At 36.8% G+C, this 57671-nt stretch carries 41 protein-coding genes and 1 pseudogene (2 of these 42 only partly in view); 6 read left to right on the top strand and 36 right to left on the bottom strand.

Annotation, left to right across the window (positions count from 1 at the left end; translation table 11 throughout):
• The 9 genes and pseudogenes from Q5760_RS10030 to Q5760_RS09990 form a co-directional block, all read right to left on the bottom strand.
• Positions 1-956, bottom strand: the 5' portion of a protein-coding gene (locus tag Q5760_RS10030) for an enoyl-CoA hydratase/isomerase family protein (protein WP_428912541.1). The gene continues 106 nt to the left of window position 1, outside the view; 956 of the gene's 1062 nt are visible here — the first part of the coding sequence; the start codon lies at positions 954-956; its stop codon lies beyond the left edge, outside the window.
• Between the two features lie 640 nt (positions 957-1596).
• Complete coding sequence (locus Q5760_RS10025) at positions 1597-2994, bottom strand: hypothetical protein (protein ID WP_428912041.1); 1398 nt, start codon at positions 2992-2994, stop codon at positions 1597-1599.
• Between the two features lie 376 nt (positions 2995-3370).
• Complete coding sequence (locus tag Q5760_RS10020; RefSeq protein WP_428912040.1) at positions 3371-3532, bottom strand: hypothetical protein; 162 nt, start codon at positions 3530-3532, stop codon at positions 3371-3373.
• A gap of 366 nt (positions 3533-3898) precedes the next feature.
• Positions 3899-5020: a hypothetical protein gene (locus tag Q5760_RS10015; protein WP_428912039.1), complete on the bottom strand. Its 1122-nt coding sequence runs from the start codon at positions 5018-5020 to the stop codon at positions 3899-3901.
• A 47-nt stretch (positions 5021-5067) separates the two neighbouring features.
• Positions 5068-5610 (bottom strand): annotated as a pseudogene (locus Q5760_RS10010) (tyrosine-type recombinase/integrase).
• 485 nt (positions 5611-6095) lie between these two features.
• Entirely contained in the window at positions 6096-6746 is a 651-nt protein-coding gene (locus tag Q5760_RS10005) for a hypothetical protein (RefSeq protein WP_428912038.1), read from the bottom strand.
• A gap of 1060 nt (positions 6747-7806) precedes the next feature.
• On the bottom strand, positions 7807-8754 hold the full coding sequence (locus Q5760_RS10000; RefSeq protein ID WP_428912037.1) for a metallophosphoesterase: 948 nt from the start codon (positions 8752-8754) through the stop codon (positions 7807-7809).
• Between the two features lie 753 nt (positions 8755-9507).
• The gene (locus Q5760_RS09995; RefSeq protein ID WP_428912036.1) at positions 9508-10812 is read right to left on the bottom strand and encodes a phospholipase D-like domain-containing protein; all 1305 of its coding nucleotides are present in this window, start codon (positions 10810-10812) and stop codon (positions 9508-9510) included.
• Between the two features lie 301 nt (positions 10813-11113).
• Positions 11114-11695, bottom strand: coding sequence for a helix-turn-helix domain-containing protein (locus Q5760_RS09990; RefSeq protein WP_428912035.1), 582 nt, complete (start codon positions 11693-11695; stop codon positions 11114-11116).
• Positions 11696-12110: 415 nt separating this feature from the next.
• Between Q5760_RS09990 and Q5760_RS09985 the strand changes: the two genes are divergently transcribed.
• The 3 genes from Q5760_RS09985 to Q5760_RS09975 all read left to right on the top strand — a co-directional run bounded on the left by Q5760_RS09985 (position 12111) and on the right by Q5760_RS09975 (position 13358).
• Positions 12111-12584 (top strand): hypothetical protein, encoded by a 474-nt coding sequence (locus Q5760_RS09985; protein WP_428912034.1) that lies wholly within the window; start codon positions 12111-12113, stop codon positions 12582-12584.
• A gap of 164 nt (positions 12585-12748) precedes the next feature.
• Entirely contained in the window at positions 12749-12988 is a 240-nt protein-coding gene (locus tag Q5760_RS09980) for a hypothetical protein (protein ID WP_428912540.1), read from the top strand.
• 67 nt (positions 12989-13055) lie between these two features.
• Positions 13056-13358, top strand: a complete 303-nt coding sequence (locus tag Q5760_RS09975) for a LysR family transcriptional regulator substrate-binding protein (protein ID WP_428912539.1) — start codon at positions 13056-13058, stop codon at positions 13356-13358.
• Positions 13359-13877: 519 nt separating this feature from the next.
• Here the strand turns inward: Q5760_RS09975 and Q5760_RS09970 are convergent.
• From Q5760_RS09970 to Q5760_RS09950, 5 genes are read right to left on the bottom strand one after another with little or no spacing between them, the layout of a single operon-like run.
• Positions 13878-14789 (bottom strand): VOC family protein, encoded by a 912-nt coding sequence (locus tag Q5760_RS09970; protein WP_428912033.1) that lies wholly within the window; start codon positions 14787-14789, stop codon positions 13878-13880.
• A 22-nt stretch (positions 14790-14811) separates the two neighbouring features.
• Complete coding sequence (locus tag Q5760_RS09965; protein WP_428912032.1) at positions 14812-15297, bottom strand: aromatic-ring-hydroxylating dioxygenase subunit beta; 486 nt, start codon at positions 15295-15297, stop codon at positions 14812-14814.
• Entirely contained in the window at positions 15290-16561 is a 1272-nt protein-coding gene (locus Q5760_RS09960; protein ID WP_428912031.1) for an aromatic ring-hydroxylating oxygenase subunit alpha, read from the bottom strand. Before Q5760_RS09960 ends, Q5760_RS09965 begins: the two co-directional genes overlap by 8 nt.
• A 14-nt stretch (positions 16562-16575) precedes the next feature.
• Positions 16576-17607, bottom strand: a complete 1032-nt coding sequence (locus Q5760_RS09955) for an amidohydrolase family protein (protein ID WP_428912030.1) — start codon at positions 17605-17607, stop codon at positions 16576-16578.
• 30 nt (positions 17608-17637) lie between these two features.
• A complete protein-coding gene (locus Q5760_RS09950; protein ID WP_428912029.1) occupies positions 17638-18414 on the bottom strand; it encodes an SDR family NAD(P)-dependent oxidoreductase in 777 nt (258 codons plus the stop codon).
• Between the two features lie 274 nt (positions 18415-18688).
• Between Q5760_RS09950 and Q5760_RS09945 the strand changes: the two genes are divergently transcribed.
• Complete coding sequence (locus tag Q5760_RS09945) at positions 18689-19492, top strand: alpha/beta fold hydrolase (protein ID WP_428912028.1); 804 nt, start codon at positions 18689-18691, stop codon at positions 19490-19492.
• A gap of 123 nt (positions 19493-19615) precedes the next feature.
• On the opposite strand, the gene Q5760_RS09940 is transcribed toward Q5760_RS09945, so the two are convergent.
• On the bottom strand, positions 19616-20590 hold the full coding sequence (locus Q5760_RS09940) for a bile acid:sodium symporter family protein (protein ID WP_428912027.1): 975 nt from the start codon (positions 20588-20590) through the stop codon (positions 19616-19618).
• A 326-nt stretch (positions 20591-20916) separates the two neighbouring features.
• Between Q5760_RS09940 and Q5760_RS09935 the strand changes: the two genes are divergently transcribed.
• Positions 20917-21804, top strand: a complete 888-nt coding sequence (locus Q5760_RS09935) for a LysR substrate-binding domain-containing protein (protein ID WP_428912026.1) — start codon at positions 20917-20919, stop codon at positions 21802-21804.
• Between the two features lie 309 nt (positions 21805-22113).
• On the opposite strand, the gene Q5760_RS09930 is transcribed toward Q5760_RS09935, so the two are convergent.
• The 8 genes from Q5760_RS09930 to Q5760_RS09895 form a co-directional block, all read right to left on the bottom strand.
• Positions 22114-23376: a benzoate/H(+) symporter BenE family transporter gene (locus Q5760_RS09930; RefSeq protein ID WP_428912025.1), complete on the bottom strand. Its 1263-nt coding sequence runs from the start codon at positions 23374-23376 to the stop codon at positions 22114-22116.
• Between the two features lie 567 nt (positions 23377-23943).
• Positions 23944-24162 carry an aspartyl-phosphate phosphatase Spo0E family protein gene (locus tag Q5760_RS09925; protein ID WP_428912024.1) on the bottom strand — a complete coding sequence of 73 codons (219 nt, stop codon included), beginning with the start codon at positions 24160-24162 and terminating at the stop codon, positions 23944-23946.
• Between the two features lie 117 nt (positions 24163-24279).
• Positions 24280-25185 (bottom strand): VOC family protein, encoded by a 906-nt coding sequence (locus tag Q5760_RS09920; RefSeq protein WP_428912023.1) that lies wholly within the window; start codon positions 25183-25185, stop codon positions 24280-24282.
• A 62-nt stretch (positions 25186-25247) separates the two neighbouring features.
• Positions 25248-25727 (bottom strand): aromatic-ring-hydroxylating dioxygenase subunit beta, encoded by a 480-nt coding sequence (locus tag Q5760_RS09915; RefSeq protein ID WP_428912022.1) that lies wholly within the window; start codon positions 25725-25727, stop codon positions 25248-25250.
• Positions 25724-27004 (bottom strand): aromatic ring-hydroxylating oxygenase subunit alpha, encoded by a 1281-nt coding sequence (locus Q5760_RS09910; protein ID WP_428912021.1) that lies wholly within the window; start codon positions 27002-27004, stop codon positions 25724-25726. The genes Q5760_RS09915 and Q5760_RS09910 overlap by 4 nt, the downstream gene beginning before the upstream one ends.
• Positions 27005-27030: 26 nt before the next feature.
• Positions 27031-28029, bottom strand: coding sequence for an amidohydrolase family protein (locus Q5760_RS09905; RefSeq protein WP_428912020.1), 999 nt, complete (start codon positions 28027-28029; stop codon positions 27031-27033).
• 37 nt (positions 28030-28066) lie between these two features.
• Positions 28067-28843 carry an SDR family NAD(P)-dependent oxidoreductase gene (locus tag Q5760_RS09900; RefSeq protein WP_428912019.1) on the bottom strand — a complete coding sequence of 259 codons (777 nt, stop codon included), beginning with the start codon at positions 28841-28843 and terminating at the stop codon, positions 28067-28069.
• A 114-nt stretch (positions 28844-28957) separates the two neighbouring features.
• On the bottom strand, positions 28958-29767 hold the full coding sequence (locus Q5760_RS09895; RefSeq protein ID WP_428912018.1) for an alpha/beta fold hydrolase: 810 nt from the start codon (positions 29765-29767) through the stop codon (positions 28958-28960).
• 329 nt (positions 29768-30096) lie between these two features.
• On the opposite strand from Q5760_RS09895, the gene Q5760_RS09890 reads away from it, so the two are divergent.
• Positions 30097-30975 (top strand): LysR family transcriptional regulator, encoded by an 879-nt coding sequence (locus Q5760_RS09890; RefSeq protein ID WP_428912017.1) that lies wholly within the window; start codon positions 30097-30099, stop codon positions 30973-30975.
• 404 nt (positions 30976-31379) lie between these two features.
• Here the strand turns inward: Q5760_RS09890 and Q5760_RS09885 are convergent, their stop codons facing one another.
• The 13 genes from Q5760_RS09885 to Q5760_RS09825 all read right to left on the bottom strand — a co-directional run.
• Entirely contained in the window at positions 31380-32246 is an 867-nt protein-coding gene (locus Q5760_RS09885; protein ID WP_428912016.1) for a 3-hydroxybutyryl-CoA dehydrogenase, read from the bottom strand.
• Between the two features lie 342 nt (positions 32247-32588).
• Entirely contained in the window at positions 32589-33890 is a 1302-nt protein-coding gene (locus Q5760_RS09880; RefSeq protein ID WP_428912015.1) for a DEAD/DEAH box helicase, read from the bottom strand.
• Positions 33891-34087: 197 nt separating this feature from the next.
• Positions 34088-34615 carry a DUF1456 family protein gene (locus tag Q5760_RS09875; protein ID WP_428912014.1) on the bottom strand — a complete coding sequence of 176 codons (528 nt, stop codon included), beginning with the start codon at positions 34613-34615 and terminating at the stop codon, positions 34088-34090.
• A 111-nt stretch (positions 34616-34726) separates the two neighbouring features.
• Positions 34727-35050, bottom strand: a complete 324-nt coding sequence (locus tag Q5760_RS09870) for a hypothetical protein (RefSeq protein ID WP_428912013.1) — start codon at positions 35048-35050, stop codon at positions 34727-34729.
• A gap of 81 nt (positions 35051-35131) precedes the next feature.
• Positions 35132-35380, bottom strand: a complete 249-nt coding sequence (locus tag Q5760_RS09865; RefSeq protein WP_428912012.1) for a hypothetical protein — start codon at positions 35378-35380, stop codon at positions 35132-35134.
• A gap of 628 nt (positions 35381-36008) precedes the next feature.
• Complete coding sequence (locus Q5760_RS09860) at positions 36009-36485, bottom strand: CarD family transcriptional regulator (RefSeq protein ID WP_428912011.1); 477 nt, start codon at positions 36483-36485, stop codon at positions 36009-36011.
• Between the two features lie 613 nt (positions 36486-37098).
• Positions 37099-40146, bottom strand: coding sequence for an FIMAH domain-containing protein (locus Q5760_RS09855; protein WP_428912010.1), 3048 nt, complete (start codon positions 40144-40146; stop codon positions 37099-37101).
• A gap of 426 nt (positions 40147-40572) precedes the next feature.
• A complete protein-coding gene (locus Q5760_RS09850; RefSeq protein WP_428912009.1) occupies positions 40573-43929 on the bottom strand; it encodes a fibronectin type III domain-containing protein in 3357 nt (1118 codons plus the stop codon).
• A 760-nt stretch (positions 43930-44689) separates the two neighbouring features.
• Positions 44690-46948, bottom strand: coding sequence for a PQQ-binding-like beta-propeller repeat protein (locus Q5760_RS09845; RefSeq protein WP_428912008.1), 2259 nt, complete (start codon positions 46946-46948; stop codon positions 44690-44692).
• A 364-nt stretch (positions 46949-47312) separates the two neighbouring features.
• Complete coding sequence (locus Q5760_RS09840) at positions 47313-49901, bottom strand: PQQ-binding-like beta-propeller repeat protein (protein WP_428912007.1); 2589 nt, start codon at positions 49899-49901, stop codon at positions 47313-47315.
• 626 nt (positions 49902-50527) lie between these two features.
• Positions 50528-51931, bottom strand: a complete 1404-nt coding sequence (locus tag Q5760_RS09835) for an IS110 family transposase (RefSeq protein WP_428912006.1) — start codon at positions 51929-51931, stop codon at positions 50528-50530.
• A gap of 502 nt (positions 51932-52433) precedes the next feature.
• Complete coding sequence (locus tag Q5760_RS09830) at positions 52434-55598, bottom strand: lamin tail domain-containing protein (RefSeq protein ID WP_428912005.1); 3165 nt, start codon at positions 55596-55598, stop codon at positions 52434-52436.
• 234 nt (positions 55599-55832) lie between these two features.
• Positions 55833-57671, bottom strand: the 3' portion of a protein-coding gene (locus Q5760_RS09825; protein ID WP_428912004.1) for an alkaline phosphatase D family protein. Its footprint extends 84 nt past the window's final position; 1839 of the gene's 1923 nt are visible here — the last part of the coding sequence; its start codon lies off the right edge, out of view; it ends in the stop codon at positions 55833-55835.

Raw genomic sequence — 57671 nt, 5'->3', positions numbered from 1 at the left:
TTATCCACTAATACGGACCGCACTCCTTCATAGAAATCGTGATTTTTCATAAAGTTCATACTTAATGCGAGTTCCATATTAAAGCATGAAAGGAGTGATTGGGATTCTCCCCTCTGCATTTGGCTTAATGTTACTTTTAAGGAAGTTGGAGATTTAGCTTCAATTATCTTTTTTGTTTTTAACGACCATTCATCCCCTGCATTAGCGGCAAGACCCAATGATTGAATCATTTCCTCTACCGTGTCAAAAGCAAAATGCTTGTCGATCTTTGATTGCCATTCTGATAGAGAAGAATCTAATGGTTGCGGCGTACAAATGGAATCTAGTAACTCAGTAAGTTGTTTTTTCGTATTTTGCAAGCTCCAGTTTTTATTTTGAACTTCGTTTATAAATGTTTCCCATTGCGAACTTTCCATATAACGATCGGCTGCACCTACATACAGGGCATCTGCAGCATTGATGGTTTCCGCTGTAAGTGCTAAATAACGTCCGATATGACCAGGCATTCTATTTAGAAAATAACTGGCTCCTACATCTGGGAAAAAGCCAATATTCATTTCAGGCATGGCCCATTTGGTCTTCTCAGTAACGATTCTTTCACTTGCACCGACCGATAATCCTACTCCACCTCCCATGACAATACCATCCATATACACGAGAATGGGTTTTGGATATTGATGGATCATCCAATCCAACCGATATTCTGTCGTAAAGAAATGCTCTGCATGTTTCTCTACTTGATTGTTCCTCTGTTCATAAAGGAAACGAATATCGCCACCAGCACAAAGTCCTTTTGTGCCTTCACCCGAAATCATGATCAAGGACACGTTGGAATCTGCTCTCCATGTATCCAATATTTCATAAAGACTATCTACCATTTCTACAGATAAGGCATTAAGGGCCTTGGGACGGTTTAACTTTAACCACCCGACTCCTGCTTCAACATGACGAATAATTGATGTTTCCATTCCTACCTCCAAAAGATGATACTTGTTTTTAAAAATTGAACCTGCACTCCTAGTGAGATTCAAGTCTAACTGATTAATCATGAAAAAATAAATTTACATTTTCTATGATATTATCCCATAAGATCACTGTTTATTACTATTTGTTCGTGAAGCCTATTTAATGATATAGAGTGGTTGCAGTCATTGAGTCAGGGGGATGAGTCAGGGGGACAGGTTCCTTGACTCAATTTTGTCTTTGATATTTTGACTTCTCAGTGAGTCAATGGACCTGTCCCTTTGACTCACAAATACTATTCGAAATCAGTTCAGATATATAAGGAAGCATACCTGTCACTCCCCGAAGTATCTTGTTTCACTAAATGTTTCACATATTGCTATAGTCGATACTGACAAGCACAACTGCAAGCATGAAAGTTAATTCATGGAATGTAAGGATCTATCCTACTCTAGATTTAATCCATCTATTTCATGATGGCTTTTTTAATCAAACTAAACTATGTTCCTAAAACATCCCTCAGCTACTGGAACAGTGGCCTTCAGACTTAATCAAAGACAAAACATCATATAATGTCAATAACATTCGTTCGCTAAATCTCGGGTGATGACAGGCACAGAAATCTATAGTTTATTAGTATACGCCTGTAAATATGTCACTATTTTTATATTCTTCCTCGTTCAACTCATCCCATTTTGTTTTATACTTACGCCTATCTTTTTGTATTCTTCCTCTTATATCATATTCTACTATGTCAGTTAATGATGAAAAGTAGGAGTTCCCTCTAATTTCATCAACATAAACTGTAAACTTTAATTTTAATATTTGCTTGTCATTATAGACACTAAAGCTTTTATAATCTTTACTAAAGTAACTTTTCTTCAATACAGGAAGGTTATTAATTGGAGTTAGAACACATGTAATTATCAATTTTTCTGGTAGTTTACTAGGAATGGTTTTTATATCTCCTAATTCTCCCCATTCATCATAATCAACACTTTCAGTTAATTCTTTTATTACGTATGATTCATTAACTGAATTCTTGTTAATCCATTCAGTAACATTTTTCTCATTCCCCTTACTAGGCAAATCAATATACAGTTCATCTTCGTAAATCTCACTTAACAAGAACCCCTCCTCAGATTCCTTAATCTCTTCTATATAAAGACGGAATCCAGACAAAGGTAATCTTGTATCCACTCCTATTTCATATTCTAGATCGTAAGGTTGATATTGTAGAACATCACTATATTCCCATAGTAACCGTGCATAAAATTCAAAATTATTAACCGCTAAAAATATAGACCTAATTCCATGCTCACCTTCTTTTGATATATCTAAAATATCATTCACCTCAGGTAATTCTCCAATGTGTGTTCCTCTTTTTAGTTTTCCTAAAATGTTAAAAAACAGCAATAAGATAATTGTCCCTGAAATGTATGATATCCAAATAAGTGTATTTTCAAGATAAGTTCCATCAATAAATGCAACGATTAATGACCATAAAAGAATTACGAGAACTATAGTGAATTGAGATACCCATATTACATATTTGATAAATTTCTCTTCAGAATTAAATACCTTTGAGTATAACCATATCTTATTTGTCATTTTCTCAGATATCTCATATATGTTTAAATCGTAGTTACCTTGTATTTCTATTATCTCCCAATATATCTCTCTACATTTTTGAATTTTATGTTGACTATTTAATGATACGAATATTGCAACGAGACCCATTAGAGAAAGAATTCCAGAAGTAACTCCAAACATAATTGAAGTTATATTACCTAAAAAACTATCAGTTATAACTAAAGATAATAATAAATTGTACAACCAAACAGGTTCAAATGGACCATAGTAAATGGGTATATGGTGAATAGAAACTATTAAAGCTGTAAATATTACAAAAAAACACAGTAATAATAGTTCTATTCTTTTCGGGTGCTCATTTTCTATCCTATCAACATCATTTCCAAGTTTCGTAAAAAAAGAAGTCTTTTTCTTTTTATTATCGCTTTTACTCTCCATATATGTACCCTCTTTGTAATCATTTTTATGTGCTTATAAAAATAAGGACGTTTTACAATTTCTTTTAATAATAGCAAATCAAACTTTTATATTTTATTATTTAATATTCGTATGTTATTTTGTTATCCAATCACTTGTGGTACACCTCACTCCAATAAATATCAGTCAACTTTAAATAAAACACAAATATAAATGCTAACTTAAGGATGTACAGAAATGATTGTTTAATGATGTACAGCTTTGATAAGTTAATGGATAATATTCTTGAGGTGAAAGAATATTATGCATATGCAAATTAATGTTAATACAGATATTTCTTCAATGGCCTGGATAATCGGTAATAATAAATCAGGTACTTTTGGACTTTTCATTTCTTTCATTTCTTCTCAACATCTGATGTTATTTCTTGTTCTTCTGAGTACGTTAAAAACAAAAAGTTTTCATAACCTTTTTCTATAAATTCTTCTTTAATATTATTAAAGGTATTTTTTCTCTTTCTACCCTGATTTATATAATCAATAAAAGCAGCAAATCTCACTAATTTCCCCTCCTGAAGACTCCCTCTTTTCTTAATTATAAAATTTATACAAGGGATAGTCTAAAAAGAATGCATCTTTTTCTCGTTAATTTTAATGATCGTTAATAATTTATCTGAATGGACTAAAAAAAATGTTCTTCCTTATTGAAGAACATTTTTTGCATAATTTTTAGAAATGATTTACATTCGATTTGCTCTATCATGAATTTCACTCCTTTACGCTATACCTTTAATCTAGCAGTTGGTCCTGAAACTTCATGAAAATATCGGAATTTTTTAATAAATGTTGCTTATTATAAAAATACCCTGTTAGCAAACCAGCTAAAAGGGTATTTTGCAACTTTATTGAAATTAAGTGAATTACAATTACTTTTTTGGTTGGTTATTATGGATAAGAACTGGCCCTTTTAAGGCTAAAGCAAATAATGATTCTTGATTATTCATAGACTGGCTTTCAGCTTTGTATTGTAAATAAATCCGATTAAAAAGATCGCTGATGATTTCATCCATCCAACCTGTAGCATCCAAGTCGAAGAAACCTTGACCAAAGACATATCCCTTAAATAGTTCGTCATAACGACCAATAGATATGTTTTCAACCATATTTCCATCCCATATGTCTTGCGAGAAGGAAATCATGTATTTTTTCCTTTTATACGTGATATATAAAGCCTCTGATCTAAGGATAGGAGCATAAACAGGTGCTTCGCCTATATAATCATCTAGCGGATCAAACTGTTTATAATCCTTCACTTTAAGTATCTTTAAAAAGTGAACGCCATCCATCCCTGTATCTTGAAGATTAGTTATACGTTCAAAATGCTCTGAAAAACTTGATTGCTTTATGATGCCATCCCATAAAGACTGGAGCCATTTGAGTCCTTTTCTGATAACCCAATCTTCTACTGGTGTTGCATATCCCACTTCCTCTATTTCTTCGTCTTGTCTTGAAGCGGGTTGTTGTTCAATTGTGGCTCCTCTGTATACGAAGAAACCATAAGGATTATTATTTTCCCACCCCATGTCTAACAACATATCCTTTCGGGATGTAAAATATCCTTCTGGCCTAGTTATATCATTAGTGTCGAATAATTCCACTTGACCCAAAGAATAAACAATCATTTCATATTTATCCTTTAATAGAGCTAAAATGTCTTTTTCAATCGTTTCATCATATTCTTCTAAATAAAGGTTATTTAAGAAATATAAGTCACCCACCTGGTCTTTAAGGGGATCCACTTGTTTTTCTAATACATCCCATAAACACATACATAAATGAGAGATGCTATCAAATTCGAGTAAAGATTCTTTTTTGGTTAACAGGTCATTAATAATCAAGGGAATATTAAAGGTATAGCCGGTTAAGGTCCCTAAATCTTGATTTTGTTCGTCTTTAATATGGAACCAACAAGGCTTTATATAATCCGTACTTATATCTTCACATATATAATCGACTTCCGTTTTTCTTCTGCTTTTAATTAATTTCACCTTCGCATCCCCCTTTCGCTTGGATTTTTTATTGTAACATCATCTCATTATAAGCTGAAATGTTCTAAAATTTGGTCCACAATATCTTGATTAATCCCGATATATCTCAAAGTAATATCTGGAGATGTATGATTAAAGATGTGCTGCAATAAAGCCACACTTTTAATCATAATATAATGAAAGTAACCGAATGTTTTTCTCATACTGTGCGTTCAAAAATCTTTAATGCCTACTCGATTTGCAGCAGTGCTTAATATTTTGTATGCTTGTACCCTTTGGATCGGAAGGCCGGTTTTATGGGAAGGAAAAAGATAATCCTCATCTTCTTTTCCTTGTATGTAATCCGCGATAATTCCTCTTAATTCAGCATTAAGTAGAAACCTTTTGCTTTTTCTTGTTATGGTTTCCTTTATCACAATATGAGTGTTTCCACGAACATCTATCACTCTAAGCGGAAGTAAGTCGCTTATTCTAAGCCCTGTATTAATCCCCAATACAAATAAAAAATAATTTCGTTCGGACGTTTTCCGTAATTCCTCCTTCATGGCTTCAATTAAGTATCGGTCACGAATGGGTTGAACGGTTTGCATTCCAATACTAATCAAAGCATGATAATCCGATTTGATGCTATTGATTCTTTTGGGATTTTGAACTTTTGACTGGTTCAATTTTTCTATTTTTCTATTTAACTCATACTCTCCAAACTTATCAAGGAGATAACTATATTCCCCACTGGTTAAGTACACATGTTCAGCATAAGCGGTCTTATTTATCATCTCGGTGCCTCCCTCCCACTACAAAGAAATATGAAAAGCACAAGTTCAAGCCAGCTAAGAGGTCGTTCTTTGTGACCTTTTAGCTGGCTTGTGATCTTGAACTGATAGCGCCCTTGGAGCTAGATACCTATCAGTTCTCTTCCATTTTTCATCTCAAAAAAACTCATTTTGCTAATATGTACAATCAGCCCATTTTATATAAAACTGAATCTATTTATGATACGGTTCTCCACACTATGTCTAAATGAGGTTTTTAAAGCTCGAAATAGTTACAAGGAATGTAACTGAACATAATATATTTAAAAATCTATCTTTTCCCCGTCAATACTGAACTCAATTATTTCAGCAATATTAAAATTATCTCTGTGTTCAATTACGTAAGAAATTTCGTGAGGTTCTCCATCTACATGTAGCTTCTGATATACAGAAGTAGTTAAATTTTCCTCGTCTAATTCAGACCCACCGCTAATATGTTCTATATTTTCTCCTACGATGTTTTTTTCAAGAATTTCACTAGTTAAATTTTGATAAGCCTCTGGCAAAATAGCATAATTCCCATTATCACCGTACCATTTTGCGTCAACAATCTCTAACCAATTAAACCACAGCTCTTCAGGATCTTCTCCGTATTCTTCAGCTATCTCGTATACAGTCTCTCGATCACCTGAAAAATCATCTATAGCATTTAATCTTGTCATAATTATATCGTACCACTCAAGGTCTTCTTCGGTAAGATGTCTTAATCTAGTTACTTCTGGATAGAAGGTTGTTGTAATTTCATCGGCTACAATACTTCTTTCTTCAGTTTCTTCAATTGCTTCTGCAGTTTCTACTACGGTCACTTCTGTTGTATTCTCTGAACTTTCTTCCGTATTGGTTGCTGCAGAACAAGCACCTAGCATTAACCCTAACAATCCAATTAATAATAATTTATTAACAATAAACCTCATTTTCTTCTTCCCCCTAAAATATTAAATCGAAAAGGTCATAAATAATAGTTATAACCAATTGTTATTTTATCACTAAACTCAATTTTATTTGTGAAATATTTGCAAAATGCTGTATACAAGCTTCATTTAGTTTAATTCTTCCAAATACTTAAAGCAAACCAACTTCCTAAACAATAATTCATTTAATGTTTGTAGGATGATTTGTTGTCATATACTCTTGATGATTAAACCACATATTCGCTTCTCTTCTTCCATGTCCATCACACCCCATAGAAGTTGTTCAGAACTAATCGATGTAATATATGAAGATCAAATATTAGATGAAATCTCTTATGAAGAGAAAGGTTTAAAATACTATGAAGTTACCGAATTAAGTGAGTTAGATACCTATAATTTCTATGAATTTCTTAGACAGTATGCAAAATTAAATATGTAACATGAAACCATAACATACTTATAGAATAGGAAGTTATGGTCTTTTATTATAGATCCCTTAAAAAACCGAATATTATAACTTTTAATCGGCTATTAAAATATCTAAAATCCGAAAGTATAATGCTTCAAAACATTGATTATTCAAGGTTTTGAAGTTTGAATTTTTTTAAAAAGATATTTTTTTATAGAAGTTCTCTTTACATCTTAAAATATGCAAAAACATAGTTTTTCGGTGCCTGTCACAACCCGAATAATCTTGTTCCACAAAAATATTATTAGATAGTAAAAAGAGCCGATTCCTTCAATGAATACGACTCTTTAGTGTTAATTCCTTACAAGCTGTGCTACACACTCCACATGTGTGGAGTGCTGACGGTAGTATGAACCTCTCATGACTAAGTCACGAGTTTCAGGGTTGGCTCTAATGCACATGACCACTTGAGGCTGGGAACACACAGCCGCTATGCCATTGGCAAATGCCTGTAGCACTACTTTTCTTAAAATATTAGCTGCACCATTTATGTTAGCATTTAATAGAAGTCCCTTTCTTAATAACGACAGGAGTGATTCGATAAAACGTAGGGACGGTTCGTTTGCATTGCAAACCGGAACCGTCCCTACGTTTTTATTGGATTGTTAGAATACGATCAGTTTCGCGTCCAAAACCATCAATTTCTAGGCGATCTTTGTATATACGAAGAATGGAGTATGAATTGGTATCTGCGGTATCCACCATACCCTTAAGGTTTACATAGTGGATGCCATTTTTTACTCCATAATTTCCTGCATGATTATGTCCATTAATGTAAGCAACGACATTACCAGCAGCTTCAAGTTCTGCCATTACCGCATCGTCATTCCAAACATTATGTTCATTTGCAGGGTAAACAGGCATATGCGAGAAGACAACGACTTTTTCATTGGTTTGAGCCGCTTTTTTCAGGACACCGCGGAGCCATGTTAACTGTTCATCGCTTACTCCACCGTTCCATGTTTGCGCATTGATTTCATTATTGTTATTTAAAGTATTGTACATGGTTTGGGCTTGTTGATATTTCTCTGATCCGACTGGATTAGCGTAAAGACTAAGATCATTGGTATCAAGGAAGACAAAGCGCCAATTCTTATATTTGATATCATAATATTGATTCGGCATATCGAGAATATCTACTACTTTGTCTGATGTTACAGGAAAGTCATGGTTACCCAGAACATGATATTTCGGACCTTCAATCATATTGTAGAATGGTAGAACGGTTGAAAAGCTGGGAAGATCTCGGTCAATTAAATCACCCGTTTGAACAGTAAAATCAACGTCTTCTTGGTTAAAGGTTTTTGCAGCCTCCATAAGCTTGTCCAAAGAGTTGCGGTAGAAGCGAACACCGTTCACATCACAGTCGCAGTATTGCGCATCTGGAACAATTCCGATTTCGATTTTTGGTTTTTCTTCACTTTTTGCGAATGCAGAGGTAGTAGGACTTACAGCAGTCAGAGCCATTCCCAGTGCAGCGGCGGCAGTCAAACATTTTAGTTTGATTCTTAGTTTCAGTTTTCCTTTTTGTGAATTTAACATAAAAATTCTCCTTTCCCTAGTCCATCAATAGGTTTATTCTATTTAAATATTAACCTATTAAAATAAAGAAAAAAGGATATTTACTATATTTTAAAAGTATTTTGAAGAATTTACGTAACCTAATAAAATTCTTAAAAATAAATAGTTTTTAAGTCACTTTACCTTTTGTTTTCAATGTAAAAGGGCATATGAGGTACAAAAAAAAGTAGTACTTTTTCTTCTCGTGGTCCCTATAATCATCCTGTTCTTCGACGATAAAAAAAGGCTTTTCTTTATCTTCTGGTCTAATCGGGTGGTGACAGGTACAGGAATCATTTCTCAATTTGAATATGAAATTGCCTCGAATGAATAAGATTGATGAATAGAATGAATGGATTGAATCCATTTAATCATAATTTGATTGCCCAACAAGTGATTAAGTGGGACAAGTAATTTTATTTTATGTGTTGGGGTAACCTCCACTATCGTCTGAAAAGGAAAATTTCTTTGATGTAATTCCACTTTAAATAGTCCTTCATGTTCTGCCTTCACGTTTCGGGACTTTCACCCTAGAGATTACACCCATGCCGGGTGCACACACAAAAGCTGACATTCTAATTAGAATGTCAGCTTTTGTTGTTAGGACCTTGTCAATGACTTGGAAAAAATTTTTCACAACTATCAATCAATCCTTTTTTAAAAGGTTGTATTCAATAAGTTTGGTGTTTTTCGTGCAATTTAACTATACCTAACCTGAGTTTATTGAGTAGAGCCTTATAATAAATGCTGGAATAAACCCGTTATATAGGATAGTCCTTTTATACTGAATGATTTAAACCAACTTACTTTACCTGGTTTTAAGTTTGGGTCCTCTATATAAGACCCATCCTTTGCTACCTTTAAGCTCTTTTTAAAATACTGATTCATTTCTTTTTCGAGACTTTCGGTAAATTCGACGCTATCAATAACGACCATAGACTCAGTATTTAAAAACGCCGACCTGGAATCCATATTAAATGCTCCAATGGCACTCAATCGATGATCAAAGATAAATGTTTTGGCATGTATAGAGTCAGGTCCCTGATATTCCAATACATCTACACCCTTTTTTGCCATCCCGTTAATATGTTTAATATGTCCTGAATAGGCCATAACATTTGCTGTTGATGCTAACGAGTTCGTTAAAATCGTTATCTTTTCAGGAGGTACTTGTAACGTATCCATATAAGCAAGCATAGGTTTCGTTGGAATAACATACGGGCTTTGAATGACTATGGACTTTTTCGAATTCTTCATGAGATTCGTTAAATCATACCAAGCCCAAGGTTCTTTATTAAATCTTTGTATAGGATTATGAATAAAGGTGATATTTTTAGTAGGAAGGGACATTTTCACCCAATCATCATAACTAGCAAATAATTTTTTATCCGTTTTTTTCAAATTTTCTAGTTTCTGTTTTAATTGTTGATTGGCTTCTTTTGCTTTCTTTTGTTGGTGTGTGGATAGCTTATCAAAAGGAACTTTTGTAATGGGATGGTCCCAGACTTGGCTAAAATAGCCTTCCATTTGATGCAAAACACTGCCTTCCTTTGACTTGGGTTCCGTATTAATAATTAGAACATCTCGGTCATTCGTAGGGGATTTTTGACCTTCTTCAATAAAATAACGATCCCCGATATTTCTACCGCCGATAATGGCATACTTATGATCGATAATAAGTAATTTATCATGGAGTCGATTATTCCATGTCCAAGGCAGTAAAGGATTTAATGGTTCATAAAATTTCATTTCGATATTTGGATGATTGATTAAGGCGTATTGAACATCTTTCAGACTAAATCTAAGACCATGGAAAATTCCATCCAATAGGATTCTTACCTTTACACCACGATCGGCCGCATCCAATATCATTCCTAACAATAAATCAGTAATATATCCTTTATGAATCGCATAATAGGAGACGTCAATAGTTTCCTGTGCATTTTCGATTAAGTTAACACGTGCAAGACCTGAAAACATTTTTTCTTCCAATAGAATCACACGATCCTGTGACGCCTCATTTCCATAGAATCTTTCCACTCTATGCTGTTCCTTATAAGTGCTACTAACCTGCGGATGGTTATCTTTAAAAATAACGATGCCGAATATGGTACTATACATTAAATAAAAAATGAGAATAATAATAGCCGTTTTCCTAACCTTTTTTATCGAATTTACCTCCTTTCTAACACCTGTAAATCCCCATTAGTTTGTCCAAAAGTTTTTACAATATCATAATCGTGCCTGTCACTCCCCGAAAAATCTTTGTTCCACAGGGTGTTTCATAGATGAAGTTGATTGAAAATTCATCTGTCACTTTTTAAAATGCTGAGTAGACAAGTCATGTCCTTTGTCTGCATGAAAATAAGGCTGTGCAGTTTGAAAAAAACCTTTGTTTACATAATCTGGTAGAAAGCTCGTGTCTAATGGTTTCCCAATCTGTGGTTTTATTTATCGTGTCATTGACTTGATGATTCTTCGTTAGACTTCTAGCTGTCTTATGTATGTGCCTTTCATTTGTTTGGATATTTTCATTCAAAGGTGTTGTTGTATGTATGTTTAAGCTTGACTCCTCTTTCATTAGCAATGGTCGATGATCCGTAACAGTATGACATTTAGGTTGACTGACCTTCTTTTCGATAGTACGACTTTGTTTTTTCTCACAGAGTGAGCTTTGTTTATTCTCTGCTTTATTAGGAGTGACAGGTGCAGTGCCATCTAGGAGTGACATCGGCTGCAAGAATGAATCCATCGTTTCAAAAGGTTGGATCACATAAAGGTTGACACCCTGTTTTCCATTCATTCGAGCCGTTGGAATTTTTTTAAGGAATCCAAGATATTCTAACGTTTTCACAGCACGAATTACCGTCCTGCGACTTACACCCACCGTTTCAGAAATCGTTTCATATTTCGCAAATGACACCCCAACGAACGGCTTGGTCCATTTCCTCAATGGTTTTAAAAGATTGATAGGTTTTGATTGTGTCATAGTTCAGCTTTTCCATTTTGAATTATTCCTCCTGCTGGGACCTTATAGTAAGGGTAAAAACATATTCTTCTACAACCCAATCTATAAAAAGAAACAGGTCTTGTACAATTACTTAATAACGCGAAACTGCATAGAAAAACACCAAATACGGGGTGAATTGGGTGTTTTTTAGGCTATTAAAACAAAAAAGGGTAACATTTATTTAAATTATAATCGAGATGTAGAAAGACATAAGATGAACAAGGTAATCCAAATCATGGCAAAAATGAATCATTAACAGTAGCCATACGAAGTTTTGAAAAAACAGGTGGTATGATATAATGATTGAATTAAAATACTTGGAGGTCCTATGCTTACTTTTGAAGAAAAATTATCGATTATTGAGTCTTTCCCAGAACTGGAGAGAAAAAATGTGTCTATGGGAAGAATTAATTTTCATTATGAAGCCAGCGCATCCGATAAAAAGAATGTCGTCTATCATTTACATTCGAATGGGAATGGTTTTGTATATGGAGCAGAATTAAATGGTTATGAGAAAAATGATAAAGGGATGGTCAACATCCGTGATTTTTCTGAAGATGAACTTCGAACCATTATTCAAAAATCCATTCTCTCGTTAACGCCAAAAACATCCACTAAAGCGCCTATTATGGAGGAACAAAAGGAAGAAAAATGGATCAACCAGGATCATCAGACCTTGATTCTTGTGCAAGAAGAGGATATGTGGAGTGTATATGCGGGCCTCAATTTAGATGGAGCTTTCAACTCTTATGGTGAAGCTGCAGAATATCTACATGAGGAAGGATTTACTAGATTTAGTTAAGAAATATACATTCCCATGCTTTTCGCAGAAATGTTTCAAGGGGAGTCAAATCGGACCCCTTATTTTATATAGCAGAATTTTTATATAAAAAATTGAGGAGGGTACAATTGGATCAAAAACAGTTGCAGGATAAAATCATCGAAAACTACCAAAGTGAGGAGAAGATGATGATTCTCATCTTTGCCCAGTGGTGCATCAATCATGATCTTGTTCCTGAAGAAGTCTACCTACGTGCTTATCCTGATCAAGAAGCTAACCAAATTTTGAAAGAGGCGTTAGAATTAACTGTGCCTAAAGAAGAAGCAGGTGAAGTAAAGGATCAAACCTTGCTTGAAGTATTATCCTTGTTCGGAAATGACGACCTTGCTTTTATCGTAACCGAGGAAATGAACAAGCGGAAATAATGAGTCAGGGGGACAGGTTGTTAAGGGAAACATGGGGACGGTTCTCTTGTTTCCCTAATTTTTTCCAATTATATTAAAGTATCGTTTTTCAAATAGTAACTTATTACACTTTAATACCTTGTTTAAAGGAAGAATGTACGTGTGCGTTAATAAAGATTCATCCATTGCCTATAAGGAAACGGAAACACTTGAAGATTTAAAGGATCAGAAATTCATCATGCATAGAATCACAAAGCCAATCTACATGGATATGGTAGAGCGATTCGGACATATTAAAATATTATTCGAAACCAATAATACAGAAACGATAAAAAAGGCGATTGCTGAGGGGATTGGGATTAGTTGTATGTCAGAATTTAATTTAATTTAATAGACGATGAGAGAATTAAAAATGGTCAAATTGTTGCCATTCCGTTAATAAACTATGAAAAATCCAACTTAACCTGTGGTTATATTCGCACGAAGAAGAGATATTTTTCATAATCTGCAAGAAACTTTTTAAAAATTATCAACTCGATGGATTTTTGATCGTTATAATCAGAACTTTTTCTTCAAAATTTAACATAGACCTTCAACTCTCCTAAAACAATTTTTAATAACCACTTTATGGCATAACTTATAATTTTAATAAACACTTAATAGATATCTCTTTGTATTAAGGACAAACCTTCTACACCTCTAAACATTCATTTCGTTAAAGGAATTTTTTATCAATATTTTGCTGAACAAGACCTGCAATATTGTTTGTATACAAAAAACTTGCCATTTACGGCAAGTTTTTTGCTAAGTTAAACGATATGGTTATGGCGAAGTCATGCGATAATTTAGCTTAACGTTTTAAAATTTCATTTTAAAATTGAAATTCTACTAGACTTTCTACTTACTTTCATTAACTGATAATCGTATCTTTAATCCCCTTCTCAATTTTTCCAGTAGAAGCAAATTTAGGATCTGGCTTTCCTCCCCATCGATCTAGGGTATGCATCCCTGGTTCAAGGATACGGAAGTCCCTCCCATTTTCTTCAGGAATTTCTTCCATTCCAAAGCTATATTCCAATGTCATACCATCTGGATCTAAGTAATAGAAAAAGATACTTGTTGATGGCTCATGACGCCCAGGACCAAAAACATCTTGAACCCCCGCATTTAAAATGCGATTTCGCGCAATTCCAATATCATCAATATCTGTTACCATAAAGTTCACATGGTGCAATTTCGTTTCTTTGTTGTGAATTAAGGCAAACGAATGGTGTAACGGGTTCGGGAAGCAGCGTAACCAATAGTTTTCACCAAGTTGGTCAGAAATTCTAAAATTCAATACATTCACAAAGAAATCTAGCGCATCATCAATCTCACGTACATTAAGTACGACATGACCTATACGTTGAATTTTTGTGTGTCTAGGCACAAAATCTTTTACCATAAACATCATTTTACTATAATACTCAAGTTGTAAACCTGTATTTGGTTCCGTAATGCGGAAAGTCGTACCCTGTTTTAATTCTCGTAGTTCTTCCTTTGATACTTCTTCTGGCTGAAGTCCTTTTTTCACAAAGGTTTGGTAGGCAATTTCCAGATGTTCATCATTCTCCACTTCAAAGCCCACTCGTTTTAAACCTGGTTCACCATTAGTTGGATAAAGGACGACATTATGGTGATCATTACTGCAGCGAAAAAAGGAAGGACCATTCTCATGTTTTTCAACCAACTGTAAACCGACCATTTCTTCATAAAATTTAGTAGATTCCTCTACATTACTCACATTGAGTGCCACATAACCTAACTTTTTATATCGAAACATCAATTTTTCACTCCTTTATCTACTATAAAATAAAGCTAATTTTTCCTTGTGGACGTAAACTGTCTAGTTTTAAGATCACTTTCTTTTCTTCAATCTTTAATTCGTTTTCTTCCAAGACCAGTGTATACTCCAATACTCCAACATAACTATCTAACATCTCTCTTTTCGTTCGATATGCAGTAAAATTACACCTAACTAGTAACCTACCATTTTCTTCATCATAATCTTTTAAACGTATATTATGGAGATTATGAACAACGTTAGAATGTGGATATTCGACATGGGCTTCTTTTCTTAACAATCTCTTTGCTCGTTGAGTTAATCTTGCATGATCATCGTGAACCAAATAGAGTGATTTTGTTTCATCTGCTTCGGGATTACCAATCGGTGGAATTAAATACTTCCCTTTCTCGGTAAAAAGTGAAGCCCACTCTTCCATCTTCCATTGATCAAGTAACTCGCATTCATAATATAAGAAATCTTCAATTCTTCGATATAAATTATCCATAATGTCCGCCCCTAACTACTTCTTTTGTCATCATTTTGTTATATCTTCTCCAAAATGCCCGAATCTGTTCTTCATCCGTTGAACCTGGTTTATCTTTATTCATTCCCTTAGAAATGTCATTCCACTTTACTTCCTTATTGCTTCTGAAACCTTGTTGACATAACTCCAACGCTTCGTTATCATCAGGTGTAGCAAAGCCACCAGGTCCCAAAAACTCTAGAAAGTTATCATTTCTTCGTTTACGAATTTCTTCATTTTCTTCTTTCGGTGCAAGAGAATATCCAGTTACTTCCATATAATCTGGTGAAATGGGATTAAATGTACGAATCGTAATGGCCATAATATCATTAATCACTAAATTAGGGAAAATCATAATATTACGGTTATAATTCGCGATGCGATCTGCTCGCTCAGGTCCGAACTTCTCTGTTAATCTCTTTTGAATCTTCTCAATTTCCTTCTTTCCATCTTCTCCCCATGCAGGCATCCACCTTGCTACAGGTCTTCCCCATGCACTTGTATATTCAATAACTGCATGGCCGTTGCCTAAGTCTTTCCCATATCCTTCATAATCACCATTGGATAATTCTCCACCTCGTGTAGACACAATATCAAAATACGTTTTATGTGTAGGAATCCCGTGATAACCATCCACACTATTTTCAGCCAATAACTTCCAATTAGCTCGAACACTGTATTCTTGAGGATCGTTTAATACTTCCATTCCTAATTCCGATTGATCAGCTACTAAATCAATGTACTCTTTAGCTCCTCCTAAGTAATCTTCTAAGGAATTAGCCAATTTATCAAAGTTTACAAACACAAATCCTCGATAACTCTCAACTCGATATACTTCTTGTAAATTTTTCGTGCCATCATGATTAAAATGTTCGGAGAAAGAATCTTTACCCGGCATCCCTACTAATTCACCGCAATTATCAAAACTCCAGGCATGATAAAAGCAGCGAAATACCTTCGTATTTCCACCTTTTTCACGACAAACCATTGCACCACGATGAGGACAAGAGTTATAAAACACTCGTATTTTTTCATCTTTTCCTCGACTAAAGAGCAGTTCTCTTCCCCCTACTTTTCGTCTTTTAAAATCACCTTTATGGGGAAGTTCAGACTCATGCCCGATATATAACCAACACTTATCAAAAATTTCTTGTTTCTCTTTCTCTAATATTTCCTGTTCTGTAAATACACGTCGATCTACTAAAAACTCACATCTTTCTTGATTTTCACGAATGTAACTCTCCATTCTATTTTCCTCCCTTAATGAGAAATTGGATTCTTTGCACCCCTTATATACTGAATATTAAAAAAACCAATGGCGTTTTGCGACTGAATCTGTTTTTTCTGATCTTCCGTAAGTTCCATTTGCTCCAACCAGTGACCTGGATTTTTTTCCCGTATTGAAAAAGGATAGTCAGAGCCTATCATCAGTTGCTGTGAACCAAATTTACGAATTAAATAATCAACTGTATCCACATCATACACTAAGGTATCATAGTAAATTTTCTTAGCGTAATAAGAAGGAGGCTTTGGAATAATCTTTTGTATATCCTCCATCGTTGTCCATCCATATTCTAATCGAGGCAAGATGGACGAAAACGAACCGCCACCATGGCTGGAATATATTTTTAAATTCGGAAACCTTTCAAGAATTCCCCCTGTAACAAGAGAACCGAGTGCAAAAGCATTTTCAGTTGGAAACCCGATCAGATTGGACATGATCGGTGATCCGACATGTCGGTCACTTCCAAAAGGGTGAAGAGCATGAACAAAAATGATCATTTGCTGGGCTTCTGCTTCCGCAAAGAAAGAATGAAACATGGGATCACCGATCGATTTCCCATTAATATGGGTACCGATTTCTATCCCTTTAAGGCCAAATTCGTGCTTCAATCCTCTTAATTCTTTTGCTGCCAATAAAGGATCTTGAAGCGGTACCATTCCTAAGCCAATAAAACCTTTGGGATTATTCTGGATGAATTCAGATAATTGTCCGTTTATTGATCGTGAAAATTCCAAGGTATCCTTTGGTTCGAACCAATAAGACAATAATTCAGGCATTGGCGATAGAACCTGCATATCGATTCCCTCAAAATCCATCTCTGCAATACGTCTATGTGGACTCCAGCATTGATCTGTGATCGTCCTAAAATTTTTACCAGAGATCATTACGTGTTTATGATCTTCATGACCGCATACACATTGGAGAACAGGCCAACGATCACTGCCACTCCGATTCTTCATGGAGGGTAATTGTTCGGGAACAAAATGTGTATGGACATCAATGATCATCAACGTCACCTCCATTTTTAATTTTTAAATTTAGAGCATTGTACTTCCACCATTCACACTAATAACCTGTCCTGTAATAAATCTTGCAGGATCCGTAGCTAAATACCATACTGCATCTGCAATTTCTTCTACATAAGCTCCTCTGCCTTTTGGGATGATATCCACATATTTTTTTGCTAATTCAGGGTCCTTTTCCCTTACTCTATCCAGTGGTTCTGATTCTACCGCTGGTGGCGCAATCGTATTGACGGTTATATCATAACCAGCGAATTCTCTTGCAAGCCCAGTTGTTAACGCATGGACTCCACCTTTTGCTGCATTATAAGCTGCGTGATCCCAGAGACCGTTCCTCACAGAATCTGCTCCGATATTAATGATTCTCCCATAGTTTTGCTCAACCATATGAGGTAGTGTTTTATAACAAGCCCATAGAGTCGTCCATAAATTTCGATCAATAGTCGTTTTTAGTGTTTCAGGTGTATGGGAGAGAAAAGGTAATATAACGCCACCACCCGCATTATTAACAAGAATATCAACCTTTCCAAACCGTTCTATCGTTCTAGTAATGAGCTTATCTACATTCTCCTCTTTAGATAGGTCACCTGAAAAATAATCTACATCCTTTTGAGTAATAGCCGCCAGATCTTTTGCCGCTTTTCTTGTTCGTTCTTCATCCGTACCGGTTACTACTACCAATGCTCCTTGTTCTGAAAGAGCCTTCGCAATTCCGTAGCCTATCCCTCTAGCAGATCCTGTGACAATCGCAATTTTCCCTGAAAGTGAGTGATTTTGCTGATTCATTTCCATTCACACCACTCCTTTTTATTAGAATCATCAAATGACAAAACAATTAATTTAATTTTTAAAATATTTAGTAAATAATGACTTACCTTTAGTATAATTTCCCTACCCTATATAGACAAATTGAAAATATTTTTTCACAGATGGTGTAAAATAGAATATTTTGATTTGCTCCTAAACGAAAGGAACACCTATAATTAAATTGTAGATTGAATATTCTATAAATTTATTTCAGCTAGATTTTAGCTCGAAGTAAATTTATAAAATTGGGGGATTGGAAATGGCAGTTGAAAAATTTATTCAAACAAATCAATATCAAACTCATTATTGGGAATTGGGGTCTGGTGATCCTCTCATTCTATTACATGGTGGAGGCGCTGGTGCAGACGGATGGGGCAATTGGAATCAAGTATTAGAACTTTATGCTGAACAAGGTTATCGAGTGATTGCATATGATGCGATTGGTTTTGGAAAAACAGACAAGCCCAACCCGAAAGAATTTAAGTATGACCATCAAGCACGTGTCGATCAATTACTAGCTTTTATTGATGCATTAGGATTTGAAAAGGCGAGCGTAATAGGTAATTCTATGGGTGGTTTAACAAGTTTAGGAGCTGCCATCCAAGCACCAGAAAAAATTGATAAATTGATTTTAATGGGTACAGGAAAGCCTGCTCAACAATCAAATGGTATGAAAGCACTCATTAATTACAATATCGATTACGATGCTATGTATAACATTGTCAAACACTTAACGAATCCTAATTTCCAAGTAAATGAAGAATTAGTAAATTATCGTTTGCAATTAACAAAACAGCCAGGGGCACTAGAATCCTATGGAGCGATTATGCAAGGAATTCTCGATTATGAGTTTGATCAGAAGGAACTCGAACAAATTCAACATAAAACCTTTATCGTTCATGGAACATTAGATAATATGGTACCACTTGAAAGATCCTATCAATTACTGGACACTTTACCAAATGCTTGGATGTACGTTATCCCTCATTGTGGGCACTGGGCAATGATGGAATATCCTGAGGAATTCTCAAGAGTCACAAATGATTTTATAAAAAACCATTAAGTCTCATTTGCTTCATAAAAACCCCTAACTTGGAAATGATCCAAATTAGGGGTTTTCTCTTTCTTTTAACAACGACTAGGATTGTTACTCTTTTTCTATTTTTGACATAACCTATTTACAAATCTATTGTACTGATTCTATGACATTCGAATCGGTATTAATGGTGAACTTATATTTAAATAGATTAGCGACTAAAGCTCCTAATGTGAGATTAACGATCATATTTGCAACAGAAGGTACAGCAGCTATTGAATTAATATGTTGCATAGCAAGAGTTGCCGCTAAAGCCGTATTACAGATTCCTGTATGAAAAAGAATAGCCCGACAGTTCTTTTCTTTAAGTTTAAAAGCTTTTGATAGAAAATATCCTAAAAACATTGGTATCGAAACCTGCAGGAAAACAGCGATAAAAATAATAGGTAACCATTCAAGATTTTGTTGTAGACTTGATTGGGCATTAGAAACAACGGACAACACGACGATAAACAAAGCTAACATGGATAGAATCGACGTATATGGGGTAATCACTTTTACTTTTTCTGACCATTTCCATTTTAGAAAAACCCCTAAAAAAAGCGGAATAAAGACGACGTAGATAATATTTAAGAACAACGACCAAAAATGAATCTCAATAAACTTCCCCGCAAACCATTGCATAAGAGATGGAGTTAATAGCGGTGAAATGATCGTGTCAACGGTTGCCATAGATAAACTTAAAGCTACTTCCCCACCAGCAATCATCGAATATAGATTTGCCGATGTACCGCTTGATACAGATCCAGCTAAAATAATACCTGCTGCTAAATCAGGGTTATCCGCAAAAAAGAGATAGGCTAATAAAATAGAAATACCAACCGAAATCACCCATTTCAATGTAACTCCGATCATGGAAGGTTTTGGGTTTTTAACAACAGAGATTAAACTGTCAATTGATAGAGTCATTCCCATTAATAAAAAAATCACTCCAAGAGCCAAACTAGTTAAGTTTCGGATCGATACAAATAGCTCCGGTATGAGGTAAGCAATGACAGCACAACATAAAATCCATAGTGGTAAAAATTTTGATATAACTGCAATAACTGGTTGTAAAAAACGCATTTCTCTTCCTCCTAAATTCTTTAAGATTTTTCAAAATTCGATTATGCAACATATTCGGTTCACAATTTTCAGAAATTTGGTACAATAATAATAGTGATCCTTTATTCTTTTATACGAATTTTTATATGGTAATTCATAATTATATTATAATTCAATCATTTATAAACAACGAATTAAAATAATTTTTCTAAAAGTAATCGGTATAAATTTTTTCTATTTTCAATCGTTTTTGAGGAGAAATAAATGCTATGTGACTGGAAAGTTGCTTATCCCCTTTTATTAAGTCGTTCTAATTCAATCTGATAGAAAGCGGAGGAAATGAATATATGGACAAAATGCAAATTGAGACCTTTTTAAAAATTGTTAAATCTAAAAGTTTTTCAAAGGCAGCAGATGAATTAAAAATTACACAACCAACAGTAACTGCAAGAATAAAAAACTTGGAAAATGAATTAAATTGTAAGCTCTTTAAAAAAGAAGGAAAAGATATGGTTGTCACAAAAGAAGGTGATCTCTTTATTGAATATGCAAGCAAAATTCTACATTATATGAATCAGTCCATAAACGTGATTGATCAATCCAAAACCCCAATAATCCATGTCGGATTCTGTCCAGGTTTAGCTTCTTCCTTTATGATAGAAACCATTGGCACACTTAAAAATGATCTTACTTTATCCATAACAGAAGGTGAGGATTCTGATGTATTAATGGCACAGGTAAAAAGAGGAGAACTAGATTTAATTTTTGTTAGAAATTTAGTTTCTACTGATCCTGAGCTCGTTTCTGAATTACTCTTTGAGGATAAATTTGTGTTAATTATGGGTACCGAACATCGATTAGTCGAGAAGGAATCCGTTACTTTGGATGATTTAATGTATGAAACGTTAATCTGTTATAGTCCTACCCATCCAGTCTGGCAAAAAATTGATCAAAAGTTAAAAGGGATAACAGATTTACATCGCATCCAAGTGAAAAATAATGATACATTGAAAACATTTGTGAAAAATAATTGGGGTATAAGCTTTTCGCCCTCGCTTGGAATTGATGAAAACGAGATGAATAAAATTATTTCAAAAGAAATGCGCGAAATTAGCGATATTCCAAATGAAGTCTATGTAGTCTACCGAAAAAATGCGCCCACCGAAAAATATATCAAAAAAATGGTTTACTCATTTATTAACCATGGCATCGTAAAGAGCAAGATTACTGTATAGAGTATACGAAAATTGAAAGTTACACCACAACAAAAAATAGGCTGTTTCATAATATAGTATGAATCAGCCTTTTTATCGTTCTACGATATTTTTATTACGTATTTTAACATATTAAGTAATAAATAGACGCAATATTCAAACTGTATTTCGATAAATATCTCCCAGTCTATCTATTAAACAGAGCAACCATCTTCTATGTTTTCTTTTTTTACCATTAAAATAAAGGACTGTTTCATGACCAATTGGTATGATACAGTCCTTTTTTTATATTAAATCTTTAATAGTTAATAAAGAAACAATAGGATACGTTTAAATACTATTTGTTTCTACAGATTCGTTGACCTGTTTAACCGAAACTGCTTGTTTTTTAAATTGAAAATCTTTCGCTTCAACAACTAAGGAAATAATAAAGCCAAAGACTAATGCCCAAAAGGATGAACCGATTCCAAGTATAGTAATTCCTGAAGCGGCAATTAAAAAGGAGAATAAAGCTCCAATTTTGAAGGTAGGTGCTGCTAACGCTCCACCAATTGTAGAAATCAATACCCTCACTAATGCTAATCCTGCAACAATGGCTACTAAGTAACCAGGAGTAATTTCAAATAACTTAACTAAAGATCCATAAAAAGGGGCAGATACTAGAAAAATAATTCCAATCGTCACAGCACTTACCCATCTACCCTCAATTTTTCCTGATTCTGGTGATCCAGTAATCCCTGTCATCGGTGCGGCAATACAGACACTGTGCAAACAGAAAAAGGAAGCTACCATTGTTCCGATACCGTTAGCAGCAGTAATTCCATTAACTGGTACGTTTTTAAACCCAGATGATTGAAGTAATCCCGCTCCAGCAGGAGTCTCCATGCCAATTAATATAACTGCTAACGGAAGACCATATGCGAGAAATCCATCAAGGGTAAATTGAGGAAGGACAAAAGTTGGATAGTCTACTGAAAATGTGATACTAGAAAAATCAACCCCGCTAACGATTACATAAATGATTCCTACTAATAATGAAGCAAGTACTGCTGGAAATTTAGGTATTAATCTGGTTACAATAATAAATGTACCAATCATTAGCAAAGCTGGTAAAAAAGCATCTTGCAATGGAGTAACAAGGTTTAAACCAAATTTCAATAAGATTCCCCCGATCATTCCCATGACAATCGGCATAGGAATAAATCGGATAATCTTACCCATGTATCCCGTTCTACCAACAATAAGAGAAATAATTCCTGCTATTAGAGTAGCTCCCATTGTTGGACCTAATCCGACTGCTGGGATCGCAGCAGCAAATAACAAGGCTCCCGGTATAGAAGTAGCCATTGGTATTGGTACGCGATAATAAGTCGGAACGATGATGCTAAAAATTCCACATAAGAGATACATACTAGTCACCCATGCCATAATAACATCCGTACCAAGACCAGCCGCGACGCCTGCACTGATCATAACGACCCCTGCGCTTAGTCCAAAAATCCCTGCTGCAATTCCTGTACTGACATTATTTACATTAATATCTCTTCCAAAATCACGTAATGAATGCTTAAACCCAACACCTTTTTCAATCATATCTCGCTCTCCTTTAATTTGAATTGATAACATAAAAAGTCTAAATTAATAAATATTGTTAAAAATGTTTCAAAGGTCTGTTTCATAGATCAACGAATATGAATACGTTTTCAATTGTCACCTACTTTCGTAATATTCATAACTTAATTATAATTCACTCTACTTTATAGATCGAATTAAAATAGGTTTTAAAGAGAAGCGTCGAAATAAAAAACTTCTATTTGACTTTCGTTCAAAAAACATTAATTTCAATAAAATGTTTTTATCGATCATTAATTACTTTAGTACTTATACACTAGAAAAATGGTCTATGGAAAAATTTCAAAAAAAACAATTAAGGCATCATCATAGTTGGATGATGCCTTGCCATAAATATTAACATTGATCGTTCGTTTGCATTAACTGGCTTTTTCTATACATATTTAGGTAAGGAAAAGAGAGTAGGTTCAAACCTAAAGTTTTTAAAAAATAACCCTTTATAAAAATATTTTCTATACAAAGGGTAATCGACAAGTCACTGTGACTTGTCGATTAACCAAATCAGGGGACAGATACCTTGATTCAGTGTTAACCATAAGGTTTGTAAACCACTTGTTCTTTCCCCAAAACTTCATTACTATGTAATGAAGTTTTATTATTTTTGAATTGCCGTTTTTGATACATCACAATGTATCGATCTAATTCCTGACTGCAACAAAGAGTTTCATGACTATTAATCCCTTTTGTTTCAGCTATTTGAACCAATTTAATTTTTAAGTCATTGATCTTGTTTTCGATCTCATCCATCTCTTATTATCTGACTCCAAAAATGCGAGTCAAGATACAGGTGTCTTGACTCGATTTGTCTTTGATATTGTAAGGTGTCCGAGGTACGAGTGACGGTCCCATACCTCTGTCCCATAATCAGTTATCTATGGTGCTTAAAGGGCTTTCGATTTTCCCTTTTGAAGCGAATCGAGGGTCTGGTTTTCCCCCCCAGCGATCTAGAGTCCATGGACTTGTTTCTAGCATTCGAGCATCCCTAGGGTTTTCCTCAGGGAATTCTTCCATGCCAAAGCTATATTCCAATGACATTCCATCTGGATCGAGGAAATATAAGAAAATACTTTCGGAAGGTTCATGTCGGCCTGGACCAAATACAATCGGAATTTCGCTGTTTGCAATCCGGTTTCGAGCGATTCCAATATCATCAATGTCTGTCACCATAAAGTTTACATGGTGTAGTTTATTTTCATTACTTTTAATCAACGCTAATGAATGGTGGTATGGATTTGGATAGCAGCGCAGCCACGCATTATCGCCTAATTGATCGGAAACTTCAAAGTTTAGCTTTTCTGAAAAGAACTTTAACGTACTTTCAACATCCACACAATTTAATACGAGATGACCAAGACGCTGTATTCTAGTATGTTTTGGTACAAAAGCCTTGACCATATACATCATTTTGCTATAGAATTCAATTTCTAACCCCGTATTCGGTTCAACGATACGGAAGGATCTTCCTTGTTTTAATTCTTTTAACTCTTTTTCAGAAACTTCTCGTGGTTCTAACCCATTTTTCACAAGCTCTTCGTAACAAATTTCTAGCTGTCGGTCGTTTTCCAGCTGGAATCCTACTCTTTTAATTCCTGCAGTTTCTGCTGGGTATAAAATAATATTATGATGGTCATTGCTGCATCGCAGGAAAGACATCCCTTTGTCATTCTTTTCAACCAATTGTAACCCCAGTACTTCATCATAAAACTTTGTAGAATTTTCAATATCACTCACATTTAACGCTACATACCCAATTTTTTTATATCGAAACATAATAATCTCCCCTATCTTTTTTATAAATTAAATTTTAACAACAAACTTTCCGTGAATAACCTTTATAAAATAAGACTCACTTTTCCTTGTGGACGTAAACTATCAATCTTTAACACTACTTTCTTTTCCTCAATCTTAAGTTCACCATTTTCTTCAACTAATTTGAATTCTAGAACACCAATAAAAGGATCAAGAATTTCTCTTTTGGATCGATACGTAATGAAATTACATTTCACATTGATCGAATCGTTATCATGATGAGAGATTCGAATATTGCTATAGTTTCTCATCGTAGTTGAATGCGGATATTCCACATGTGCCTCTTTTTTTAATAACCGTTTTGCTCTTTGTTCAAGTCGTGCTCGATCATCATGAACAAGATATAAAGATTTAGTAAAATCCGCATTTGGATTACCAATTGGTGGAATGAGATAAGAACCCTTCGAGGAAAATAAAGCGGCCCATTCCTCTAATTTCCACTCATCCAATAGCTCAGCTTCTCTGTATAAGAAGTCCTCTATTGTTTGGCGTTTAATATTCATATCCCTACACTCCCTTCTTCTGGTTTCAATTCTGCATTCGAAATGAGCTCATCATACTTTCTCCAAAAACCACGCATTTGCTCCTCATCATTTGAAACCGGTTGCTCCCGAATCATTCCCTTTGAAATATCATTCCATTCCACTTCTTGATTGTTCAAAAATCCTTCCTGACACAGCTCAAGTGCCTCATTATCATCTGGTGTAGCAAATCCGCCTGGCCCGATAAATTCTAGGAAGTTATCATTTCTTCTCCGTCTAAAATCCGGATTTTCCGCTTTTGCAGCTAAAGCATAGCCTGTTACTTCCATATACCCAGGTTCGATTGGATTAAATGTTCGAATCGTGACTGCCATAATATCATTGATGACTAAGTTAGGAAAAATAAGGAGATTACGATTTTTTCTCGTAATTCGTTCAGCTCTCTCTTTTCCAAATCTACTTTCTAACTTGCGTGTGATTTCCTCGATTTCTCTTTTCCCTTCTTCTCCCCAAGCAGGAATCCATTTCCCAACAGGTCTTCCCCATGGAGCGGTGTATTCTACAACAGCATGTCCGTTACCGAGATCAAGTCCCACGCCTTGTAAATCATCCTTCGACAATTCTCCCCCGCGAGTTGCTACGATATCAAAATATGTCTTATGTGTGGGCATACCGTGATAGGAATCTACACTATTTTCAGCTAATAACTTCCAATTCGCTCGAACACTATATTCCTGCGGGTCTAGCAATACTTCAATTCCTAGCTCGGATTGATCCGCAATTAAATCAATGTATTCCTTTGCATTTCCTAAATACTCCTGGAGTAAAATCGCATTGTTATCAAAATTGACAAATACAAATTCACGATAGGATTCCATTCTCGTAACTTCTTTTAAATTTTTAGAGCCATCGCAATTAAAGGTCTCTGAAAAGCCATCTTTTCCAGGCATCCCCACTAATTCACCATCATTTTTAAAGCTCCACGCATGGTAGAAGCAGCGAAATACCTTTGAATTCCCTTTTTCTTCACGAACAACCAATGCGCCGCGGTGTGGACATGAGTTGTACAACACTCGAATCACTCCATCACTGCTACGAGTAAATAAGAGATTTCGTCCACCGACTTTTCTTCTAATAAAATCGCCATTATTTGGGATTTCAGATTCATGACCGACAAATAACCAACATTTACTAAAGATTTCTTTTTTCTCTCGCTCAAAAATCTCCTGATCGGTAAAAACACTTCGATGAACTTTAAATTCAGGCTTTACTTTATTCTCAACAACTAACTTTTCCATCGTAACTCCTCCTAAAATTTAATAATTCATAATATTTTGAAAATATTTGCTGCATTTTTATACAAAATCATTTCTTTCTCTTCCTGACTAATGTTCAAATCATCAATCCAATAGCCTGGGTCTTTCTCTCGGATTAAAAAGGGATAATCCGAACCAATCATTAATCTACTAGATCCAAACTGACCGATTAAATAATGAAGCGTGTTGATATCATAAACCAAGGTGTCATAGTAGATTTTCTTAGCATAATAGCTTGGCGGATGAGGGATAACCTTTCTGATTTCCTCCATCCTTTCCCAGCCGAATGTTAATCGAGGCAATAGAGTAGAGAAAGTTCCTCCTCCATGGCTGATATAAATCTTTAAGTTGGGAAACTTTTCTAACACTCCCCCCGTAATCAACGAGGATGCAGCTAAAGCATTTTCAGTTGGAAACCCGATGAGAGCCGATAAAGCTGATGGACCAATGATTCGTTCCTTTCCAATTGGATGAAGCGCATGGACAAAGATTGTCATCCCCTCCGCTTCTGCCTCTGCAAAAAATGGATCAAAAAATGGATCGCCGATCGATTTGCCATTAATATTTGTTCCAACTTCTACCCCTTTTAATCCAAACTCATTTTTTAAGCGTTTCAATTCTTTTGCAGCCAATTCAGGATCTTGTAGTGGGACCATCCCAAGACCTAAAAATCGGGCAGGATCGTTTTGGATAAAAGCTGATAGCTCAGCGTTGATAGAACGAGAGAATTCGAGAGTATCCTCGGCCTTAAACCAATAGGATAATAATTCGGGCATGGGAGATAACACTTGAACAGTTACATCCTCATGATCCATATCCTCGATTCTTCTTTGAGGACTCCAGCATTGGTCGGTAATCGTGCGAAAATTTTTACCTGAAATCATGATCTGCTTATGATGAGATTTCCCGCACTGACATTTTGTCGCAGGCCAACGATGATCTCCTAAGCGGTCTGCCATTGCTGGTAAAACCTCAGGAACAAAGTGGGTATGAACATCAATTTTCACTTTTATTCACATCCCTTCTATTCTGTTTTCATAGAAATTAAAGCATGGTTGATCCTCCGTTAACACTGATGACTTGGCCAGTTATAAAAGAGGCTTCTTGTGTAGCTAAATACCAAACCGCATCTGCCACCTCTGCTTCATAGGCGCCTCTGCCTTTTGGAATGATCTCAATCATTTTACTCGCCATTTCCGGCCGTTTTTCTTTATAGATCTCTAACGCTCCTGATTCAACCGCAGGCGGAGCCACTGTATTGATCGTAATATCATATTGTGCAAACTCCCGCGCTAACCCGGTTGTTAAGGCATGTACACCGCCTTTTGCTGCGTTATAGGCTGCATGCTCCCATAGTCCATTTCGGACAGAGTCAGCACCAAGGTTAATAATTCTCCCATATTTTTGCTCAACCATAAATGGAAGAACCTTATAGCAGGACCATAGGCATGTCCAAAGATTGCGATCAATGGTCGTTTTTAACGTTTCTGGTGTCTGCTCTAGAAATGGTTTTATGACTCCACCCCCGGCATTATTGACTAGGATGTCGATTCTTCCCCATTTATTGATTGTTTTTTCAACCATTTCTGAAACATTCTCTTCTACTGAGAGATCCCCGACATAATAATCGATCTTTGCCCCCGTTTGTTCAGCGATTTCATCCGCGGACGTTTTTGTTCTCTCTTGATCGGTCCCCGTTACAAGTACGCTAGCACCTTCACGAGCTAGGGTTAGCGCAATCTCTTTCCCGATTCCCCGTGCTGAACCTGTAACAATGGCCACTTTTCCTACAATGGAATGCTTCTTTGTATTCATTTCCATCCATCACAACCCCCTTAATAAAGTCAACTGAATTCGCTTACATTTGACAATTTTTATAAGGTGAGGCTGTCTGTGTTATCTTTCCTCTTGTATTTAGACAGCCTCTCAATTTTATTAGTTACGCAGGAAGAAATTTTCACAAAGCTGAGCAAATTCATCTTTTTTCTCAATTTGAGTCCAGTGTCCACATTTTGAGAAAATATGAAGCTCTGAGTTTGGAAGTAATTCTAAATAACGTAAACTAGTTTCTTTGTAAGGAACGACGATATCATCCTTGCCATGAACCATTAAGACGGAATGCTCAATTTCTTTAAGCTGCTCCTCTGGGATCGCTAAGCTATTCAGTTTCTCTTGACGAGGCTCTGCAAACATTTTCGAGAAAGCTTCCTGTAATCCTGGTTGAATGCTTGCCTCATAACGTAATTGCGCTAATTCGTCTGTCGCAAATTCTTGATTATAGGCAAAGATTTCTAGCAATCTCTTCATATTTTCTACACTTGGCTCATAGCCCCATACTTTATCTAAGCCATATGTCAGTGTAAACGGTAGACCTGCTGCCCCCATTAACACCATTTTGCCAACTAAATCAGGTCTTTTATTGGCGATATGTAAGGCCAATGCGCCACCTAATGAATTACCGATAATATGAACGCGGCTTTCGCCTACTGCCTCAACGAACTGAATCAAATGGTTTACCCATGTTTCCACACCATACTCGATATTTTCAGGTCTTTCCGTATAACCGAAGCCAACAATATCGGGTGCATAGACATGGAAATTTTCAGATAGTCTTGGAATAATCAGTCTCCAATTCGCCTCAGCTGTCACTCCTGGGCCTGAACCATGAATTAATAGAATCGCTTCCCCTTCTCCGCTTTCATGATAATGTGTAGAAATCCCATTTACGTCAATATGTTTAGACATTTAAATTCCCCCTTCTATTCGTTTTAATCATTTCCTTCTTTTCGTCAAAATCGTAATCGCATACAATTCCCTGCCAACGAAGCTAGACAATTAGTTGTACTTTACAACAGCCTAGATTAAAATAATAATAAGATAATTTAATAGATTTAGATTTTATTTAATTTTCTATTTATTTATCTTAGTTTCATTATAGGATCATACTTGATAAAAATCTAACTGAAAAAACTTAGCGCTAGAATCGTTTCCTCTAAGTTTTTCCTTTAGATCTATCAAACAGGAAAAAGTCCTATGTTTCACATTTAAAAGATAAACACATCGGGAGTGATTTTATGGATACGGTACAATTAGAGACGTTCTTTGCGGTGATCACCCATAAAAACTTTTCCAGGGCAGCCGAAGCGCTAAATGTATCACAGCCTACTGTATCAGCCAGAATAAAGAATTTAGAATATGAACTTGCGTGTAAATTATTTGAGAAGGACGGGAAAAATGTCACTCTATCAAAAGAAGGGAAAATCTTTCTTGAGTACGCAAAAAACATAATGGCAAATATGAAGCACTCGTTAGAGGCTACCCGACATTCTAAATATCAGCATATTAAAGTTGGCTTTTCCCCAGCCTTTTCCTACTCTTATTTTACCGAACTAATCAACTCTATTTTGTCTATTGAGAATATTGAGGTATCTATCTATGAAGGGAAAGATTCACTATCCTTGAATGAAATGTTTATGGATAGAGAGCTAGACCTTATCTTCACTAGAAACTCTTACACTCAACAGCCGGATATCGTTTCAGAGTTTTTATTTGATGGTCAACTGGTTTTGATTTGCGGTAAAAACCATCACTTTATGGATAAAGAGATCATTCTACCCGAAGACCTGGAAGGTGAAACCTTGATATGCTATCAGCGCCACACGGCGATATGGGCAGAAATCGAAGAACAGCTTGTGGGCGTTCCGAATATTAAGAGATTTGAAGTAGGAAATAACGAAATGGTCAAATCGATTGTTGGCAGCGGGATTGGAGTCGGCATCACAACCGCACTGTCCCTTAATGAATATGACCGAATGAAAGTAGAGACAAAACAGCTAAAAAAAATCGACATGATCCCAAACAACATCTATGTACAATATCGAAAAAACTCACTCATCGAGGAACCCGTAAAAAAAATCATCTACTCTGTTATCAATCATGAAATCCAACAATGACCCGAGGAGATAATGACGCGAAACTTCATAGAAAAACACCTAATTTTTCGGGGTGAATTGGGTGTTTTTAAGGTTATTAAAACAAAAAAAGGTAACATTTATTTAAATCAAAATCGAAATACAGAAAGACAAAACACGAATAAGGTAGTCCAAATCGTGGCAAAAATAATCCCAGTGATTAGAGAATGCCGCGAATAGCCTGTAATCACAGCAAATTTCCTGAGGATCCAGAAAAAATGCCACGATTAGCATGTAATCGCGGCAGATTTGCGTAGGGGTAGAAAAGGTGCTGCAAAGACCAGACCGATAATGGGTTCCGTCCCCACGATAAGTTACTCAAGACTGACCTCTAGCCGTTTTAAGATTTAAAACAGACTGTGAAACAAGATTTCCGGGAAGTGACACTATTTATATTCATAAAAACCACGACCTGTTTTCACCCCAAGCCAGCCAGCCTCAACATACTTTCGCAACAGTGGGCAAGGACGGTATTTAGGGCCACCAAACCCTTCATGGAGTACTTCCATAATCGCTAGGCAAGTGTCTAATCCTATATAATCTGCCAAGGCGATGGGGCCCATTGGGTGATTCGCACCAAGTTGCATCATTTTATCAATATCCTCTGGAGTAGAGATCCCTTCATAGACGGTATAGATTGCCTCATTAATCATTGGAACAAGAATTCGATTAACAGCAAAGCCCGGCATATCCTTTACAGCAACAGGTACTTTTTTCATATCCTTTGCCAAATCTTCAACAATCATGAAGGTTTCATCTGATGTAGCCATTCCTCTATTTATTTCTACTAGTTTCATCATTGGAACAGGATTAAAAAAATGCATGCCAATTACCCTTTCAGGACGTTTTGTGACAGCAGCAATTTCCATAATCGAAAGAGAAGACGTATTACTAGCAAGGATACAATGATTTGATGTCATTTCATCTAGTTTACGGAAGATATTAAGCTTTGTCTCTTTATTTTCAGTTGCAGCTTCTATCACCATTTCCACATCTTTTGCATCTTCAAGATTTGTAGAAATCGTTATTCTAGAAAGAATCTCATCTTTTTCTTTAACTGTTCTCTTGCATTTCTCGATATCACGATCCAACATCTTCGAGATTTTTTCTAATGCTTTCATAACAAATTCTTCTTTTATATCATTCAGAATTACTTGAAATCCTGACTGCGCCAGTACTTGAGCTATTCCACTTCCCATTTGCCCAGAGCCTACAATCCTGATCTTTTGAATCTTAACAGTGATTTCCCCCATTATTATGAATTGAAAACTATCTAAATAGTAAGAATCTTTATAAGTTCAATTTTAACACGAGAGAAAACTGGCATACCACCTTTTTGTAGAGTCACGCCTGGCGCACCTCGAAAAATCTCGTTTCATAAAATGTTACTCAAATGAAGTCCACACTTTTTTGCATGTCAGATAACCAGACAGTTCGTAGCCATTTACAAAAATATTTTTCCAGTGACTTCGAACCGTCTTGGTGGTTCATTTGGCAAAAAAATACTCCGATTATTTACCGATATCTGAAAAAGGGGTCAGTTATTCCATTTGTGCCCGTTCCATGTTTTTTACAGAGCACCTATGAGAAACTACCTATCGAGTACGTCTTCCCCCTCTTGTTGAAGGGCTTGAGTTTCTTTTTGTTTGACGATCATTCGGTTTTCTACCTGAAGAAAACGTTGCACCTTTGCTTCTGCCTTTTACACTACCTTCAGGGCGCTTTGTTTTTTTCATTTGCTCGCTTCTTACACTCTGATAATCCTCCCTATCCGGGATACTCACTCCTTTTATCACTTGTATTTCTAATCTTTGATGAATCCCTTTTTCAATCATTCGTAGGAACTCCAGATCTTTTGGATCCACTAACGTAATGGCCATCCCATCACCACCTGCACGACCCGTACGTCCAATCCGGTGAACATAGCTTTCCACATCTTGGGGAATATCATAGTTATAGACATGTGTTACCCCTTCTACATCAAGTCCCCGTGCAGCCACGTCTGTTGCAACTAAAAACTGCGTTTTCGCCTCACGAAATCGTTTCATCGCTTTTTCCCGTTTGGACTGTGTTAAATCCCCATGCAACTCGTCTGATTCATACCCGTTGGCAATCAAGGCATCATGAAGCTTTTTAGCACGAATTTTTGTACGACAGAATATAATCGCTAAAAATGGACGATGTTCTTGGATTAAATGGAATAAAGTGGCTTGTTTTCTCCGGTCCGTTGTTTCAATCACAACTTGTTTAATCTCATCAACCGTCACTTTTTTTGCTTTCACTTCGATAAACTCTGGCTTTACCATATATTTTTTGGCAAGAGAGCGAATTTCGTTCGGCATGGTTGCAGAGAACAGCATGGTTTGTCTAGAAGAAAGGGTTTCATAAATGATGTCATCCACCTCTGGAAGAAAACCCATCAGTAACATTTGGTCCGCTTCATCTAACACAAGCATCCCAATCGTTGAGAGATCAATGGTTCCACGGCGTATATGATCTAATAACCGACCTGGCGTTGCAACGACAATATGTTGAGCTCCTTTTAACTTTTTTAATTGATGCTCAACATCCTGACCCCCATATACAGCTAACACATTGACACCAGGTACGTTCTCAATCATTCTCTTGATTTCTTTTGAAATTTGCTGAGCCAATTCTCTTGTTGGCGTTAAAATAAGGGCTTGAACATTCGAGTTTTGCACATCAATCTTTTCAATAATGGGAAGAACAAAAGCCAACGTCTTTCCTGTTCCCGTTTGTCCTTTTGCAATCACATCCTTCCCCTGGAGTATGGATGGGATTGTCCGTTCTTGTATGGAAGTGGGCACGGTCATCCCTAATGACTTTAATGTATGGTTAATCTCTTTTCGAATCCCAAGTTGTAAAAAATCTACCAAGGCTAATCACGTCTCTTTTCGTATATTTAATAGCCCGTTTTTTTCTTCAAAGGCTTATTTACTATATCATATGAGTCAAGGGGACAGGTTCCTTGACTCATTTTCGGGGTGTGGTCGTGAGTCACGGGACCTGTCCCTCTGACTCACGTCGAATTTCATAAAACGAATATCCATATTCACGTTTTTGCTTGCCCCTATCATCCCCTGTATTTTAGTGCTAATCCTTTTAGGAAGTTCCTAGCGTATCGATCACCGCATACTTTATAATTCCGATGTCCTTCTTTTCTTAGTACAGCACCTAATTCTCCTTTTGTTATGTTGACACCTGCTGCTTCTAAAATATCAAGCATGTCCTCACTTGTTAATGCCAACGCTATTTTCACTCTCTTTAGTAGGATATTATTCACATTTTCATTACTCTTTAGTGGCTGCGCTGGTCGATTAGACTGATCTGTTTTTTGATCTTGTTTTCCTCTTTTAAAAATAATAAGACCATTTAAAAACGCCTCTAACATATGATTATCGCAATTAATCCGGTCTTCATTTTCACCTGTATCACGATCATACTCTTCCTCTTCCATATCGCTTTCATTTGACTTGATCAGTATTTTTAGCACTTCTTCTTTTGTCAATTCAACACCGCCGAGTTTAAATATCTCAACCATGTCAGAGTTTTTTATATCCAGCGCATATCTTAATCGAATTAATATATCATTATTATCCATCTTAAAAATCCTCCCAAATCGACAGTCACAGTGACTTGTCGAACTATTCTTCATTTCTCATGATTCTCAATGCCTTGATCTGTTTAACCGCCTCGTCAATTTCTTGAGAAGTTACGATTTCATTATTAATAAGCAGATTGTAATTTTCTTTAACAGCTCAGGAGTGATTTCGATCTTCTCGCTGGTTCCGATGTTGTGAAGGCTATTCACATCTTTAAGTTCTAAAACTAGTGGACGGTGATGCCCTAATTCATCCCAACCGTCACCTTCTACAATCGAAAAATCTTGCATATTTTCTAGATTCCCCTCATTTACAAAGCAATAGTGAACGTGAAAAGGCTTGTCCTTATGTCCATATTGATAGTAATTGCCATGACTTTCGAATCCAAATTTCATGATGATAATAATGATAACAACTTTTGAGTTGATGATCATCAAGTACATGAATAAGTGTATCGAAGCCTTTAATTCCAGAATAACTCGAAGGCACCTTTTTATCTACGTTAAAATCACCCATTATGATAACCTGGTCTGTATGTAGATATTGATCAATTCTTGTAGAGCTGTATAAACTAATTTTCCATATGTATATCCTGGCATTCTTCTTGCCCAAACTGCGAATAATGTGAAACTAGTAGCTCCAGTCACTTTTATTGGAATAACCCATTCATACTTGATCTCATCTACTAGTTGGGTCAGATTGTATTTCTTTGAAAATGACATGACACCTAGCCCTTTCTTCTTGTCATTTCCAACCCAACTCACATCATCATATTTGATAAAGTCCTGCAGGAAATCCGGATGAGGCAGTCTTGGATGATGGCGATATCGGGCGACAGCCTTAATACTTTATTACGGTCGAGTCTTCCTTGACTGTTCCATGAAACAACTATTTTCACATAATTCACTCCATATTTTTATGCATCTTAAAGTTAAAATAAATACTAATTATATAATTAGGATAAAATGTACCTTATTGAGTTAATAGTTGCTTTTTGGACTGATATTAAATTTATCACATTCATTAAACATATCAAATATCTAACCGGCTGTTTTATCACTTTTACTTTCCCCAATTGCTCAAATAGCACACAACTACTAGGATCATATATTTACTAATGAATGAAAAATAGTCTCCTCATTTTTTGAGAAGACTATATTTTTTGCGATATCTTAATTCAATACGAGATAAGTCCCAAAGAGTCAAGGGGACAGGTTCCTTGACTCATTTTTTGGGGTGTCCGTGTGTCGAGGGACCTGTTCCTCTGACTCAGTTGAAGGAGTTGAATGTCTTTTAAAAGATTATAAGATTAAGATTTACTTTTTTAAAAAACATATTCCCGAAAAATTCAGGATATTTCCGGGAGATGTAATCCATTATTTTAAATTAACGTTAATAGAAACTTTTTATTTGATTTTCAGTAATCCCTTTAATTAATTCCAGTTCGCTATTCAAAAATCCATGTGCGTTATCTAGCATTTTTTTTTCAGATGTATTAAGCGCTTTTTCCTTCTTCATACGCAATAAATCACGTACAACTTCAGCACATTCTTTTAGTTTACCTGTTTTAATTTTTTCCAAGTTCACTTGATACCTTTGTTTCCACGGCCGTAATATATCTGATTCTACATGCTGAAAAATGTGTATGATGTGTTTCAATTCATTTATGGTAGTAACTGGGCGTATACCAGAACTTAATATTTTACCCGTAGGAATCATGACTTGCATATTGCCAATTAACATTTTTATAACATAATACTGATTTGTTTCCCCTGAGATTTCCTTTTCTTCTATGGCTTCGATTATACCTACTCCGTGCATTGGATAAACAATGTTATCGCCAATCTGAAACAAATAATCCACCTCCATATATGGTAACCTTCTTAACCATAACACACATATAATTTTTAGCCAAATTTATAATAATATCATTAACTTATTTTTTATGTCAACCAATATATCTTAAAAAATAAAAAAAGCAAAACACCGACAAATGTAGATGGTTTGCTTTTTTTCTAATAGGAGTCAAGGGGACAGGTTCCTTGACTCATTTTTGGAAAGTGATTATTACCTCTATATGAACAAAAGAAGTCACTCCAAAAGGCACATTCCCCTCATTTAAAGCAAATAGAGATATAAACAGGGAAATTCCGTTATTGGAAATCTAGAATTATATATAAACTAAATAAACATCTTTATTTAAAATAAGGAGTTATGTACCTACTTAAATCAGTCACAATTATTGTTAAATATTCGAAGCATTTCGGATTATTAGAGAAAACTACAACCCTATTAACTAAGAAAGACATTAATAACATAATTTCAAGTTAGAGAAACGCTCTACAAACGAATTAAAATCATTAGAGCTAACTAACTGGAAATTTGATTCAAATTTCAGAAGATCTGCCATTACAAATTCCACGTAAATCTTGTATAACACTCAACCTCTCATTGTTCTCCTTCGGTAATGGAAATAGTCTTGTTATTCCCAATTCACAATCAAGGTATCTGCGTCAGCTTCGAGCGTTTCATAGGCCGTCTTTGAAATGTACTTATTGCGATTCTCAAGTAGCTGTTTAAAGCTATTCATGTGTTTGAGGACTTTCTCAGCTTCATTCTTACTTTCGAAACGCTCCACAGAAGTTAGATGTACGCGCAAGGAACGGGCCACACCATTGTTTGCGAATTCACCCGCTTTATCAAAATCATCAACAGCTTTCATTATGTCTGATACTTTTATGGGCTCTGGTGAGCTGACTTCAATCTTATAGACATCATTTGTCAGATTTCCTGAGCTGTCTTTTGCACGATAAGTGATCGTATAAGTCCCACGCATTGTAATCATCAATTCATTATCCAAAGCAACAATGGCATTTCCATTTGGATCCATGACGTTTGGATAAGGGAAAACTGTACCATCTACATTATCCGTTGCAGTAGCTGTAGGAAGATGTATAAAATCACCAGTAGCTGCATTTGTAGGAACAGCTTCATCCAGTGTGATGACAGGCTTTTGTGTATCCTTTGAATTAGAGTCTTTAATACCGAAAGGCTGGATCATCGTTTGACCGCCCGGACCGTACATTCTTGCACGAACGTATTTACTTACCCCAGGGGTTGTATTTACGTGAATCATGTTTCCTTCTGCAACTTTAACGCCATTTGCAGAGATCCACTCAATTTTGTCTGCACCTTTAACATCCAGAGTGATCGTTCCAGCATGGTTGTCTACACTGATGCTGTTGATCACTGGGGCTGGAATACCCGGATTGGTCTTATTATCGTCCTTTCCCATTTCAACACGATAAGAAGAAAAATAAGTTTGACCATTAATTAAAGCTTCTCTTGCATCATTCTGGTTAAGATCACTCAGCAGCATAGTTGTCCAGCCTGCGCCTAAGTGGTGAAGACCGTCCGAGTGCGTATCATCTGAAGCGGTTCCCCAAATATTGCGATTTGGCATCGTTTCTGTTAACAGCATGTCCCAAATCTTTTCACTGTGATTATTGGTGAATTGTCCAGTATTCAGCACCTCAATGCCTACAACATGAGGATTTTGTAGTAAGCTAAGATTCCCCGTTGGATCTTGCTCGGCACCACTCGTTCTTTTTGGATGAGCGATGTAGAGAAAACCGCCAAGCTCTCCGACATTTTTAATGTTTTGAGCCATGCCATTTGTTACATCTCGACCTTCGCCTTTACGATCATAATAAGTTGAGAAATAGCTTAGCATATGTTGATTTTTACTCAACTCATTGCCTGGGATAGAAAGCATGGATGAATCTGTTACACCATAATCGCTCCATGGGTAAGAAACATAATCATGTTCCGTAATAGCAAGTGCACCAAAGCCTTGGCTTTCGTAAGCTGCAACCCTAGAATCAACCGTGCCCGAAACACCGTCACTCCATTCTCCGATAGGTGCGTTCGTGTTAATCGTATGGTTATGCAGTGCTGTTTTCACTTGATGGGTCGCATCCCAATTGATCCCTTCATACGGATTTATAATATCCCATTTTGGATCAGACGGATCAACCGTCAAATTAAAAGATTGGGACATGCTTTTTGAACCGCTGTATACGGATACACTTACCTTATAAGTTCCTGCAACTAAAGCTTGATCCCCAACGATTAAAGCATTATTCACAATGGCGAATTGGCTATTATCGTTAGCAGCAGATGGATCAATATCTAGTTCATATCTATAATTTCTGCCATCTCCGCCCTTTGCTGAGAAGGTTGCAACTGTTGCATTTGGTTGGACGCTGGTTTTGCCTTCCTTTAGGAATACAGCTGGCGCCATCTCATATTCAACAATTTCCGTTTCTGCAACATGAATCATAAGACTTGCTTTTAAGTTATTTACATTCGTGATTGTCCCAGGCAATACGAGAGCCCCTTCGAGTGTATAATCACCCAGCGTATTTAAGTCCAGACTGCTTGTATCCCAAGTGACGGCAACATACTTCTGTCTGCCGTCATCGAGCGTAACTGATAGCGCTTCCGGAAGCACTAGGTCACTCATTGCAGATCCTGTATACACTGTAACCACATCAAGATCATTTATCGAAGCAACATTGCCCGGTACTGCATCAGTGTCCGTATTATAATTGTATTCTTGAACAGTTCCGTAGTATCCATCTTTGCCGACTACGGCTTTTACAATGGTATGTACAGGAATTTTAAATGGAGCGGTGAATTCTTTAGCTGTTTCAGACGAAGTTGGATTGCTGCCGTCTGTCGTGTAATAAATAGTGCTTCCAGTTGCAAGCTCGGCCCCGTCACCATTTTTCTGAATCGTAATCTCATTTCTTGATGTGAAATTCGATGGATCCGGTGTAACCTGCAACGTTACATTCCGGAAATCATAAACAGCTGCCCCTCCACCTTGTCTGCCGAATGTTGTTGTTGAGCCTTGCAAAACATAATTGCCGCGATATAATGCGTATCCAGCAGCATCAGTTGCTGTAATCGTTGAATCTTTAATGGTAATAACATTAGATTGTGTATTGGTATAAACCGCGCGTCCCTTTACCGTTGTAACCGTCGCATTGTCCAGATTGACCTTAATATTTGGGCCAACTGCATCAATTGTATAAGCGCTAGACGAAACAAACTGTGACTCTAGCTTTGCATTTACAACATTCAAGGTTGCGTTGTCTCGAACAACTACGGGATGACCTTCACCTGTAGAAGGCTGAAATACCGTAATATTATCCCCTATAGTGAGGGTTGCCCCCGCTTCAACTGATATTCGTTGATTGCTCAAATTAAGTATAACTGGTGATTCTGCATATAACTCAACATTGCCTTTGATGAACAAGTTGCTTGTGAAGGTCAAGTCACTGTCTAGCTTAACGATAACCTTCTCATCTGCAGTTTGAGATTTTGATACTTCTGAGACAAGGGATTCAAATGTAGTCACAGCCTCACTTGGTGATTCTGCGGCTGATACATTCACCCCTATCATGCTGAGGAAAATTGCTGCGACTAGCAGTACTTGTATTAATTTTTCGGTTGTGCTCCTCATGATATTTTTAACACTCTCCTTTTCTATTTTATACTTTAGTTTAACTATGTTATGTTAACTATTGATCAAATGCAGAATAAAATATTGTAAATTTTCAAAAAAAAAAAAAAAAAAAAAAAAAAAAAAAAAAAAAAAAAAATAATAATAATATAATCCTCATTAACCCTCTTGTCCCGTCTGGCTTTTGTTCCACTCATTAGAACAAATGGTTTTTTATCTACTATATAAAACACAGTTGAAATTCTTACCAAACCAACAACTGCGGATAAGAAAAAAAGATTCAAATCAAAACTAGAAAAAATAAAGCGAACAGTGACTGAGACTGTCCGCTCTTAATTAACTGCTCTTCTTGATCAAAAATGATATAGTGAAACTGATTTCATCGTTTGTTATTGCTCACCGAGATAAGTCACAGCGACTTGTTGATTAAGGAATAACGATTTCAATCGGAGCACCCGGATGGTTATAATCGACCTTCTTCCCATCAGCCCAAACACTCAATTTAATCATTGGTTTGTTGTCCTCCGAGTTTTCCGCTGTGATCACTAGCTTCACATTTTCTACTTTCGATAGTTTCGCATTACTTAGCATGTGACCTTGCAAGGTGATTGTACCGTATTTCGATGAAAGTGTAATCCTCTTATTTTTACCAGACTTATTCAAGAATTTTGTAGGTAAAGTCAACTCGTATACATTTGCTTCGCTTACATCCTCCAGTTGAATTTCAACCCTTTGCACCCCTTTATCTTTTTGTGCTTTTATAAAAGCGTCGTCAAGTTCTTCTTTGCTTACAATACCTTGTGCAACATTATCCGTTATTGTTAGATCCGGCTTTATCTCGTCATCAGTCTGAACCTTGATGACTGGACCATTCTTAATCCAATTCCCGCTCCCATCACTTACTTCAATTTTAAAGTTATATGATGTATCGGATGCTAAATTAGTTACTTTATAGGAATTTCCCTCAACTGTATCAATTAAAACATCATCTTGGAATATTTTATATTGTGTATCGGATGTTGCATTAGGTGATGCCCAATTCAATTTCACATTGTTATGTTTAATATCGCTAGCCGTTAACCAATAATCTGCTTTAGTAATCTTGATAGAATCATAGAGATAAGGCTTCTTTACGTAAGATAACGGATCGTTTTGATCAAATTTGAGAAAGTATGTGTCCAACGTAATTGAATCGTCTTCTACCTTAACTGCGGTAAAACTTTGTTCTTGAATTGCAGACGTATAGGAAGACGAGGCTTTATCAATGAACTCATAATCTGGAGATACATTATATAAGGTATGGTCATAATTAATTTTTTTATACCATTTAGAGTTCCCCATCGTACCATTGACGATATACAGCGGAGCATCCGGTTGTATATAAACATCGGTTTCACTATCTGCTAGCTTCAGAGATTTTGCATTGTATCCATCCTTAACAAATCCTCTTGAAAAATTGTGGTCATGTCCCATAAGAACAGCATCAATTTCTAATTCTTGAAGTGCAGGAGCTAGCTTGACCCGTAACATATTAATATCAGTATCATCTACATGGTCTGTAGCAGCATAAAGTGCTTTGTGTAACATCACTATATTCCACTTTTTACCTGCACTTTTGACATCTTCTTTCATCCAATCGATTTGAGTATCTAGATCCTCACCGTTATAACGCTCTGTATTTAGCACGACGAAATGAACAGGACCATAATCAAAAGAGAAAACATAAGGCAACACGGTATCAGGATTATTAATATAGTCAGACATATGCGCCTCCCTGTCGTGATTTCCAAGTGCAGCAACAACCGGTGTATTCATAAACAAATCTTGTGCAGCCTGATAAAAGACATCCCATTGTCCGTTGGAGTAGCCATTTTCGGTCATATCACCGGAAAAATATGAAAATGACTGGTCAGGAAACATTTCTTGAACAGCTCTAATCGTTGCAGCAGATGCCAAACTTGACGTTGTGCCTTGCGGATCGGTCATATAAGTGAACAAGAAGGGATCATCTGTCGCAGGGGCTGTTCGGAAGCTTCCAGTCGAACTCCATACACCTTCTTTTTCATCGCCAACTCTATACATATACTCAGTTCCAGGTTCTAAGCCTGTCACGTCAACACTATGAAAGTTTCGTATCCCGTCGAGTAATCGTTCATTTGTTGTCATATGAACTTCACGAACTTTATTCTTACCTTTAAAGCTTTTAGCATTATCGAATGAAATTTTTTCATTATTCGTCTTTTTAACAATCTCAACGGTACTATCTTGAAGTTCGATATTATAGGTAGTCCAGACAAAGGATGCGCTTGTTTTTGGATCCAGTGTAATTGCATTGCTTATATTTCGCGGAGTTTTATCTGTCAATGTTTCATACTTCGTATACAAGGTAAGAGAAGTCCAGCCGCTCTCCTTGCCTTCTTCACTTTTCACTTTCACCCAAATTGTATACTTTGTAGACGGTGAAAGCCCCTCAAATATCTTGCTAGACTGTTTCTGCCAAACTGTTTGATCTGAGGTTGGTTTTTTTTCGGACAGGATAATAGAATAATCTGAAATAACTGCCGATGGGTTTTCGGCATCACTAGCCTCGGCGCTAATAGTGATTGAATCAGATTGGATAAGGGATGCATTAGCCCTAATCTCAATACTTGAATTATAGGATTCGAAATCAAAGGTGAGCTCTTGGTGCTCAAATCCTTTCAGTACTGGAGACCGATATGTCTTTTCTCCATCAACAACGGTTAGCATTTCCCACGTATTATCAAAATCCCAGCCGAGTGCCTCGTAGGTTGCTTTATCGTACATTTCTGTTTCTGTCTTTAATATGCCTTCTACTGAATTTTCACCAGCAGTCCCTACTTTTTTAACTGAATCCCATGCTACGATATTCGAATAAGAAGCATTATCTAAAATGCGTCCTATAGAGGTACCTAATTCCGTTTCTGCTGTGAGCAGAGGGTTCACCGCAACACTATTTTTGACAACTCCCTCTCTTAAGTCCCCAACTAATCCCCCTACTCGTCTAATGCCGTTAATAACGCCTGAAGCATAACTATTCTCAATCGTTGTCCTTGGATTAAGCACTCGGCCGACTAGTCCGCCTTGGCTATCACCGCTACCTTCCTGTTTAACGTTAATGATAGAGTAGCTATTTTTGATCGTTGGTTGTGCAGCCTCAACTGTATCGGGTTGCGGGATAGTACCTGAAGTATCAGCTGGTATTCTGCCAGCAATTCCCCCTATACTGTGTGCGTTACCGATGACTTCACCCGTAACATAGACGTTTTCAACAGTCCCCCATAACATTCCAGCCAATCCACCGACCGTATTCGAGCCACTAACGTAAATATCTACGAGCGCAAGGTTTTTCGCAACGGCTTGGACATTAGAATCCCCAAGATGATTAAAAAAGCCTACTGTCCCTGATGATGGTCTATCAATTCGTAGGTTGGAAATCGCTTTGTAGTTTCCATCAAATGTACCGTAAAATCTCCCAAAGGGATTAAAGTTCGTAATGAGAGACATATCAATATCGTTCATTAATTTGTAGTAGCCAAATTTAGGAGCATCATCGCTCCCGTAATTTTGACTTAAATATAACAGTTGTTCTGGAGAACTAATTTCGTATATGCCTTCGGAATTTAGAACAGGCTTGTCCTCAGCAATAAATTCCTGCGCAAAAACCGAGGTTTGCATTTGAACTATAAATAAAGAGCAAAATACGAGAACAAGCAAACTAGAAAATAGCCACGTTCTCTTTGATATTAACCTGTGTGTTGACATCTTTCTTCCTCCTAAGTTTTTTTATACACTATTTATTCAGCTTATCAAACCTATACACTTAGTTAGTTAGAATTTTGTAAATAGATAGTAAATTTTTAAGTTGCTTTTACTAGATTCATAAGAGAATTCAAAAAGAAACGTGCCTGTCACTTACCGAAAAATCTTGTTACACAATTTGTTTCACAAATAAAATTGATGTGAAATCTGACTATCACTATTTTTAAAATAAGAAATCGACAAGCCACAGCGACTTGTCGAACCACTCATACTCATAGCATCTCACCCTACCCTACCAAACTATATAACGCCCAAGGCTAGTTGGACATTCCTACTTCATGTGGGTCGAGGGACCGTCCCTTTGTCCCACAGAATTGTCATTAACCCACTTGCCCCGCCTGGCTTTTGTTCCACCCATTAGAACTAATGTTTTTATCTACTATATAAAACACAGTTGAAATTCTTACCAAACCAACAACTGGCGGATAAGAAAAAAGATTCAAATCAAAACTAGAAAAAATAAAGCGAACAGTGACTGAGACTGTCCGCTCTGAATGAACTGCTCTTCTTGATCAAAAATGATAAAGTGAAACTGATTTCATCGCTTGTTATTACTTACCGAGACAAGTCACAGCGACTTGTTGATTAAGGAATAACGATTACAGCCGGAGCACAGGGATGGTTATAGTCTACCTTCTTCCCATCAGCCCAAACACTCAATTCAATCATTGGTTTGTTGTCCTCTTTCCGTTGTATAAATCAATCAACGATCAAAAAAACCGAGGTCTCGCTGTAACGGGATCTGAATCGAACGAACAATCCCATCCTGTGCAGCTTGAATAATCTGCTCCCCTACAATAACTGGTGTGGAGTAGGCGTAAGTGGATGCAAAATGGTATTGATCCACCACAGCACCTGTTTTGATATTTAACGCAGACAGCAATCCATTGACTCCTGTAATGTAGACGAGTTCCCCTTTTTGAACGGGTGAGGCATCGAATATTCGTTGCGCTAAAGTGGTTTTCCAGTATTCTTTGCCGGTGTAAGGATTGATGGAAGATACCTCCCCCCATTCATTCGCCAAAATTGCCACAGGATCAGATCCACTTTCTTTCACAATTAATGGGGCTGAATAGAGAAAGCCACGTGTATATTTCCACAATTCCTTCCCCGTTTCCCGGTTTAAGGCAAAATTAGCCGATACCGTCGAGACGTATACAATGGATGGATGACCTAGTTGATCTGGTATAACGGTAGCATGGGTAGCCCACGCACTATTGATAAGGGTACTGTACGCATTGGCCCTGCTTACAATTTGAACCTTCCACTTGATCTCACCTGTCTGAAGATAAAGGGCATAAATGTAGCCATCACCTGCGCCAAAATATACCGCCTCATTGTCTACAGCAGGTTGTCCAGCTGTAAATCCCCCTACTTTTACCTGCCATTGTATCTTCCCTGAATTCCGCTCCAAAGCAAGCATTTGATTTCCCGATGGTACTAACACTTGATCTTCCGTTAAAAGAACAGATCCTAGAACAGGCTGCGGGCACTTCACATTCCATAAAAGTTGTCCGTTTTTTCCATTTAAAGCATAGATTTTTCGATCACTAGAACCGATGTAAACAACATCCTCGTTTATTTGAGGAGTTCCTAAAACCGGGCCATTCGTTTGGAAACTCCAAATTTGTCTACCATTTTTTGCATCTATTCCGTTAATAAGCCCGTCCGAATTCGCTGAAATTAGGATGTTTTGCGAATCCGAAACACTCAAAACTGCTAATCCAGCTTGAACTGGGGACTGAACATTTTTCTCCCAAAGGATTCTCTTCTGCGCCGCTTTATTAGGCAGTTGTACATAAAGAAACGAATCCCACCAGCTTTTCTGGTGATTATGGACACGAACCTGCAACTGGTACTCACCGGGAGGCAGATCAGTATTGACTTGTGCTGTCCATTTATGATGATGATCCGGGGTCATTTCCTGCCAGTTTCCCTGATCCGTTCCCGCATATCGAGCATCAGGCCAGAACTGGTATTCAACCGTACTTGCCTGATGGTGCGGATGTAGATTTACACTTAGTTCTGCCCCCTCTTTACTGGAACCTTCTGTGAAAAATTTGATTGATAATGGCTTTTCCGTTTCTGCAGGTCTTGCCCCTGTCAGAGGAACTTCATCCAAATACTTGGTTGACAGTGCACCATTTACAATGGACGCACTGATCACATCTAGTACCATTTTACCCTGAGGATTCTGACGTTTTTTGATCAATTGAAAATAAGGACCATTTCTTAACGCGGCTAAGCTAAAAATATGAATGCCATTTTGTTTCCATACATTGTCTTTGTGAACATGACCGGTAAATACAGCTCGGATATTATATGACTCTACTGTTTCGAAAAGCTTTCCTTCATTAATAATGTAATAATTGTTATCACCAATTGGATAGTGAAGGTAGATAATAACCGGAGTAGATTTCCCCGTTTGTTTTAAATCATTTGCCAACCAATCCAACTGATTTTGTGTAAAATACCCTGGTTCTTGAAGTAACTGCGTTGGATCTAGTGCGATAAAGTGTATGCCTCCGTAATTAAAGGAATACTGTGATTTCCCCATATATTTACTGAACAGTTCCCCGGCCCACTCGTCCCAGCGAGCTTCGTGGTTTCCTTGTGTGGCGTAGATTTTACTTTGATAATAGGAAGGTACTAATCTCTCAAACTCCTTATATTCATCAGGCAAGCCGGCTTCAACGACATCACCTAAATGCAAGATAAACTCTGGAGGTTGTTTTTCTGAAAGCAGCGTTTGAAATATGCTATTTAACCACTCACTTCTTGCTGGAAAATAAGGAGCGGTATGAGAATCAGCAAAAATCGCAAATGAAAATTCCTGTTCTGCTGCCTTAGCTTCTATTTTTGATGTAAAGGGCAGACTACTAAGAAAAAACATACCCGCACCTATACCCGTTAATTTCAAAAACTCACTACGCTTTATTTTCTTATTCTCACTAAATTCCATCATTCACAACTCCTCATCCTTCAAAATATAAAGTGAAACGACCATCAGTTTGGGTTTTCTATTCACAGAAGTGCTGGTGTAATCGTTATGACATGATGCTACGTCTAAAGTCTGCTTCATCACCCGTTCATCCAAGCCTGAACGATCAGCCTTTCTATTTGGATGAACACTTAAGATAAGACCTTATCAGTCGTTCTAGGTCATTGGTTCTCCCACTGGACTTCTTTTATCCTTTTGTATCTTTAGATCATATGCTTTTAACAAATAGGATGTAAAAACTAGATTCATAATATCCTAGGCGAGTACTTCTATTAGCATCAGGGGCGTGCTAGTCACCTTATCCAGAGACAAGATGGGAATCCGCTTATGTCCCTGATGTAAACGTATATAAATTCCCATCATATCCCCCAACGATTAGAGAATTACCAGAGATGGCTGGTGTAGAAATAACGGGAGCTCCGATTTGGAATTTCCAAGTTTGATCTCCACTATGTCGATTTAATCCATAAACATGTCCATCATAAGAACCAATGTACAGCGTATCCCCGCTAATTACTGGAGAAGAGGCTATTCCATGATTGGCTTGAAACTCCCATTTTTTCGTACCATTATTGATGTTAAAAGACATTACTTTTCCATCTGGGAATCCCATATACACGGAATCCTCTACAACAGTAGGAGAAGACATCGTTACTTGTCGAGGCATATACGGTCCAACTCCTTCAAGAGAGTCTTCACTTTGATAATCCCATAAGGTTTGACCTGTTTCGGCATCCAAACAAACTAGAATTCCAGTTCGAAAACCTACATAAATTTTGCCATCCTGGTAGGTTGGAACGGAGTGGGACCAGCTAGATAAAGGAGGGCGTTTTTTCCAGATAATGTTCCCTGTTTCAAGGTCCATCGCATACAGATAGCTGCTACCGGCTATCGTATATAATCGTCCATTTTCTTCATCAATGATGGGTGATGCTGCAATGAAATGATCATTCTCCATTTTTTTATTCCAAATCACTTCACCTGTATTAGCATCTAGCTTCATCATATAACTACCCTTTTCGTTTGCATGATCGACACTGTATGCTTGATAAACAAAACCATTTGAAACATTCGGTGAAGCATACATTCTGCCCCTTTGAATTCCATCTTTTTCAATACCAATGGATTTTTCCCATTTTTTAAGTCCTGTTTCGGCATCAACCGCATAAAGTGTACCTTTGACACTTGGTGCATAAACAACTCCGTTTTCATACGCTGGTGAGCCCTGAATTTGTGCATTTGTGTGAAACTTCCATTTTTCTTTACCTGTTTCTGGATCATAGGCTAATAGATAATTGTGATCCACATCATTTTGGTCGCTTACTCCAATATAAACTGTTTGATCAACGATCGCAGGAGATGATGTTAAGATGGCACCGTCTGTTTGATAAACGTCGGCAAGATTTAAGGTTGGTGAAAGTGGATCAGCACTTACCCCTGAATGATACGGATTCCCCTTAAACATCGTCCAATTTGTACCGAGTTCTGGATCAAGTGTTTGATATTCGTTGTCGACAGTGAAAGTGGAAGTCTGATTCCATGTGTTGCCATTGTTGTCAGTTGCACGAACTTCAAGTTGATGCTCTCCTTCACTTAACTTAGAAGGATCAAGTTGGGAGGTCCATGTCCACTCGCCATTTTGCTTCGCTTTTCTCCATGCACCCTCTCCGATTCTGTATTCTACTTTCTCAACTGTACTTGATGTATTAAAAACATTAAAAACAGCTTCTGTTTTTTCTTGGGATACGACACTTTTTGGTGAAGGATGAATCATTGAAATATGCTCCTTCATACTAAACATCTTGAATTGTGTTGAGATATCATCATTCGATAGATCAATGAGTCGATATCCTGCCGGAGAATAATCGTTTGTATTGGAATTAGCTGTGCTTGTTACGACATGCTTAGCTCCTGGAATAACTTCTTCTGAAATATCATTCACATGTGTGTGTCCACTCAATATTAATTTTGTATCATATTGTTTTAACACGTTTAAAAAATCCACCGTGCCGTTTTCGGGGGTATCCGGAGCGTTCAATTGAATATGTGTAACCACAATTACTTGTTTATTTTTAGCATTTAGCTTTAGATCTTCTTTCAACCAATTCAGCTGATCTTCTTGTTCAAAACCGAGATGATTCTCTAAAATGACAAAATGTTTATTTCCGTGATCGAAGGAATACCATTCTGGCCCCATGTATTTTCGATAATTATCGATTCTTGTTTTATAATCATTTCCTTTTGTAATATCATGATTTCCTGGAGCTGGGTAGATAGGAAGCTCTGATTGTGAGCTGGCAGCAATAAAGTCTTGAAACTCCTCGTCTGTACCGTAATGCGTTAAATCTCCGCTAACCATTAAAAAGTCAGCGCTGTCCTTCAATTCATTCAGTTGCAAAATTTGATCGGTAAATTTCTCACGATTATTTACACTATTATCTCTAACATGAACATCCGTAATCGTGGCAAATTCAAAATGACTTTTATTCCTTTCACTATTTTTCAGTAATCCAAAATTAACTTCTCTTTCTTGACCCGCTTGAAGGCCCTCTAGCTCACGATAAAACTGTGGCACCTTGTAGTCATTTAAGGGAACTTTATATCCATCTGGTGTCGTGATAAACACAAGATCTGTCAAACGTTTATCAGGATCGACTTGTAAGGTATAGTCTCCTTTTGAATCCGTTTTTGTGATATGTATTCCATCTGAAACACTGATCCCTTTTAACCCTTTTTCCCCCTGGTCTTGCTTCCCGTTTTCATTTTTATCCACATAAACCGTACCTTCAATTAACGCAGTATTTGCTTGAGCTTGTACATATGGAACATGTTGAAAAAAGGGGATTGTCACTGCCCCTACCATAAGTGCTGTTAGAAGTTTTCTCTGTGAGGACTTGTTCCCAAAAGAATTCATTATTTCTCCTCCTACCAAATTATTTGACGACTATTATTAGGTTATTGTCTAATTATGTAGGAGAATTTCGAATTTAATTATAATTAAATTAACTTCACGTAAAAAAAACTGGGAATAAATATGTAAAAATTATTACACTCTATCTCTTGACAATGAGTAAAGTGGGAAGATAGTTATACGGTCATAATGACCATTTATTATCCAACAAGACCTTCTATATTTTTTGATGTGCAGTGCCAGCGTATAATGGTAAATAAGTCAAGGTTGAAATTTACCTAAAAAAGGCCGATTTTAAGTAAAACTCCACTTTCCATTTTTTGGAAGAAAGTTCAACTATCACAGAATTATTATAGAGCTCCTCTAGAACGTGAAAGGGATCTTGCGTTTTCACCCTGCAGAGGATACAACCTAGTAAATGTAAACTTAGATTTTCACGTATTATTCGTACTTGCAGGACAAGATCCATAACGCTGGCACACGAGGTCAAGAGCCTCAGGCACTAAGAACAATGTGATCTAACGTCCTAGAGGAGCTCCATTTTTTAAAAATCAATTTAATTAAAAGAATGGTCTAGTGACATTAACAAGTATAAATTGGCGAAAATACTTTGAAATAAACGACAAGGTCTATGCTATTTGTGCCGGTACTACAAATTTTTCATAAAATTTTTTTACGTTTGCGATATGCAGTTTCTTGTAAATTTGATCGTATAAAACGTAGTCTGGATTGTCTGTACGGTATAATGTTTGATGCTTAATCATAGAAAAGGCTAGACGAATCATTCGGTTTCCGAGAGCTATATACGCCTGACCTGTAAGTTTTCCACGGTCTTTTAGAGCTAGATATTTCTGTTTCATTTCGGGGTTATTTGCGGCTAAGGATTTTCCCACTTGATAAGTTATATTGCGGAAAGATCGCCTACCCTGCTTAGATATTGCATAATAAGAAGGCCTTTTTCCTCCGGATTGCTTAACAATAGGATTAGTTCCTGCCATTTTAATCAGTTGCCCCGCATGGTCAAAGTCTGAAATATCGCCCATTTCGGCATATAATTCAGCTCCAGTTACAACCCCAATTCCAGGAACACTTATGATTACAACTCCTTCAGTTTGAACAAATAAGTCTTCAATCTTTCTTTCTAATAATCGAATTTGTTTTTCCACTAAATCCAGTCGATCGAGACTTTGAATAAGCAAAAATTGTTCTGCCTCTACAAATTCCTTTGGTTGAGAGATTGATTGTTTTGCATAATTAACTAAACACTCAATTGACTGATCTCGTAATTTAAGATTTTTACGAATCGAAAGAGCCCGTAATCCCTCTTTTCCAAGGGAAAGAATGTCACTTGGATGTAGACAATGACGCATTAAATAGCGCGAAGACTTTCCCCAGAGATCTGATAACGGTTGTACATGTTCACGTTTTCCTTTTGTCCACACACTTTTCCCTTGAAACTCACGGAATATATGGTCCACATAAACGCGAATAAGATTCTTAGTAGCAGTTTGTTCTTGGACTAACTCACGGCGAGCACGTGTCAATTTTTGTAGTGTATGAACTCCTCCGCTAGGAAGCTCGTTTGACGTCCCACGCCCGTGAATGATTGACTGTAGTATGGCCATGAGATCTAGGTTATCGGTCTTTGACCAATTTAAAAGTGCTTCTCGTTCTCGAGCTGTGGTCGCTGCATTCAAAATGCGGACGTGATACCTCTCGGAAAAACAACTTCTTACTAGATCCTCGTAATAATGTCCTGTTGTTTCAATTCCCACAACTACCGCCTTCATGCCCATGCGCTCAACCTCAATTTGAATTTTCTTTTTAAGAATCTCAAATCCCGTTAGAGATGAGTCAAATTCAAATGGTTTTACTATTATGTCCCCATAAAATGTAGCTATCATAGCCTTGTGTGTGTATTTCGCTGCATCAATCGCCACTAGTAATAAATTTTCTGTACCTGTTTCCTTAATAAATTGTGCCCATCGACTTCCGTTTTTGCCCTGAATATGATTGAATAAGTTATACGCCATCATTTTCATCTCCTTGTGGTAGGGAATTGTAGTTTGGAAGTTCTGTGATAGGTACTTCCATTTTACTATGAAAATGGTGGCCTTTTTTATTGATTTGTTTATCTATTTACTATACTAGGCACTGTACGCCGATCGCTATTTAAGTAAGCACCTTTCTAATTGAAAAGGCTCTTTTATTTAATTAGCGGCAGTTCCTTTATAGAATTGCTAAAACCCCTTAAATACGATTTCACTACGGTCAAATAACAAACCCTCCCTCTTCACAAGTCGAGGTGCCCAACGTCAATTAGCACACAGGATAATTGCCACCTTACCTGAGGTCACGTTTGATCCAGAAAATATTAATTTATAAAAAGAAAGTACCTGTAACTAATCAAATACGACGAGTTACAGGTACTTTTTCTGTTCACATACATTTACCTTTGGTTTTCAAAAATTCCTTTCCATTCTAGTAGGACGTTAAGTGAGTCAAGGGACCTATCCCCTTGACTCACCTATCCTTCTATTTCACTTCTCTTCTTTTTGCAAGAAAGTACAAAACTGCACTGGTAATAATCAAGATTAATCCCAATACAATCATGTTAAATGATTGAGTGCTAGTATTAGGAAGTTTATTATTTCCTTCCGGGTTATTCTTTTCTGCTTCCTTTTGACCACCATGATTGACTTTATCATCATGATCCTTGTTGGCTGTGTCATCGTTATGATCTTGTTCATTTTGATCTTTAACAATGTATAAGGTCGTGTTTACCGTGCCATCTGTAAACTCAATACTAAGTGTATGTTCACCTACAGGTAGTGTTTTTAAATAACTATTTAAAAGTGTGATCTTCGTACTACCTTGCTCTACTTTATAGAATTTTTTGTCTACCTTTTCATTATTTAGATAAAGATCCTTAAATTTTGTATGATCCACATCCACAATGATTACTAGATCCTTATCGCTTCCTTGTTCCCAAACAGGCTTGCCTGTTGTTACAGTACCTTCATCACCTGTTTTATCTCCATTTTCTTTATAATCAGAATCAATCGAACCTATCGATAAAGCGCCAAATTTGTCTCCATCTTTAAATCGATACACGGGTCTTTGTCCATCTTTCGTAAAACTTGCCTCTGCAATAGCAAATCCTTCATTATTGGCACTAATATCGACACCACTTGCAGGCATGATATGAATAATGTCTGGTGTTTTCTCTCCATTGAATGACAGTTTTGCCCCACGGTTATTATATCCATTATCCGCAACAACCCATAATACATTATCATAATTATCATAATCAAGAGCCATTGCTCCACCGAGCTTACTGTCAATATCAGCAATTTGTACAGAACTTCCATCTTCATTTAAAACATATGCATACACATGACCATTATCTTCTAATGCCACAAAGAACACACCATTTGAAATGGCATTTGGATAATTAGCCTCATCAAAAACAGAATTCGTATTTTGGTCATAAAGCTTACCATTAACATCTGCGTTTGATACCCATTCTACCGCTTCAATCCCCATATTGGCAGAAACCTGTGGTAATGAAGCCGTTAAATCCCACTGCTGTAATGCAACTAAATCAGCGCCTTCTTTATTTGGATCAACTTTCAAAATCGTATTAAAGTTAACGCCCTTAGCATTATTATCACGTTCAGAAGCAATATAAACAAAGCCATCTTTATCTACTGTAATTCCTTCTGCATCCGGACCTGCTGCTTTTGCATCGTCTGCATCCTTTTGGAATCGAACACGCTTACCGTTCTCAAAGCCTTCAGCAAAGCTTAACTTTCCATCTTTTGCAACGTCTAAAATCCAAAACTTCCCTGTACCATTATCAACCGCATATAATTGGCCATTAAAGAAATCCAAGCCTGAAGAATCTTCTAAAAATATTGGTTCAGTGTCAAAAATGACAACTTCTCCATTACCTGGCCATGCAATCATTTCAGGGATATCTGCAAATTTATTTGGCGCACCAGGCGTTTCTTCTTTTGTATTTCTATACTCGTTTCCAGTTATATCTGGATACAATCCCCAAGTAGGATTTGTATGATCTGTCCATGTTGTGCTTTCTATTAATCTATCATTTTCAAACAGACGTACAGAATCATTTTTTCCAAGACCAAAGCCAAATGTTTCTTCTGTTAATACCAGAAATCCATTTGCTGGAATGGTTGTACCTTCAGGGATCACATATTGATGTTCATCATCATTGTCTTTAATGACGATTCCTGAAATATCTAAAACTTCTCCTGTTGGATTAGCAAGCTCAATCCAATCAGGTCCACCATTTGAGTCTTTTGACTGGACTTCATTTAAGACAACAGCATTTGTTACAATATTTGCTTTTCCCTTAGTCGAAGTGACAAACTCTACTAATTCGCCTGTTCCATCTGGAATACGTGCGTATACACCATTTGCATGTCCATCCCACGAATATTCAGCAATAGACACACCGTCTTTATTAAAAATAGTAACTTGATCAGCCTTTCCTAAGCCAAATGTAAAATGCTTATTTCCATCAAAAACATAAAATTCCCCTGGATTAAGAACGGTTCCATCTGCTACTGGATTTATATCTGCAGCATGTCCTACTGGGTCATCATCATATAAATACCAACCCGTTAAATCTACAGTTGTTGTTCCTACATTATAAATTTCAACCCAATCCGTTTCATCATCGTTCGACTCTACTTCATTGATTACAATCTGAGGTTTATGCCAATCATTTTTTTGTCCCTTTGTTTCTTTTGTTAATACAAACGAACCGGTCCCGTCTGGATATCTTCCGAATGATGCTAATGCTGCATCCCCTTCATAACTAGCATGCTCCGTCCAGGAATATTCATCTAATAGATTTCCTTCTTTGTCATATAAACGAATAGAGTCTCCTGAACCAATACCAATTGCTGCTTCGAATGTACAAGTAGCATAAGTTCCTGTCTGATCATCATAAACTTGACCAACCGTATTTGCATCCACCACAAACAACTCACCTGCTTGCAGTTTTGTTCCTTCTGCAAATTTCCAACGATGGTCATTCGAATTATCGCGAATTTCATAACCAGAAAGATCCATCTCTCCTGTTCCTAGATTCATGAACTCTACCCAATCATCCGGAGAAGAATTAATCTCATTAATGACTAATTTATGTTTAGGTAACTCTTCTTTTTCTACAATATTTAACTTACCTTTGGTTGGTTCCTGATCGACAAATTCTCCCTTACCGTCTGGAACCCTTGAATATGTACCCACTGCATGACCTGTATATGTATGTGAATCTATTAACGTATTGCTATTATCATACAAATTAACAGCATCATTTTTCCCTAAAGACAGGTTATCTAACGCATCACTATGTTCAATAACAAGGATTTCACCAGCTTTTAAAACCGTACCATCCGCAATACGCCATTCCTTATTTTCTGCCGGACGCTCTAAACCTTTATCATCTGTAACAAACCATCCACTGATATCTACATCACTATTGCCCGTATTAATCATTTCAATCCAATCGATATCTGCAACAGTATCATTCGATTCTATTTCATTAATAAAAACAGTATTTTCTACTTCTGCTGCCTGTGCATCCTGTATCGGAGAGAATAGAGATAATCCGATGGATGCAACAATAGACAGGTTTAACCATCTAGTCCTTTTCTTCAATTTTGTCATTTACACAACTTTCCTTTCCTTTTTTGGATTAATTTGGCGATTTTTGCAACACAAAATCACCTAATAATAGAACATCATTGTAAAACCCAAATGTACAGTTATGTAAAACAAATGTTAAGTTGTGTAAATGAGTCGAGAGTCAAGGGGACAGGTTCCTTGACTCATTTTTGGGGTGTGTCCGTGAGTCACGGGACCTGTCCCTCTGACTCATAACAAACACCCGTTCCCGTGTTTTTAAAAAATATTTAACAAACTGTTCCTTTCCATTACATTGATTTCCGCTTTGTCTCGCGGCACTTCACATTGCCAGTGTAAGGATTTATTGGCACCTTTGGTTTCGATTTGATCGACCTGGTAGGTTGTCCATACAGCCTTTCTAGGAGAAAGTTCCAAAATGGCATATCCGTGTGTGGCACTGTCGAACAGCTTGGTAGATGGATTTTCAAGTTTAATGATATTTTGTACGTGTCCTAATAACAACTCGGAAGTGACCGTACTTAAACTCCCTAATGTGCCTAGTAATTCACTTATCAACTCATCTAAAGCAGGTAAAGGGACAGGGCTAGAATTGGTAGGAAGGTTGTTTAAAGCATTGCGAATCGCTTCTCGTAAATTGCTAGAAGTGACCGACCCTACCATAAATTCTACGCCAAAGGCTTCTGAATCGGGATCCTTATTATAATCTTCTTTCATTAAAGAAGCCTCAAAAGTATGGAGATCGCCGGTTAACGTAATTAAGTTCTTAATCTGATGCGCCTTTAAATGGCTGGCAATGGATGTGCGTTCAGCAGCATAGCCATCCCACGCATCAAGATTGAAGTAACGTCCTAATAATTTTAACGGGGCGAATTGAACTTCATTTCCCCAAATTTTCCACGTTGCCTCTGAGTTCGTCAGCTTATCCAAAAGCCATTCCCGCTGCCCAAAACCCAGCATGGTTCGGTTTGGATTATTGATATCCTCACAGCCTACGGCAAAATATTTGTCCATTACTTCCGGTCCACAAGGGTGAGGACTGCGATAGAGACGTTCATCGGTCATGACCAATTCTACTAAGCTTCCAATTTTAAAGGAACGATAGATACGGATGGATTGATCAAAAGGAAGGCTCTTGTCAAACTGAACCCTTGCCGGCATATACTCAAACCAAACCTGATTGGCAACAAGACGACGTTTAGGGTCAGGACTTAAACTGTCATCTGGAGCAATCGCTGGATAATAAGTGTCATTCGCAAACTCATGGTCATCCCAAATTCCAATCATAGCATGGTTTTCATGAAGCTTTTGGAGGTCTTGATCCTCACGATATGTACGATATAGTGTTCGGTAATCGTCCAATGTCTTTGCCTTTGTGCCGCCACTCGGAAGTAAAATTTTTCTGCCTTCTATCGGGCTTTGATATAAAGGATCCCCCACCGATTCATAAATATAATCGCCGACATGGATAACAAAATCTATTTCTTCATCAGCAAGATGGTGTAATGCGTTAAAATAACCATTCGTATAATCCTGGCAGGTGATATAACCGAATTTTACAGGGACCGCATCGGTTTCTTTAGGCAAGGTCTTGAATCTGCCCGTTTGGCTTACGTACCCATTTTGTGTGATAAATCGGTAGTAATAAACGGTTGATGATTCAAGCAGACCATCAACATCCAAACGAACAATATGGTCAAAATCCTTCCAAATCGGCGTGAATCCTGTTAAAACGGGCAGCTGGAAATCTGGTGTTTTACTGATATCAACCATTACGACTTGTCCTGTTTCAATGAGATCAGAGAGTTGACTGTTTCCAGCATTAAGTCTATTAGCCAACCATTGAATCATACTTGAATCAAATTGATCAGCAGATAGACCTTGGATTCCTGTAACATCTGGATTAACTCTTGTCCAAAGGATAGCACCTTTCGGAGTAGGATCACCAGAAGCAACAGATTGAGTAAATCCGGCACCGATTGGATATTTCACCTCGTAGCGATGAGCATGTCCCAAATTTTGGGCGCCAACAGCTTTTGCCAGAGTATGGGATGGTGACAAAATACCTGTACTTTCCAGTGCGAATAATGCTGATCC

It is taken from the genome of Niallia sp. Kr1 (assembly GCF_050389805.1).
Lineage (GTDB): Bacteria > Bacillota > Bacilli > Bacillales > Cytobacillaceae > Bacillus_BD.
This window is presented reverse-complemented; position numbering and strand designations above follow the sequence as displayed.

Excerpts from the sequence above, each read along its gene's own strand:
- Q5760_RS10025 (WP_428912041.1), bottom strand. The coding sequence starts at position 2,994 with ATGGAGAGTAAAAGCGATAATAAAAAGAAAAAGACTTCTTTTTTTACG.
- Q5760_RS10005 (WP_428912038.1), bottom strand. The coding sequence starts at position 6,746 with ATGAGGTTTATTGTTAATAAATTATTATTAATTGGATTGTTAGGGTTA.
- Q5760_RS10000 (WP_428912037.1), bottom strand. The coding sequence starts at position 8,754 with ATGTTAAATTCACAAAAAGGAAAACTGAAACTAAGAATCAAACTAAAA.
- Q5760_RS09985 (WP_428912034.1), top strand. The coding sequence starts at position 12,111 with ATGCTTACTTTTGAAGAAAAATTATCGATTATTGAGTCTTTCCCAGAA.
- Q5760_RS09980 (WP_428912540.1), top strand. The coding sequence starts at position 12,749 with ATGATGATTCTCATCTTTGCCCAGTGGTGCATCAATCATGATCTTGTT.
- Q5760_RS09970 (WP_428912033.1), bottom strand. The coding sequence starts at position 14,789 with ATGTTTCGATATAAAAAGTTAGGTTATGTGGCACTCAATGTGAGTAAT.
- Q5760_RS09965 (WP_428912032.1), bottom strand. The coding sequence starts at position 15,297 with ATGGATAATTTATATCGAAGAATTGAAGATTTCTTATATTATGAATGC.
- Q5760_RS09960 (WP_428912031.1), bottom strand. The coding sequence starts at position 16,561 with ATGGAGAGTTACATTCGTGAAAATCAAGAAAGATGTGAGTTTTTAGTA.
- Q5760_RS09955 (WP_428912030.1), bottom strand. The coding sequence starts at position 17,607 with ATGATCATTGATGTCCATACACATTTTGTTCCCGAACAATTACCCTCC.
- Q5760_RS09950 (WP_428912029.1), bottom strand. The coding sequence starts at position 18,414 with ATGGAAATGAATCAGCAAAATCACTCACTTTCAGGGAAAATTGCGATT.
- Q5760_RS09945 (WP_428912028.1), top strand. The coding sequence starts at position 18,689 with ATGGCAGTTGAAAAATTTATTCAAACAAATCAATATCAAACTCATTAT.
- Q5760_RS09940 (WP_428912027.1), bottom strand. The coding sequence starts at position 20,590 with ATGCGTTTTTTACAACCAGTTATTGCAGTTATATCAAAATTTTTACCA.
- Q5760_RS09935 (WP_428912026.1), top strand. The coding sequence starts at position 20,917 with ATGGACAAAATGCAAATTGAGACCTTTTTAAAAATTGTTAAATCTAAA.
- Q5760_RS09930 (WP_428912025.1), bottom strand. The coding sequence starts at position 23,376 with ATGATTGAAAAAGGTGTTGGGTTTAAGCATTCATTACGTGATTTTGGA.
- Q5760_RS09925 (WP_428912024.1), bottom strand. The coding sequence starts at position 24,162 with ATGGATGAGATCGAAAACAAGATCAATGACTTAAAAATTAAATTGGTT.
- Q5760_RS09920 (WP_428912023.1), bottom strand. The coding sequence starts at position 25,185 with ATGTTTCGATATAAAAAAATTGGGTATGTAGCGTTAAATGTGAGTGAT.
- Q5760_RS09915 (WP_428912022.1), bottom strand. The coding sequence starts at position 25,727 with ATGAATATTAAACGCCAAACAATAGAGGACTTCTTATACAGAGAAGCT.
- Q5760_RS09910 (WP_428912021.1), bottom strand. The coding sequence starts at position 27,004 with ATGGAAAAGTTAGTTGTTGAGAATAAAGTAAAGCCTGAATTTAAAGTT.
- Q5760_RS09900 (WP_428912019.1), bottom strand. The coding sequence starts at position 28,843 with ATGGAAATGAATACAAAGAAGCATTCCATTGTAGGAAAAGTGGCCATT.
- Q5760_RS09895 (WP_428912018.1), bottom strand. The coding sequence starts at position 29,767 with ATGTCTAAACATATTGACGTAAATGGGATTTCTACACATTATCATGAA.
- Q5760_RS09890 (WP_428912017.1), top strand. The coding sequence starts at position 30,097 with ATGGATACGGTACAATTAGAGACGTTCTTTGCGGTGATCACCCATAAA.
- Q5760_RS09885 (WP_428912016.1), bottom strand. The coding sequence starts at position 32,246 with ATGGGGGAAATCACTGTTAAGATTCAAAAGATCAGGATTGTAGGCTCT.
- Q5760_RS09875 (WP_428912014.1), bottom strand. The coding sequence starts at position 34,615 with ATGGATAATAATGATATATTAATTCGATTAAGATATGCGCTGGATATA.
- Q5760_RS09870 (WP_428912013.1), bottom strand. The coding sequence starts at position 35,050 with ATGATCATCAACTCAAAAGTTGTTATCATTATTATCATCATGAAATTT.
- Q5760_RS09860 (WP_428912011.1), bottom strand. The coding sequence starts at position 36,485 with ATGGAGGTGGATTATTTGTTTCAGATTGGCGATAACATTGTTTATCCA.
- Q5760_RS09855 (WP_428912010.1), bottom strand. The coding sequence starts at position 40,146 with ATGAGGAGCACAACCGAAAAATTAATACAAGTACTGCTAGTCGCAGCA.
- Q5760_RS09850 (WP_428912009.1), bottom strand. The coding sequence starts at position 43,929 with ATGTCAACACACAGGTTAATATCAAAGAGAACGTGGCTATTTTCTAGT.
- Q5760_RS09845 (WP_428912008.1), bottom strand. The coding sequence starts at position 46,948 with ATGGAATTTAGTGAGAATAAGAAAATAAAGCGTAGTGAGTTTTTGAAA.
- Q5760_RS09840 (WP_428912007.1), bottom strand. The coding sequence starts at position 49,901 with ATGAATTCTTTTGGGAACAAGTCCTCACAGAGAAAACTTCTAACAGCA.
- Q5760_RS09835 (WP_428912006.1), bottom strand. The coding sequence starts at position 51,931 with ATGGCGTATAACTTATTCAATCATATTCAGGGCAAAAACGGAAGTCGA.
- Q5760_RS09830 (WP_428912005.1), bottom strand. The coding sequence starts at position 55,598 with ATGACAAAATTGAAGAAAAGGACTAGATGGTTAAACCTGTCTATTGTT.